This is a genomic window from Polaromonas sp. (assembly GCF_010365105.1).
Taxonomy (GTDB): Bacteria; Pseudomonadota; Gammaproteobacteria; order Burkholderiales; family Burkholderiaceae_C; genus Polaromonas.
The window spans coordinates 1-57,190 of sequence record NZ_JAAFGZ010000045.1; the positions used below are offsets into that span (position 1 = coordinate 1).

Sequence of the window (57,190 nt, forward strand, 5' to 3'; positions counted from 1 at the left end):
CCCGCGTGGCGCAGGCCGATGCGGCGCGCTACCCCGGCTTTCAGCTCAGCGGCTCGCTCGGCCTGCGCGCGCTGACACTGGGAACGTTGAGCGGCGGCGCGTCGGTCGCCAATGCGCTGCTGGCCAGTGTGTCGGTGCCGCTGTTTGACGGCGGTGCAGCGCGGGCGCAGGTGCGAGTGCAGCAGGCCACGCTGGAACAGGCACGGCTGAATTACGAAGCCACGGTGCTGGTCGCGCTGAAAGACGTCGAAGACGCGCTGGTGTCGCTGCAGGGCAACCGCGAGCGGCTGGCCCGGCTGCAGGCAGCGGCCGGCGCGGCGGGGAATGCAGACCTGCTGGCGCGCCAGCGCTATGCCAGCGGGCTGATCGACTTTCGCGCGGTGCTGGAAACGCAGCGCACGCTGCTCTTGACGCAGGACAGCGTGGAAAGCACCCGCGCCAGCCTGAGCGCCGACCATGTGCGGCTGTACAAGGCGCTGGGCGGCGGCTGGACGCGCGCGCTGGAATCGCCCCAGCCGCCGGCCTGAGCCGCGCCCGGCTGACTCTTTTGTCCCCCTTTGCCCTCATCACGCACACCTTTTCCGACGTTATTCGCCACGCCATGAACACCCCCAAGCCCCTTCCCGCTTCGCCCTCGCCCGCCGCGCCGTCCACGCCGTCGGCGGCAGACCTCCAGGCCCTGTTGAACCAGGACCAGGCGCGGCCCTGGTGGCGGCGTCCCGCGCCCTGGATCGCCGGCGCGCTGCTCGTGGCGCTGCTGGCCGGCCTGGCGTACTGGCAGGCCGGGCAAAAAGCCAGCGCCTTGCCGCGCTATGTGACCGAAACCGTCCACAAGGGCAACCTCACGCTCAATGTGCTGGCCAACGGCACGCTGCAGCCAACGCGCGCGGTCAACATCGGCAGCGAACTCTCGGGCACCGTCAAACGCGTGCTGGTCGATGTCAACGACCGCATCAAGAAGGGCCAGGTGCTGGTCGAGCTCGACACTGCCAAGCTGTCCGACCAGGTGCTGCGCTCGCGCGCCTCGCTGGCCGCCGTGCAGGCGCAGCAGGCGCAAAGCAGCGCCACGGTCAGGGAAACCCGTGCCAGCCTGGCGCGTTTTGAAGAAGTCGCGCGCCTCTCGGGCGGCAAGGTACCGTCGGCGGCCGAACTCGACACCGCCCGCGCCATGCTGGACCGCGCCGTGGCGGCTGAAGCCAGCGCCCGCGCCAATGTGGCCGAAGCCCGCGCCGCCGTCTCGACCGATGTGACCAACCTGTCCAAGGCGTCGATCCGCTCGCCCATCGACGGCGTGGTGCTGACGCGCACCGTGGACCCGGGCAATGCCGTGGCCGCGTCGCTGCAGGCGGTGACGCTGTTCACCGTGGCCGAAGACCTGACGCAGCTGCGCCTGGAGGTCAATGTCGACGAAGCCGACGTGGGTTCGGTCAAGGCCGGCCAGAAGGCCAGCTTCACCGTCAGCGCCTACCCGTCACGCCGCTACCCGGCCCTGCTGACCCGCGTCGCCTTCGGCTCGACCAAGACCGACAACGTCGTCACCTACATCACCTACCTGAACGTGGACAACACCGACCTGAGCCTGCGCCCCGGCATGACGGCGGCGGCCACCATCATTGCCACCGAGCGCAGCGGCGTGCTGCTGGTGCCCAACACCGCGCTGCGCTTCACGCCGGCGCAGGACGGCAGCCCGGCGGCGGCGTCCGGCGGCGGCTTTGTTTCCAAACTCATGCCGCGCATGCCGCGCCCCGGCGCGCGCAAGCCGGCCGACACCAGCGCTGCCGCTGCGGGCATGCGGCAGGTCTGGGTGCTCAAGGATGGCCAGGCCGCGGCCGTTTCCGTGAAAACCGGCATCAGCGACGGCCGCATGACCGAAGTCAGCAGCACCGAACTGCAAGAAGGCATGGCCGTCATCACCGACCAGCAGGCCGCCGGAGCCGCACCATGAGCGAGCCGGCCCTGCCGCTGATCCGCCTGCGCGGCATCACCAAGCTGTATGGCGAAGGCGCCACCGCGCTGCTGGCGCTCAAAGGGGTCGATCTGGACATCGAAGCCGGCGATTTTGTCGCCATCATGGGACCGAGCGGGTCGGGCAAATCGACCGCCATGAACACGCTGGGCTGCCTGGACACGCCGACGTCGGGCGAATACCTGTTCCAGGGCGTGCATGTCGAGTCGCTCTCGCGCGACCAGCGCGCCCTGCTGCGGCGGCAGTTCTTCGGCTTTGTGTTTCAGGGCTTCAACCTGCTGGCGCGCACCTCGGCGCAGGAAAACGTCGAATTGCCGCTGCTCTACCGGGGCGAGTCGGCCGTTGCGCGCCACACGGCCGCCGCCCGCGCGCTGGACTCGGTGGGCCTGAAGGGCTGGGAACACCACATGCCGTCCGAGTTGTCGGGCGGGCAGCAGCAGCGCGTGGCGATTGCCCGCGCCATCGTCACCAACCCGGCGGTGCTGCTGGCCGACGAGCCGACCGGCAACCTCGACACCCAGCGCAGCCGCGAGATCATGGAGCTGCTGTGGCGGCTGAATGCCGACCAGGGCATCACCGTGCTGATGGTCACGCACGAGCCCGACATGGCCGCCTATGCCCGGCGCATGGTGCGCTTTGTCGATGGCCTGGTGGAAAGCGATGTGCGCAACGCGCACCCGGCCGGCCTGGAACATCCCGGCGCTGCCCTGCCAGTGGCCGCGCCCGTGGCCGAGGTACGCTGATGCTGCTCAACACCCTGCTGCTGGCGCTGCGCTCGATCCGGCGCAATTTACTGCGCTCCTTTCTGACCATCCTGGGCATCGTCATCGGCGTCAGCGCCGTCATCACCATGGTCACGCTGGGCAACGGCGCGACGCTGGCGGTGCAAAACCAGATTTCCGGCCTGGGCACCAACCTGCTGCAGGTGCGCCCCGGCCAGCGCATGGGGCCGGGCAGCGGCGGCGCCGTCGCGCCTTCGTTCAGCGAACTCGATGCCGACGCCATCGCCAGCCAGATCGGCGGCATTGTGGCCGTGGCGCCCGAAGCGCGCGCCAGCAGCACGCTGGTGGCCAACGGCCGCAACTGGACCAGCAGCGTCATCGGCAGCACCAACGCCTGGCTGGACGCGGGCAACTGGAAGCTCGGCGACGGCCGGATTTTTTCCAGCGACGAGCTGCGCGCCGGCGCGGCGGTCTGCCTGATCGGCGAGACCGTGCGGCGCGAGCTGTTTGGCACGCGCCCGGCCATCGGCGAGCCGCTGCGCGTCAAGCAGATTTCCTGCGAAATCATCGGCGTGCTGGCGTCCAAGGGCCAGGGCGCTTTCGGCAACGACCAGGACGACACTGTGCTGCTGCCGATCAAGACGCTGCAGCGCCGCATCACCGGCAACACCCGCGTCAACACGCTGCTGGTGTCGATGAAGGAAGGCAGCGACGCCAACCGCGTGAAAGCCAGCCTGACCCAGCTGCTGCGCGAGCGCCGCAAGCTGGCCGACAGCGACGAGGACAACTTCAACGTGCTGGACACCAAGCAACTGGCCGACACGCTCTCGGGCACGACAAGAGTCCTGACCATGCTGCTCGGCGCGGTGGCGGCGGTGAGCCTGCTGGTGGGCGGCATCGGCATCATGAACATCATGCTGGTCAGCGTGACCGAGCGCACCCGCGAGATCGGCCTGCGGCTGGCGATTGGCGCGCTCGAGCGCGAGGTGCTGCTGCAGTTTTTGATAGAAGCGGTGGCGCTGGCGGCGCTGGGCGGGCTGATCGGCATCGTGCTGGCCACCGGCGCATCGATCGGACTGTCCAGGCTGATGCAGGTACCCTATTTATTCAATCCGACGGTCAATGTTGTGTCGTTTGTGTTTTCGGCCGGCATCGGCGTGCTGTTCGGCTATTTTCCGGCCCGCCGCGCCGCGCGCATGGACCCGATCGAGGCGCTGCGGCACGAGTGAGCGCGGCGGGCGATGTGCGCTGCGTTTGAAGCTGCGCGCTGCCCGGCCTTGAGGCCCCGGTCCTACACGCCCCGGGGTTCAAGTTATCGAAAATAGTTGAATGCCGAGTAATTTTGATACAGACCCATCATTTCTGAAACTTTCAACACTTTCAGGGCTGAACCATGGCCTGGCGGTGCTGAAGAGCCAGCTCGATGACGGCGGCATCATGGGCGCGCTCAAGTACCTGAACAGCCGCATAGAACATCGCTTCACGGCTATCTACAAATTCCAGGGGCCGATGCAGCGGGCCGTGTTTCTTTACGACAAGCTGGGCCAGCCAGGAACCCGCTTCAACGCGATCGCGACGTCGGAAAGCCTGGGCCGGTTCATCACGCTGTCCGAACCCTTCGGCGTGACCGATTCGGCCACCGACGCGTTCCTGAATGAAAACGGCCACCGCTGCCTGGTGACGTCCTTTTACGGCGTGCCGCTGTCGCAGGGCAACACCAGGCCGACCGGCAGCCTTTGCCATTTCGACCTGAAACCCCAGGGCCTGCCATCGCTCGTGGAGCGCGATTTTCTCAATCGCGCCAGAAGCCTGCTGTTCTTCCGGCTCAACGGCTTTGGTACTTGACGCCAGCGCATCAGCCCCCAAAAACCATAGCATTGCGCGCCCACCGGTAGTGCGCAAAGGACTGATTTCATCATGAATACAGATCAGCAGACGGCTGGCGGTGCCTTGCTGAAGGCCAGGCCAACCAGCAGCTCCACCCGGATTGACGGGTTGGACCAAGCCGGGCTGGAAGCCCGCTTCCAAAGCGGTTTTCCGGTCGCGTTCATGGCTGTAGCAGGTGACCGCTATGCACATCGCATCGGTAGCTTGCGGCGGTCCCCGGGCGTGACGCTCAAGAATCCGGTGCTGAAACGCGTCATGCGCAGCGGCAATCTTCGCCGACCGGCGGCCCGGCGGGGCCGCACGGCGCAGGCAGGCCGGTCAGATCAGGACTTCGTAGGCCTGGTTGCTGCGAACCCATGTGGCCAGACCGGCCTTGATGTTCTTCACCCGCCAGGCGCCGAACTCGGGGTCGCTGTTGAGCTTGTCCAGGGTGGCGCCGAGCTGGGCGCTCGATTCAAACCCGGCAGTGAAGGCCAGGTTGCCGACCTCGCCCACCTGCACGCTCCACAGGCGAACCTCGGCGCCATGGGTTCGCCACAGGGTGGCGGCCTCCTTCACCAGCCCCATGAGCTGGCCTATATCGCATCCGGGATTGGGTTTGAAAACATATTGGACGATGGCTGCAGGCATGCTTGTCTCCTGGGATTGGTTTCGATGGGTTGGGTCGGCCCATGTCACGCCGACCGGAAAATTAAGCGGCAGCGCCTGAGCGCAGTCAACCGCTTTAACCTGGGCTGACAAGTCATACAGTTCAGTCCTCACTCCCTGCCAGGCGTTCCGGTCGCCCCGCCTTGCGGCCACGCAAGCCAGCGCACGGAATGGGCGTTATCCGGCACAATTTGCAACTGCACAAGCTGCGGCTGAACCGCTTGCATGGCCATCAAGCCACGCAGGGTCTGCAGCCGGCGGCCCCATAGAACCGTTGATCCCGTGAAAGAGTCCTGTATGGCAAACCCTCCTGAAAAAAACCGGGCCTCCGATGACCTGCAGGCACCGCGGGTCAGCAGGCACGTGACCGATGCCGACTACCGGCTGATGGTGGAGTCGATTGCCGATTACGCCATCTTCCTGCTGGACCCGGACGGCATGATCCTGAGCTGGAACCGGGGCGCGCAGAAGATGAAGGGCTACGAAGCCGGCGAAGTGCTGGGCCGGCACATCGCCCTGTTTTACCCGCAGGAACAGATCGACCGCAACGCGCCTGAACACGGCTTGAATGTAGCCCGTGAAACGGGCATCTTCGAGGACGAGGGCTGGCGCCTGCGCAAGGACGGCACGCGCTTCTGGGCCAACATCATCCTCACCCGGATCACCGGGCCGAACGGTGAATTGACAGGCTTTTCCAAAATCACCCGGGACCTGAGCGAGCGGCGGCGCCAGCAAGAGCTGCTTCGCCTGAGCGAAGAGCGCTTTCGCCTGCTGGTCGAGCGTGTGCAGGACTACGCGATTTTCATGCTCGACCCCGGCGGCCATGTCGTGAGCTGGAATGCCGGCGCGCAGAAGAACAAGGGCTATGCAGCGGCAGAAATCATCGGCCAGCACTTCTCGGTGTTCTACCCGGCCGATGTCGCGCCGGGCTGGCCTGACGAGGAGCTGCGGATTGCGCGGCAGGACGGGCGCTTCGAGGACGAGGGCTGGCGAATCCGCAAGGACGGCAGCCGGTTCTGGGCCAACGTCGTCATCACGTCGCTGAACGACGACGCCGGACGCCACCGGGGATTTGCCAAGGTCACGCGCGACCTGACCGAACGGCGCCGGGTCACCGCGCTGGAGGACGAAGGCCGGCGCATCACGAACTTCCTGGCGATGCTGGGGCACGAACTGCGCAACCCCCTGGCGCCCATTTCCAACGCCGTGGCGCTGCTGGAGCAGGAGAACAGTGAGTCCCAGGCCTTGCGCGCCACGCGCGAGATCATTGGCCGCCAGCTCAGGCAGCTGAACCGGCTGGTCGATGACCTGCTCGACGTTGGCCGCATCACCAGCGGCAAGATTCAGCTGGAAGCCAGGCCGGTGCACTTCATGGAGGCGCTGCACGAAGCAATCGAGGCCGTGCGGCCGCTGATCGACGGCAAATCGCATGTACTGGACATTCACACCACGGACGATCCGTGGGTCCTTGGCGACCATGCGCGCATCGTCCAGATCCTGTCCAACCTGATCGGCAACGCCGCCAAGTTCACGCCCGCCGCAGGCCGGATCAGCGTTCGCATCGAAGCCATGCCTGCCAGCACGGAGGTTCGGGTGATCGACAACGGGCCGGGCATCCCGCCGCATTGCCTGCAAAAAGTGTTCGAGCTGTTTTTCCAGGGCGAGCAGGACATGGCGCGGTCGCAGGGCGGGCTGGGCCTGGGGCTCAGCCTGGTCCAGCAACTGGTGGTGCTGCATGGCGGAGAAGTCAGCGTCTTCAGCAAGGGCATCGATGGCGAGGGCACCGAATTCGTGATCCGGCTGCCGGCTGCACCTGCACCTGCACCTGCACCTGCACCTGCACCTGTACCTGTACCTGCGGCGGACAAGGTCGCCGAGCCCTTCACCGGCAAGCGGGTGCTGGTGGTCGACGACAACCGCGATGCGGCCGAAACCATGGCCATGCTGCTCGATGCGCTGGGTTATGTCGCCAGCATGGCGCATGACGGCCTGGCCGGGGTCGAGGCCGTCAAGGCCGGCTCGCCTGACCTGGTATTGCTGGACATCGGCCTGCCGGGCATCAGCGGGATCGAAGTCGCCCGCAGGATACGCGCTGAGGTGGCCAACCCGCCGCCGCTGATCGCCATCACCGGCTACGGCCAGCCAGGCGACATCGAAGCGAGTTTGCAGGCCGGCTTTTACGACCACCTGACCAAGCCGGTCGATGTTGACAAGCTGGTGGCCTTGCTGGACCGCCTGCTGGGGGGCCCGCCGGTTCCTGCCGCCAGTCCGCCACAGGCCGCGCCCGGCGGCTGAACCCGGGGCGTTGCGGGCCCCGGGACAGGCCGGAACTGTTGACCCACTACAAAAATAATAGCAATCTATGCCCGCCGGCAATGCGTAAAATCCTTTATGCATGCCAAATCCGGGGGTAAAGCCGTTCGGCCGTTGATGCAACGGGCCGGTGGCCGCCAGCACAGGGCCCGTTCAGCGCCCCGGGGAACAGCCATCCCTGGGTGTATAACGTAATCCCCCTCGGTCACGCACCCTGCCTTTTGATGGCGGCGCGCATGCCCGGGACCCCTGAAACAACCCCCGTCGCCGCAGAGCGCGACAACCTCGAGGAACACCAGTCATGGGCGCGCAATGGAAAGCAAAAGGCAAGGACCTGGCCGCAAATGCCAGGGGCCGGGTATTTGGAAAACTGTCCAAGGACATCATGATCGCGGCGCGCAGCGGTGCCGACCCGGCGTCGAACGCGCGCCTGCGGCTGGTGGTCGAGCAGGCCAGAAAACTCTCGATGCCCAAGGAAACGCTGGACCGTGCCATCAAGAAAGGCGCCGGGCTGACCGGCGAGACGGTGCATTTCGACCACGTCATCTATGAAGGCTTTGCGCCGCATCAGGTGCCGCTGATGGTCGAATGCCTGACCGACAACGTCAACCGCACCGCGTCCGAGATGCGCGTGCTGTTCCGCAAGGGGCAACTGGGCAGCGCCGGCTCGGTGGCCTGGGATTTCGACCACATGGGCATGATCGAGGCCGAGCCGCTGGCGGCCGGCGCCGACCCGGAACTGGCGGCCATCGAGGCCGGCGCGCAGGACTTCGAGCCGGGCCATGACGAAGGCACGACGCTGTTCCTGACCGACCCTGCCGACCTGGACCTGGTCAGCCGCGCGCTGCCCGCGCAGGGCTTCACCGTGCTGACCGCCAAGCTCGGCTACAAGCCGAAAAACCCGGTCAATCCGGCATCCCTGAGCGATGGCGACCTGCACGAGGTCGAGGCTTTTCTGGCCGCCATCGACGCCAACGACGACGTGCAGAACGTGTACGTCGGCCTGGCCGGCTGAGCAGGCGTTTTTCTTCGTCCCCCATGCGAAATCCGCCCCATCTGGTCCAGATCACCGAGCAGAACCATGAGGTGCTGATCGACCTGATGTACGCCGGCGAGAACAACTTCACCGGCCAGGTCATCTACGACCACCCGCTGTGCTTTCTGCATCCGCAGGCCGAGGCCGGCTTGCGCCAGGCCATCGCGGCGGCCCGGGGTTTCGGCCTCCGGCTGAAGATCCTCGACGCCTTCCGGCCGCAGGAGGCACAGGAAGCGCTCTGGGCCGTGGCGCCCAACCCGGACTACATCGCCGACCCGAAAAAGGGCTCGAACCATACGCGCGGCGTCGCCATCGACCTGACGCTGGTCGGCGCCGACGGCCAGGCGCTTGACATGGGCACGCCGGTGGACACCATGAGCCCGGCGTCGCACCATTTTCACGCCGGCCATCCGGCGGCCGTCCAGGTCAACCGCATGCGGCTGCTGACGGTGATGCTTGAAGCCGGCTTCGTGCACCATCCGCGCGAATGGTGGCATTACCAGCTGCCGGACGCGCACCGCTTTCCCCTGATCGACAGCCATGAATTCATGCCCTGCCTGCATGCCAGCCACCCCGCCTGAATCCCGGCCATGCACTGCCTGACCACCGCCTGGCAGGCGCACGAGCCCGAGTTGCGCCACTGGATGCGCCACCGCCTGCGAAACCCGATTGAAGCTGACGATCTGCTGCAGGACTTGTTCCTCAAAGCCCTGCGTCAGGGCGAACGCTTTTGCTCGGTCGACAACGCCCGGGCCTGGCTGTTCGAGGTCGCGCGCAACCTGCTGGCCGACCGCCTGCGCGTGACACGCGAGACGATCGAGCTGCCCGAGGATGTGCCGGCGCAGGCACAAGACATCGACACGGTGGACCAGTTGACGGCTTGCTTGCCGCGCGTGCTGTCGGAGTTGAGCGCCGAAGACCGCGAGGCGATCACCTGCTGCGACCTGCAGGGCATGCCGCAGGCGGAATTCGCCAAGGCCAGCGGCCTCGGCCTGAGCGCGGCCAAGTCGCGCCTGCAACGCGCACGCCAGCGGCTGAAAACCCGCATGACGCAAGCCTGCCAGGTGCGGCTGGACGGGGCGGGCCATGTGACAGACTTTGTGCCGCGCCCATGACGCTCTGTTTTTAATAGCTGCCTGCGCATGCCCAGCTTGCGCAAAAGCCTTTTTATTTTTATAAACCGGCCCTGCCAGGTATCACGCACCCGGTTGCAGGCGCCGGCTTGCCGCAAAAAATTTTCTGCTTTCCTGCGTCTTTTGCGCGGCCGCTTCGTCTTCACAGGCATGAACACTGTCACTTCATCCCTTCAGCGCTGGCCGGTGCGCCAGCCCGCCGTTTTCCTGGCCCTGGCCGCCGCCGTCTGGTGGGGCATTTACCAGGCACTGGCGCCTGCGTCCGAAGCGCTGGTCGCGGCCCTGCCGGTGGATCGCGCCAGCCACCTGGGCGGCGCGCTGCAGTTCTTTCTGTACGACACGCCCAAGGTGCTGATGCTGCTGACCGGCGTGGTGTTCGTCATGGGCATGGTCAACAGCTACTTCACGCCCGAGCGCACCCGCGCGCTGCTGGCCGGGCGCAGCGAAGGCGTGGCCAACGTCATGGCCGCGTCGCTGGGCATCGTCACGCCGTTTTGCTCATGCTCGGCGGTGCCGCTGTTCATCGGTTTTGTGCAGGCGGGCGTGCCGCTGGGCGTGACGTTTTCGTTTTTGATCTCGGCGCCCATGGTCAACGAGGTGGCGCTGACGCTGCTGTTCGGCATGTTCGGCTGGAAGGTCGCGCTGCTCTACCTGGGCCTGGGGCTGAGCGTGGCCATCGTGGCGGGCTGGGTCATTGGCCGCCTGAAGATGCAGGCTTATCTGGAAGACTGGGTGCAGGACATGCCCAAGACTTCTGCGCAGTTTGAAGACGCCGGCACGACGCTGGCCGACCGCGTGCAGGCCGGTTTTGCTGCCGTGCGCGAGATCGTCGGCAAGGTCTGGCCCTACATCCTGGGCGGCATTGCGCTGGGCGCGCTGATCCACGGTTATGTGCCCGAGGACTTCATGGCCAGCTTCATGGGCAAGGAGGCCTGGTGGTCGGTGCCGCTGGCCGTGCTGATGGGCGTGCCGATGTACACCAACGCGGCCGGCGTGATTCCCATCGTGCAGGCGCTGCTGGCCAAGGGCGCTGCGCTGGGCACGGTGCTGGCCTTCATGATGAGCGTGATTGCGCTGTCGCTGCCCGAGATGATCATCCTGCGCAAGGTGCTCAAGCTGCGGCTGATGGCGACCTTCGTCGGCGTGGTGGCTACCGGCATCCTGCTGGTCGGCTTTGTGTTCAATGCCGTGCTGTAGGCGCCAACGCCCGCGCCACGTCACTCCAGTTTCCTCAACCATCGAAAGAAAAACCCATGGACATCAAGGTACTCGGCACGGGCTGTGCCAAATGCAAGACCACGATTGCGCTGATCGAGGAGGTCGCCCAAACCCAGGGCGTGGCCATCAAGCTGGAAAAAGTCCAGGAACTGCGCGACATCATGGGCTACGGCGTCATGTCCACGCCCGGCGTTGTCATCAACGGCAAGGTGGTGCATGCCGGCGGCGTGCCCAGCCGCGAGAAGATCGCGCAGTGGCTGACGGTCCAGGCCTGAACGGTTCGCGCCGCGCGGCAACCCTGGACGCGAAAATCCTGGCGTATGCTGCAACGCATGAACGAGAAAATCAACCAGTTACTGTCGCAGATGGCCGCGCTTGAAGACGAGCTGCGCACGGCAGTCCACCAACAGGAAAGCCGCGTGTTTTTCCAGATCAAGGGCAAGCGCGTCGAGTTTGAAAAGTCGGCCCGCGACGCGCACCGCAAGCTCAAGACCGGCGTGCTGCGCTGGCTGGTCAGGGACCGGCCGCAAAACCTGCTGACCGGGCCGCTGATCTACGGCATGATCTTTCCGCTGCTGATGCTGGACGCCTGCGTGAGCTTTTACCAGTGGGCGTGCTTTCCGATCTACGGCATTGCGCGGGTGCGGCGCGGCGACTACCTGGTGTTTGACCGGCGGCACCTGGGCTACCTCAACGCCATCGAGAAATTCCACTGCACCTATTGCGAATACGGCAATGGCCTGATGGCCTACATGAGCGAAATCCTGGCGCGTACCGAGCAGTATTTTTGCCCCATCAAGCACGCGCACAAGATACTGGGAACACACGCGCGCTACCACCGCTTTCTGGAATACGGCGAGGCCGAGGCCTATGAGGCGAAGCTCGAAGAATTCAGGGTGGCGCTGGGCCAGGAGAAATAAGCGGCCGGCCCGGGCTTTGCTTAGAATCCGGCTCCTGCCCGCTTTGGGGCTCGATCCGGTGCTGCCAACTTTTCAAACCACTTGAAGGATTTTCATGGACCAACCTATTCATCCATTCAGCGAACTGTTTGCGCAACTCGGCCTGCCCGCCGACGAAACGGCCATCCGGCAATTCATTGCCTCGCATTCGCCGCTGAGAAACGACATCGAGCTGGCCGACGCGCCGTTCTGGACGGATTCGCAGGCGGCGTTCCTGAGAGAAGAAAAGCTCGACGACGCCGACTGGGCAGAACAGGTGGACCAGCTGAACCTGGCGCTTCGCGGCTGAACCGCACGCCAGGCCGCGCCTGCCGCAAGGCGGTGCTGCGGCCTGCGTTCCACCACCGCATCGAAAGAACCACCGATGGACATCGAGCAGGCGCCATGAGCGCCGGACACGACCACGACCACGGCCACGGCCATGCGCCGGAAAATTTCAACCGCGCCTTTGCCATCGGCATTGCGCTGAACATCGCCTTTGTCGGCGTCGAGGCCTGGTACGGCTGGAAGATCAATTCGCTGGCGCTGCGGCCACAACCTGAGCGACGTGGCCGGGCTGGTGCTGGCCTGGGGCGGCGCGCTGGCCGGGCGGCTGCGGCCCGATGCGCGCCACACCTACGGCTGGCAGCGGGCGTCCATCCTGGCAGCCTTCCTCAATGCCTTGCTGCTGCTGGTGGCCATGGGCTCGCTGGCCTGGGAAGCCATCGGCCGGCTCGGAACGCCCGAGGCGACCGAAGGCTGGACCATCATCGCCGTGGCCAGCGTCGGCATCGCCGTCAACACCGCCACGGCGCTGCTGTTCATGCGCGGTCGAAAGGGCGACCTGAACATTCGCGGCGCCTTCCTGCACATGGCGGCCGATGCGCTGGTGTCGCTGGGCGTGGTGCTGGGCGGCGCGCTGTACCTGTGGCAGGGCTGGGCCTGGATCGACCCGGTGATGAGCCTGGCGATTGCGGTGGTCATCGTGGCAGGCACCTGGGACTTGTTCAGGCAGTCGCTGCACATGCTGTTTGATGGCGTGCCCGACCAGGTTGACCTGGCCAGGGTGCGCCAGCGGCTGCTGGGCCTGCCGGGCGTGGCCGATGTGCATGACCTGCATGTCTGGGCCATGGGCACCTCGCAAACTGCGCTGACAGCGCACCTGGTGCTGTCCGGCGCCGGTGCCGACAGCGACGCGGTGCTGGAGGCGGCAGAACACGCGCTGCATGAACACTTCGAGATACGGCATGTCACCTTGCAGGTCGAGTCTGCCGCCTATGCCCGGCACTGCGCGCTGCGCACGGGCGCAGGCTGCAGCTAAGCCTTCAGGTGCCAGCGTCATTCATCCTGACCAGGAAAATATTTTTTAACGCTTAAACCGTTGTTTTCGCATATTGCACGTGTGTTTACAGCTATTGATACAGTAGCAAAAAATGCCCAATTCATTGCCTCCCTTGATGGCCGGTCCAACGGCTTTTGCGCCAGGATCATTCATTCGCGGCCCGGCCTGACGCCGGCGCACCCAGGACAACACGCCCATGACCGCACCGCACGAACCCTGTCGCCAAGCGCCGCTGGCGGCGCATGAAACCCGGCTGTTTCTTCTGGGAGGCGAAGGCCGCGTGCAGCTTCTGGCGCATGACCGCTACGTCGCGCTCGTGCGCCACCAGGCCACTGCGCCCGAATGGGCAGGGCAGCGTTTACTTTTGGTGGACTGGTATCTGCGCCTGTCTGGCTCAAAAGCGCAGGCCGTCGTCAACGAAACCTGCAGCTGGCTGGTGTTTGACGCCGCAGGCCGGCTGGACCAGCAGGCAGCCCTTGACATGAAAGACCCTGCCCTGCCCACCGAAACGCAATGGGCGCACATCCGGACCCTGGTGTTCGGCGGCGCGCCAGCGCCCACAGCGGCCCAGCCCTTCCCGGCTGCGTCGCCACCGTGCGGGCTGAGCGCCGCCGAAGCCGCGCTGCGGCTGGCTGCTGAAGGCGCCAACCTGCTGCCCGGCAGCGCACCCAAGTCAGGCCTGGCCATCGTGCTCAAGGTCGTCATGGAGCCGATGTTCCTGATGCTGCTGGCCGCCGGCGGCATTTACCTGGCGCTGGGCGACCCGGCCGAGGCGCTGTTCCTGCTCGGCTTCGTGTTTGTCGTCATCGGCATCACGCTGGCGCAGGAGCGCAAGACGCAGCGCGCGCTGGAGTCGCTGCGCGAACTGTCGGCGCCGCGCGCGCTGGTCATCCGGGACGGGCAGGAGCAGCGCATCGCCGGCGCCGGCGTGGTGCGCGGCGACGTGCTGGTGCTCCACGAGGGCGACCGCATCGCCGCCGATGCCCGGCTTTTCGACGGCCAGCTGGAGGTGGACGAATCGCTGCTGACCGGCGAATCGGTGCCGGTGGCCAAGACGCCAGAAGCAGAAACTGCGGATACCCCCAGCGAAGAGCCGGCATCTCCCAACCAGCACGGGCCGCGGAACCGGCTTCGCCGGGCCGCAGGCGCAGCGGCCCCCTCGGGGGGCAGCGCAGTACGCGAAGCGACAAGCGTGGGGGCTCTTTACGCCAGCACTGTCGTGACGCGGGGCGTCGGCCTGGCCGAAGTGCTGGCCACGGCCGGCGCCACTGCCGTCGGCCGCATTGGCGCCGACCTGGCCAGGACCACCGAGCCGCCGTCGGCCCTGCAGCGCGCGTCGCGCCAGCTGGTGCGGCGACTGGGCGCGGCGGCGCTTCTGCTGGCCGGCGCGCAGGTGCTGCTCGGCTGGTGGTGGAACGGCCGGCCGCTGCTGGAAAGCATCCTGTCCGGCATCGCGCTGGCGATGGCCATCCTGCCCGAGGAAATTCCGGTCATCCTGACGGTGTTCCTGGCGCTGGGCGCCTGGCGCATCTCGAAGCAAAAGGTGCTGACCCGGCGCATGTCGGCGGTCGAGGCGCTGGGCGCCATCACCGTGCTGGCGGTGGACAAGACGGGCACGCTGACCATGAACCGCATGGAAGTCGCCGAACTGGACACCGGCAGCGCCCGCTTCACGCCCGGCGGCGCCAGCGAACTGCCGGAAACCTTCCACCTGCTGACCGAATTCGCCATGCTGGCGACACCGGGCGACCCGTTCGACCCGATGGAAAAGGCCATCCAGCGCTTCGGCCATGACTGGCTGGCCGGCACCGAGCATGTGCATGACGGCCGCGAACCCGAATTTGAATACGCGCTGTCGGGCGAAATCCTGGCGATGACGCGGGTGTTTGCCAGCAGCGCGCCTGCGCAGCATCTGCTGGCCACCAAGGGCGCGCCCGAAGCCGTGGCCGACCTGTGCCACCTTCCCGCCGCCCGGCGCGCAACCATCCAGCAGCAGGTCGAGGCCATGGCCGAGCGCGGCCTGCGGGTGCTGGGTGTGGCGCGCGGCCGCTGGACCGGCGCGCCCGCCGGGCCCGGCACCGAGCCCGACTGGCCGAAAAGCCAGCATGACTTCGATTTCGAATTCCTCGGCCTGCTCGGGCTGGCCGACCCGCCGCGTCCCGAGGTGGCGGCGGCGCTGGCCGAATGCCGGCGCGCCGGCGTGCGCGTCATCATGCTGACCGGCGACCATCCGGCCACGGCCCGCGCCATTGCCCGCCAGGTCGGCCTGTCGGAGCGTCCCGAAGTCATCACCGGCGCGGAAATCGCCGCGCTGGACGATGCCGCCCTGCGCCAGCGGCTGCGCCATGCGGATCTGTGCGCGCGCCTGCAGCCAGCACACAAGCTGCGCCTGGTGCAGGTGCTGCAGGCCGGCGGCGAGGTGGTGGCCATGACCGGCGACGGCGTGAACGACGCACCCGCGCTCAAGGCCGCCGACATCGGCATCGCCATGGGCGAGCGCGGCACCGACGTGGCACGGGAAGCGGCTGCGCTGGTATTGCTCGACGACAGCTTTGCCCGCATCGTCGCCGCCATCCGCCAGGGCCGGCGCATCGACGACAACCTGCGCAAGGCCACGCGCTTCACCTTTGCCGTGCATGTGCCGGTCATTGCGCTGGCGCTGGTGCCGACGCTGCTGCAGTGGCCGGTGCTCCTGATGCCGGTGCATATCGTGCTGCTGCAGTTGCTGATCGACCCGGCCTGCTCCATCGTTCTTGAAGCCGAACCGGAGGCCGAGGGCCTGATGGAGCGCCCGCCGCGCCCGGTGTCGGATTCACCCTTTGGTGCGGCACCGCTTGGGTTTGCAGTGCTGCAGGGCCTGGGCATCGCGGCCTTGCTGCTGGCCGGCCAGGCCTGGCTGACCGCGCAAGGCTGGAGCGCCGCACAAGGCCGCAGCGTGGTGTTCAGCACGCTGATGGCCAGCGTCATGCTGCTGATATTGGCCAACCGCAATCTGCATCGCTCGGTCCTTCGGGGCATGACGGATGCCAATCCCTTGCTGTGGCGCATGGTCATCGCCATGGGCCTGCTGCTGGCGGTGGTGCTGGGCCTGCCCTGGATGCGCCAGCTCATGGGCCTGGTCCTGCCCGGTCCGGCAGGTCTGGCGGCCGCCGCCGCACTGCTGGCACTGTGCATCCTCTGGCTGGAGGGTGTGCGGCGCGCGGGCTGGCGCTTCGGGGTCCTGGGCGCATAAGCACGCGAACCTCATGCCTGGCTCCAGGCAGCCAGCCGTTTGCGATGAATCCCTTGAAGCCTTGACAGCGGGGCGCACCCTAACGTCAAGCTCGGTTGATCCAGATCAACCTGTCACCCATCATTTCGCGAATAACCCGGTCTTTCTTCAGGCTGTCAAAATTTAAGGGTAAACACTAGGCCTTCAAGCCCGGCCTTTTCAGCCCGAGCACACTGCCTTTTACAGAACGTCAGCTTTTCCTGACACGAGAAACCCAATGAACCATCAACCGACCGAGCATCCGGCAGGGAACGCCCTTGACCAGGTGGTGCATGCCAGACTGGCCCAGCTCACGCAGGGCCTGTCACCGGCATCCCTTGCCAGCGCCTACCTGGACTGGTTCGTCCATCTTGCAATCTCCCCCGGCAAGCAGCAAGCGCTGATGTTCAAGGCGGTGCGCAAAGCGACACGCATCGGATTGCACGCACTGAAAAGTCCAGCCGTTCATGACGCGCCCTGTATTGAACCGCTGCCGCAGGACCGCCGTTTTACGGCGCCCGAGTGGCAGCAGTGGCCGTTCAACCTGATCTACCAGTCTTTTCTGCTCAACCAGCAGTGGTGGCACAACGCCACCACCGGCGTGCAAGGCGTCACGGCGCACCATGAACAGCTGGCGACTTTCGGCGCCAGGCAGTTGCTCGACATGCTGTCGCCATCGAACTTCTTCCTGACGAACCCGGAAGTGCTGAGCGAAACGCTCAAGACCGGCGGCGCCAACCTGCTGCAAGGCTTGCAGAACCAGGTGCGGGACACCCTGCGGCTTGCCAGCGGGCAGCCGCTGCCCGGAACCGAAAACTTTCTGCCGGGCAAGGACGTTGCCGTCACGCCCGGCAAGGTGGTGTTCCGCAACCACCTGATCGAGTTGATCCAGTACAGCCCGCAGACCGACACCGTGTTTGCCGAACCGGTGCTGATCGTGCCGTCGTGGATCATGAAGTACTACATCCTGGACCTGTCGCCCGCCAATTCGCTGGTCCGGTACCTGGTCGAGAACGGCCACACCGTGTTCATCGTGTCATGGAAAAATCCCGATGCCAGTGACCGCGACCTCGGCATGGACGACTACCTGATGGCCGGCGTCATGGCGGCGATCGATGCGGTGACCGCCATCGTGCCGGCTCAGAAGATTCAGGCGCTCGGCTATTGCCTGGGCGGCACGCTGCTGACCATGGCGGCGGCGTTCATGGCCCGCACCCACGATGAGCGGCTCAACGCCCTGGTGCTGCTGGCCGCCGAACTCGACTTCACGGAACCCGGCGAACTGGGCCTGTTCATTGACGAGAGCCAGCTGGCCTTTCTTGACAACCTGATGGCCGAGAAGGGCTACCTCGACGGCAAGCAGATGGCCGGCGCCTTTTCGCTGCTCAACTCGCGCGACCTCGTGTGGTCGCGAATGGAGCACGCCTACCTGATGGGTCATGAGCAGCCTGTCAACGATCTGGTGGCCTGGAACCTTGACGCCACGCGCATGCCCTACCGCCAGCACAGCGAATACCTGCGCCGCCTGTACCTGCGCAATGACCTGGCCGAGGGGCGCTACCTGGTCGATGGCCAGCCCATCGTCCTGACGGATATCCGGGTGCCGATCTTCATGCTGGGCACGCAGCGCGACACCGTGTCGCCGTGGCATTCGGTCTACAAGATCAACCTCCTCACCGATGCCGAGGTGACGTTTTGCCTGACCACCGGCGGGCACAACGTGGGCATCGTGAATCCACCCGGCCCGGGCGTCAGACGCAGCTATCAACTGGCGACACGCGCCGCCGACGCCCGTTACATCGATCCCGAAACCTGGACCCAGACGATGCCTGCGCACGAGGGTTCGTGGTGGCCCGCGTTGGCGGACTGGCTGCAGCAGCACAGCGGCCAGCGCGTCGCGCCGCCGCCCATGGGCAACCCGGCGCGCGGCTACCCGGCACTTGACGACGCACCCGGCCACTTTGTCCTGATTTCCTGATTTCCTCAAAAAGCACCCCATGACCCCCAACGCAAACACCACGCCCGACGCAGACACAACGATCAGGCTACCCATCCTGGCCGGCAAGAAAGGCCTGGTCGTCGGCATTGCCAACGACCAGAGCATTGCCTACGGCTGCGCGCAGGCCATGCAGGAAATGGGCGCCTCGCTGGCCGTCACCTACTTCAATGCCAAGGCCGAGCCGCATGTCCGGCCGCTGGCCGGGCAACTCGGCGCCGACCTCATCATGCCGCTCGACGTGGAGCAGCCCGGCCAGCTCGAAGCGGTGTTTGCGCAGATCGAACAGCGCTGGGGAAAGCTTGACTTCGTGCTGCACGCCATCGCCTTTGCGCCGGCCGACGACCTGCACGGCCGCATCGTGGACAGCAGCGCCGCAGGCTTTGCCCGGGCCATGGATGTGTCGTGCCATTCGTTCCTGCGCATGGCGAAACTGGCCGAGCCGCTGATGGCCGGCGGCGGCACGCTGGTCACGATGAGCTACTACGGCGCGCAAAAGGTCATCGACCACTACGGCATCATGGGACCGGTCAAGGCAGCGCTCGAAGCGTCGGTGCGCTACTTGGCCGCCGAACTCGGCCCGGCCGGCATCCGCGTGCATGCGGTCTCGCCCGGCCCGATCAAGACGCGGGCGGCCTCGGGCATCGGTGACTTCGAGCAGTTGCTGGACGAAGCCGCCAGCCGCGCGCCCCAGCACCAGCTGGTGACGATTGCCGATGTCGGCGCCGTCACCGCCATGCTGTGCAGCGACGCGGCCCGCGCGCTGACCGGCAACGTCACCTATGTCGATGCCGGCTACCACGTCATGGGCTAACCTGGCCGCACCACCCTGAAGACAACAACAAAGGCAAGCCATGCATTCGCTCATCACCCCGCCCGGCCCGCCGGCCGACTTCCTTGAAAACCATCCTTTCGACACGATCCGTGTCGGCGACGGCGCCAGCCTGGTGCGCCAGGTCACGCAGCGCGACATCCAGCTGTTTGCCGCCGTGTCCGGCGACGTGAACCCGGCGCATGTCGATGCGCTGTATGCCCAGACCAGCCACTTTCACGAAATCATCGCCCATGGCATGCTGGGCGGCTCCCTGATCTCGACCGTGCTGGGCACGCAGTTTCCCGGCCCGGGAACGATCTACCTCGGCCAGACGCTCAAGTTCCTCAAGCCGGTACATATCGGCGACACGCTGACCGTGACCGTCACGGTGACGGCAGTGGAGGCGGCCCATCGCCATGTCTGGCTGCACACCACCTGCACCGACCAGGACGGCGACGTGGTGATTGATGGTGAGGCCCATGTCGCCGCGCCGGCCGGGAAGCTGCGCATTGCACGCACCGACCTGCCCGAGCCGCTGCTGGCCGACAAGAACCTGCGCTATGACCAGCTGCTCAATGCCGCCAGGGCCCTGCCCCGCATCCGGATGGGTGTGGTGCATCCGTGCAGCCGCGAGGCGCTTGAAGGCGCGCTGGACGCCGACCGGCTGGGCCTGATCCAGGCCATTTTGATCGGGCCGGAGCCGCGCATCCGCAGCCTGGCCGAAGAATGCCGGTTCGACCTGAGCGGCTTTTCCATCGTCGATGTGCCGCACAGCCATGCGGCGGCAGCCAGGGCGGTCGAGCTGGCCCGTGCCGGCGAGGTCGAGGCGCTGATGAAAGGCAGCCTGCACAGCGACGAATTGCTGGGCGCGGTGGTCAATGCCCAGACCGGCCTGCGCACCGGGCGCCGCGTCAGCCATGTGTTCGTGCTTGACGTGCCGCGTTATCCCAAGCCGCTTTTGATCACCGACGCGGCCATCAACGTCGAACCCGACTTCGACGCCAAGGTCGATATCGTGCAAAACGCCATCGATTTGGCGCATGCGCTGGGCATTGACCGACCGAAGGTGGCGATTTTGTCGGCGGTGGAGACCGTCAACGCCAAGCTGCGCTCGTCGATGGACGCCGCCGCCCTGTCCAAGATGGCCGACCGGGGGCAGATCACCGGCGGGCTGGTCGATGGCCCGCTGGCCTTCGACAACGCCGTGTCGCTGGCCGCCGCCAGGACCAAGGGCATCAAATCCGAGGTGGCTGGCGACGCCGACATCCTGGTGGTCCCCGACCTGGAATCGGGCAACATGCTGGCCAAGCAGCTTGAATACCTGGGCGGCGCGCAGGCCGCCGGGCTGGTGATGGGCGCGAAAGTTCCCATCGTGCTGACCAGCCGGGCCGATTCGGCGCATTCGCGCATTGCCTCCTGCGCCATCGCCCTGTTGCTGATCAACCACCGGCTCAAAGCCCTGGCGCCCGCATGACGCAGGCGCTGCTGGTCATCAACTCGGGTTCGTCGAGCGTCAAGTTTGCCACCTACGACGTGGTCCGGCCCGGTTCGGCCCTGGCGCGCATTGCCAACGGCCGCATCGAAGGCATCGGCAGCCACCCGCGCCTGCAGGTGTGGGGCCAAGGCAACGAGCCACTCGAAGACCGGCGCATCAGCGTGTCGAACGACCCGCTGCTGGGGCCGCAAGAGGCGTTTGCGGCGCTGTTCGACTGGCTGGGACGCCATGCGGCCGGCCGCACGCTGGGGGCTGTGGGCCACCGGGTCGTGCATGGCGGCGAAAAGTTTGCGCGGCCCGTCCGGGTGACACCCGACATCCTGGCGCAGCTTGACGGCTTCACGCCGCTGGCGCCGATGCACCAGGCGCACAACCTGTCGGCCATCCGCGCCATTGCCAGTCTGTACCCGGACCTGCCCCAGGTCGCCTGCTTCGACACCGAATTCCACGCCACACAGCCCTGGGTGGCGCAGGCCTGCGCACTGCCGCGCCAGATCACCGAGGCAGGCGTGAAGCGCTACGGCTTTCATGGCCTGTCGTATGAATACATTGCCAGCGTGCTGCCCGATCACCTGCGCGCGGTGGCAAACGGCCGGGTGGTCGTCGCCCATCTGGGCAACGGCGCGAGCCTGTGCGCGATGCAAGGCCGGCGCAGCGTCGCCTCCAGCATGGGATTCACGGCGCTGGACGGCCTGATGATGGGCTCCCGCTGCGGCAGCCTGGACCCGGGCGTGGTGCTTTACCTGATGAGCGGGCTGGGAATGAGTGTTCCAGCGGTTGAAAAGCTGCTCTACGAGCAGTCGGGCCTGCTGGGCGTGTCGGGCATTTCAGGCGACATGCGCGTGGTGGAAGCCAGCGAAGCGCCTGAAGCCCGGCAGGCCATCGACCTGTATGTGTACCGCATCGCGCAGCATCTCGGCAGCCTGGCCGCGTCGCTCGGCGGGCTGCAAGCGCTGGTGTTCACCGCCGGCATTGGCGAGAACAGTGCCAGTCTGCGGCGCCGGGTTTGCGGGGATGCGGCCTGGCTGGGCGTTGCGCTGGACGAGGCGGCCAACCAGGCCGGTGGCTCGGGCGCCCGGTGCATCAGCACGGCGGGCAGCCGCGTGGCGGTGTGGGTGATTCCGACCAATGAGGAGCTGATGATTGCGCAGCATACGCAGGCCGTTTTGCAGGGGCGCGGGGCGCATGACTGGCGTTCGGGCGGGTTGTGAATGGACTATTGATTTGATAGCTGCTTGCGCTTGCGGGTATTGCGCAGAAGTGCCTTTTGGCTTGTGAGCGCTTGGTTTTCAGCTTGACGGGGCAGCATGAACGTCTGGCCTGGTTTTGCGGATTGATGAGCGACGGATGCTTTGCAGGGCTTTGCTGGCCGGGGGTTGCCCGGCGGCAACTCGCTTGTTCTTTGCTTCGCCAAAGAAAAGTCAGCAAAAGAAAGGCGACCCGGCTGTCCGGGTCCCTGCGCTTCGCTTCGGGCAACCTGCGCTGAGCGGCCAAAGCGGGACTTTCGGATTCGGATTCGGATTCGGGCTTGGTTTTGGTTTTGGTTTTGGTTTTGGTTTTGGTTTTGGTTTTGGTTTTGGTTTTGGTTTTGGTTTTGGTTTTGGTTTTGGTTTTGGCGTTTATGCATTGAAAGTGCTGTTTGCGCTTACTGCACCTGCGCAACGCGCTATCAAATTAAAGTGAAATCAGCCTGCCTTGCAACTTTTGCTCATCAGCCTGACGGGCACTGGACGAACAGGTGTCTCCGCATACGCTGCCGGCAGCAAAGCCTTGATAAAAACCGATGTGCGCTTTGGGGTGACAGCCTGCCGCGCTTTCTTGGTTTGCGGATTAGGAGTAATGTTTGACGTTGCGAAGCCTGCCACGGTCAGCAAACCCGGCCTTCATGGCAGGGGTGCTGAAATCGCAGTCCTGTTGAACGGGCAGTGTGTGGCAGCGCCGCCGGCTTACCGTCAAGAAAGCACCTTGCTGTGGACCTCCCAGACGCCCTTACGCTTGCACGCATGCAGTTTGCGTTCACGATCAGTTTTCATTTTCTGTTCCCGGCCATCACCATCGGGCTGGCGAGTTACCTGGCGGTGCTGGAAGGCCTGTGGCTCAAGACCGGCCGGGCGGAATACATGGACCTGTTTCGCTACTGGATCAAGATTTTTGCCATCGTCTTTGCCATGGGCGTGGTGTCGGGCATCGTCATGTCCTACCAGTTCGGCACCAACTGGGCGGTTTTTTCCGACCGGGCCGGTCCCATCATCGGGCCGTTGATGGCCTATGAGGTGCTGACCGCGTTTTTCCTGGAAGCCGGCTTTCTGGGTGTGATGCTGTTCGGCATGAACCGGGTCGGCAAGGGCCTGCACTTCACCGCCACGCTGATGGTGGCTTTCGGCACGGTCGTGTCCACCTTCTGGATCATTTCAGTCAACAGCTGGATGCACACGCCCACCGGCTACGCCATGAACGCAGCCGGCCAGTACATCTCGGCAGGCAGCTGGCTGGCCATTATTTTCAGCCCCAGCTTTCCCTACCGGCTGATGCACACCGTGTCGGCGGCTTACCTCACCACCGCCTTCATGGTCGGCGGCGTCGGCGCCTGGCACCTGCTCAAGGACCGGGCCAATCCGCGCGCCCGCATCATGTTTTCGATGGCCATGTGGATGGCGGCGATTTTCGCACCGGTGCAGATCTTTCTGGGCGACATGCACGGCCTGAACACGCTGGAGCACCAGCCCGCCAAGGTGATGGCGATGGAAGGCCACTACCAGAGCCATCCCGACGGTGCGCCCCTGATTTTGTTCGGCATTCCGAACAGCGCTGAAAACCGGGTGGACTATGCGATCCAGATTCCCAAAGCCTCGTCCTTGCTGCTCAAGCACGACCTGAACGCGCCCCTGGCGGGGCTGGACACCGTGCCGGTGGCAGACCGTCCGCCCGTGGGCATCGTGTTCTGGTCGTTCCGCATCATGGTGGGCCTGGGCGTGCTGATGGCCACGCTCGGCCTGTTCAGCCTGTATGCCCGCGCCAGGGGCCGGCTTTACGATTCCAGGCTGCTGCACCGCTTTGCGCTGGTGATGGGACCGTCGGGGCTGGTGGCTGTGCTGGCCGGCTGGGTCACCACCGAAGTCGGCCGCCAACCGTGGACGATTTTTGGCCTGATGCGCACGGCCGATTCGGCCTCGCCGCTGGCAGCCCCGGCGGTCGCGGCTTCGCTGGTCGCGTTCGTGCTGATTTACTTTGCGGTGTTTGGCGCGGGCATCGTTTACATCCTCAAGCTGATGCACAAGCCGCCTGAATCGCATGAGTCCGAACTGCCCAACATGCCGGTGCGCTCTGCAGGCACCACGCCCGCTGCGTCAGCACAGCCTGTCGTCTTGAAACCCGCATGAAAGGCACCCCATGAATTTCGACTTGACGGTGGTCTGGGCGCTGATCATTGTGTTTGCGCTGTTCGTTTACGTGGTGATGGATGGGTTTGACCTGGGCATTGGCCTTCTTTTTCCGATGTTCAAGGTGGGCCACGAACGCGACACCGCGATGAACAGCATTGCGCCGCTGTGGGATGGCAACGAGACCTGGCTGGTGCTGGGCGGCGGCGGCCTGCTGGCGGCTTTTCCGCTGGCCTATGGCGTGATTTTGTCGGCGCTGTATGCACCCATCATCGCCATGCTGCTGGCGCTGGTATTTCGCGGCGTGGCTTTTGAATTCCGCTGGCGCGACCCGGCCCATCGGGGTTTTTGGGACCTTGCGTTCACTGGCGGGTCGTTCGTGGCCGCCATGTCGCAGGGCATCGTGCTGGGCGCTTTGCTGCAGGGCATACAGGTCAGCGGCCGCGCCTATGCCGGCGGCTGGTGGGACTGGCTGACGCCTTTTTCGCTGCTTACCGGTGTCAGCGTGACACTGGCTTACGGGCTGCTGGGTGCCACCTGGCTGAACCTCAAGACCGAGGGTGATTTGCAAAAGCAGGCCGCCCGACTGGCCAAATGGCTGGGCGCCGCCACCTTGATCGCAATCGTACTGGTGAGCCTGGCAACGCCGTTTTTGACGGGCGCCTATTTTGAACGCTGGCTTGGCTTTCCGAACATCTTGTGGGTGGCACCGGTGCCGGTTCTGCTGGGGGTGGCCAGCCTGGCTTTTGTGCGCAGCCTGAAATCAGGCCGCGAACTGGCGCCTTTTTTGCTGACGCTGTCGATCTTTTTGCTGTGCTTTATCGGACTGGGCATCAGCGTTTTTCCGTATGTGATTCCGGGGTCGGTGACGATCTGGCAAGCGGCCACGGACCGCAGCAGCCAAGTGTTCATGCTGGTGGGCACAGCCGTGGTCATGCCGATGATTCTGGGTCACACCGCCTGGTCGTACTGGGTGTTTCGCGGCAAGGTCCAGCCTGACGGGTATCACTCATGAAGCTTCCCCCCCTGCGATGGCCTGACATCCGCGCGCCGCGAGAGGGCGAATTGCTGGCGCCGCTCGGTGTGCGCTTGCTGTGGATGGCGGGCATCTGGGCGGCCAGCATTGCTGCCTTGCTGGCGGTGGCGATGTTGTTGCGGTTTGTTTTGATTCCTTAGTGCTTTTCGATACGCGTTTGTTGTGAATGCGGCTTTGCTGTTGGCGGGTGAATGGGTGATTGATTGATTGGTTTTAAGTTCTGTTGTGTGAGGTATGCGGGGGTTTTTGCTTGGTGTTGCTGGCCGGGGGTTGCCCGGCGGCAAGTAACTTGTCTTTTGCTTCGCCAAAAGAAAGTCACCAAAGAAAAGGCGACCCGGCTGTCCGGGTCCCTGCGCTTCGCTTCGGGCAACCTGTGATGACCGGCAAAAGCGGGGGTCCGCGCAAACTCGCCTGCGGCTCAAACAGCGCGCGGCCCTGATCCCGCTTTTGCCGCCCATCACAGGCCCAGCCAGAACGGGACTTGCGGGAGCGGATTCGGATGTGGATTGCGGAGCTTGTGCATCAAAAGTGCTTCTTCCGCTTTCTACGCTTGCGTAAGCAGCTATTCAATTAGTAGCAAGCATGCTCCGGGCCTAGGCACTGCGGCTGTTTGGCTGTTTGGCTGTTTGGCTGTTTGAATCTTCTTCCCCCGCCTGTCCCGTTCTGGCTGGGCCTGTGATGCCCCAAAAAAACGGGATCAGGGCGGCGCGCTGTTTGAGTGAAGCGCAGCGGAGCGAGTTTGCGCCGACCCCCGTTTTTTTGGGGCAGCGCAGGTTGCCCGTAGCAAAGCGAAGGGACCCGGACAGTCGGGTCGCCTTTCTTTTGCCTACTTTTCTTTGGCGAAGCAAAGAAAAGTGAGTTGCCGCCGGGCAACCCCCGGCCAGCAAAGCCAGGCAGCGCAAACCAGTCAGCAATCAGGCCACAAGCTCAAGCTCCATCAGCCCCAGGAACAGCCGCAACCCCGGAACGCTCCCCCACTTCAGCCCGCATCAACGGCAAATGCTCCGGCCAGTCGCGCTGCATGCAGTCCACCAGCGCTTCGCGCACCTTGCAGCGCAAATCCCAGTTCAGGCTGGAATTGCTGGACGTCACCAGCACCCGCAGCTGCATGCTGCGCTCGCCGGCATCCACCACCTGCAGCAGGCACAGCCGCTGGTCCCACTCAGGTGCCGCCTCGCACGCCAGCCGCGCCGCTTCGCGTAAAGGCGCCAGCGGCATGCGGTAGTCCACCCACAGGAACACCGTGCCGATGATCTGCGCGCTGCTCCGGGTCCAGTTCTGAAACGGGTTTTCAATGAACCACTGCAGCGGAATGACCAGCCGGCGCTCGTCCCAGATCTTCAGCACGACGTAGGTGCCGGTGATTTCCTCGACCCGCCCCCATTCGCCCTGAACGATCAGCACGTCGTCGATGCGAAACGGCTGCGCCAGCGCAATCTGCAGCCCGGCAATCAGGTTGCTGAAGATCGGCCGCGCCGCAATGCCCGCCACCAGGCCCACCACGCCAGCCGACGCCAGCAGGCTGGCGCCGATCTGGCGCGCGCCCGGAAAGGTCATCAGCATCAGCGCCAGCCCGGCCATGACGATGATGAACATGGCGGTGCGGGCCAGCATCCGGGTCTGGGTGTGGATGCGGCGCGCCTGCAGGTTGTCGTCCACATTGACCGGGTACAGGCCGACGATGCCCTGGGCCACGCCGCGAACGGCGCGCAGGCCCAGCCAGGTCAGCGCAGCGAGCAGCAGCAGGCCGTTGGCATGGCGGATGCCGGCGATCAGCGAAAAGCTGTCGGGCGCCGCATGCCAGACTGCCTGCAGCGCCATCAGCGGCATCAGCAGCTGGGCCGGCGCGCGGCATTGCTGCGCTGCCCGGTTGGACACCGGCAGGGAGCGCGTCAGGCGCAGCACCACGCTGGCGGTGACCCGATGCACCAGCAGCGCCAGCAGCACCGCGACCAGCGCCGCCATCAACACATGCAGCGACGAATCGTCGGTCCAGGACATCAGTTCGGACCATCGCACGGGCCAATTGCCTTCCCAGCTGCCTGCCATCAGGCGGCGCGGGGCCGTACTTTCGACGCGGCCAGCCGGGCCCGGCTGCGCGCCACCTCGACATCGTCATCGAAGGCCAGCGCCACGCCCATGCGCCGCTTGACGAAACTCTCGGGCTTGCCGAACAGGCGGATGTCGGTTTGCGGCACCTGCAGCGCCTCGGCCACGCCGTCGAACACGATGCCCGCCGCATCGACGCCGCCATAGATCACGGCACTGGCGCCCGGGCTTTTCAGCACGGTGTTGACCGGCAGGCCCAGGATGGCGCGTGCGTGCAATTCGAACTCGTTTTGCCACTGGGTGCACAGCGTCACCATGCCGGTGTCGTGCGGGCGCGGGCTGACCTCGCTGAACCAGACGTCGTCGCCCTTGACGAACAGCTCGACGCCAAACACGCCCTGCCCGCCCAGGTTGTCGGTCACGGCCCTGGCAATGGCGCGGCTCCGTTCGAGCGCAGCCGGGCGCATCGGCTGCGGCTGCCAGCTTTCGACATAGTCGCCGCTGACCTGCAGGTGGCCAATGGGTTCGCAAAACTGCGTTTCCACCGCGCCGTCGGCGCCCAGTGCGCGCACCGTCAACAGCGTGATTTCATACTCAAAATCCACAAATCCTTCGACGATCACCCGGCTGTGGCTGACCCGCCCGCCGGCCATCGCGTACTCCCACGCCGGCGCCACGTCTTTGGGCAGGGCAATCTTGCTCTGGCCCTTGCCCGACGAACTCATCACCGGCTTGACGACGCAGGGATAGCCAATCTTGCTGTCGATGGCAGTCTGCAATTCTTCCAGCGAATCGCAAAACACATACGGGCTGGTCGGCAATTCCAGGGTTTCAGCGGCCAGGCGGCGGATGCCTTCGCGGTCCATGGTCAGGCGCGCGGCACGGGCGTTGGGAATCACGCGCACCGTGCCCGCCGCTTCGAGTTCTTCCAGCATGGCGGTGGCAATCGCCTCGATCTCGGGCACGACCAGGTCGGGCTTTTCGCGCTCGATCAGGGCCTTGAGCTGCGCCGGATCGCTCATGGTGATGGTGCGCGCATGGTGCGCCACCTGCTGGCCCGGCGCGTTGTCATAGCGGTCGACGGCGATGGTTTCCACGCCCAGTCGCTGCAGCGCGATCAGCACTTCCTTGCCCAGTTCGCCCGAGCCGAGCAGCATGACCTTGGTGGCATGGGGAGACAAAGGGGTTCCGAAGGTGGTCATAAGGGGGAGGTAAAAAAAGGGAACAAAAAAGCAAGGGCGATGCGCTGGCCGGGCAGGCTGGCCACGAGCGACTACTTTACTTCAGCCGTGTGACCTGCGCGGGGCTTGGCCTTGCGGACAGCGGTCCAGGGGCTTTTGGTTGACAATCATTCTCAACTGCAACACCCATCGCGGCCATAGCGCGCCGCCAGAAAGCCATTCCATGCAAGAACCTTCGCGCCCTGTTTCGTCCACCCCTGCCGACGCGCAGAACACTCCGCGCAAGCGCCGGCCGCCCCGCCGCGTCGAGGTCAGCCGCGTGCAGGTGCTGAGCCCGGCCATGCGCCGCATCACGCTGACTGGCGCCGAGCTGCAGGGCTTCGAGGTGAACGACCCGGCCAGCTACATGAAGCTGATCTTTCCCGAGCCCGGCCAGACCGAGCCGGTGCGGCCCTTGCCCGACGGCCCGCGCGCCACGTCGATGCGCACCTACACGCCGCTGGCGGTGCGGCCCGAGGCCGGCGAAGTCGATGTCGATTTCGTGCTGCACGGCGAAGGCCCGGCTTCGACCTGGGCTGCGCAGGCGCAAACCGGACAGGTGCTGTTCCTGATGGGCCCCGGCCCGGGCTACAAGCTGGATCTGCAGGCGGCTGAACATTGGCTGATTGGCGACGACAGCGCGCTGCCCGCGTTTGAAACCATCCTGGCCGGTCTGCCGGCCACCGCCCGTGTCCATGTGCTGATGGAAGTGGCCGACGCCGCCGAGGAACGCGCACTGCACAGCCCGGCGCAACTCACGACCGAGTGGGTGGTTCGCGGCGCCGACAAGCAGCGCGCCGGCCTGGCGCTGGCGCAGGCCTTGCGCCAGGGCAGCGCGCCTTCGGCAGAAAGCCGCGTTTACCTGGCCTGCGAAGCCGCCGCCATGCGCCGCATCCGCGAATTGCTGACCGGCGAGCTGGGCCTGCCGCGCAGCCAGATCGTCGGCCGGGGCTACTGGAAGCTCGGCGCCGTCAACCACCCGGACCACGACTACGGCGAAGACGCTTGAGATGCATCGGGCGCGCGCCCGATAGGCACAATAGTCCGCATGATCCAGCCCCTCTTTGAAGTCGTTGACCTGAGCAAGCGCTACGGCGACACCACCGTCGTCAACCAGCTGTCGTTTTCCATCGCGCCGGGCGAATGCCTGGGCGTCATCGGCCCGAACGGCGCAGGCAAGACCACCACCATCCGCATGTGCCTGGGCTTGACCAGCCCCGATTCGGGAAGCATCCGCTACTTTCCCAATGGCCAGGGCGCCAGCCTGGCCATGCCGCAGGACGCGCTGGCGATCAAGGCGCAGCTCGGCATCGTCAGCCAGTTCGACAGCCTGGACCCGGATTTTTCGTGCGCCGAGAACCTGCTGGTGTTTGGCCGCTATTTCGGCCTGAAGGATGCGGTGATCAGGGAGCGCATCCCGAAACTGCTGGAATTCGCCGCCCTCACCCACAAGGCCGACGCCAAGCTCAGCGAGCTATCCGGCGGCATGAAGCGCCGCCTGAGCCTGGCGCGCGCGCTGGTCAATGACCCGCAACTGCTGCTGCTCGACGAGCCGACCACCGGCCTCGACCCGCAGGCGCGGCACCTGATGTGGGAACGGCTGCAGCGGCTGGTGCAGCAGGGCAAGTCCATTTTGCTGACGACGCATTTCATGGACGAGGCCGAACGCCTGTGCAACCGCCTCCTGGTGCTCGACCACGGCAAGAAAATGACCGAAGGCACGCCGCGCGACCTGATTGCGCGGAATCTGGAGCCCGACGTGGTCGAGGTCTATGGCGCCGGCGCGCTGGCGCTGGTCGAATCGCCACAGCACGCGCAGCTCAGGGCCATGGCCGCGCGCGTCGAGGTCAGCGGCGAAACGGTGTTTTTCTACACCGCCGACGCCAAGGGCCTGCTGGCCGCGCTGACCGACCATCCCGAGCTGCGCACCCTCCACCGGCCCGCGAACCTCGAAGACCTGTTCCTCAAACTCACCGGACGTCAGATCCGCGAGGCCGCATGATGACCGACGCCACGACTTCGACACCCACGCCCCCAGCTGCAGCGACGCCAGCCGCCCAGCCGTCGCTGCTGCGGCCACCGCAGATCAGCTGGCGCTGGTGGCCGGTGTTCCGGCGCAACCTGCTGGTCTGGCGCAAGCTGGCCGTGCCCAGCCTGGTCGGCAACATCGCCGAGCCGCTGATCACGCTGGTCGCCTTTGGCTATGGGCTGGGCGCGCTGATCGGGCAGGTGCAGTTGAATGGCAGCGCCGTGCCCTACATCCTGTTCCTGGCCAGCGGCTCGGTCTGCATGAGCGCGATGAACGCCGCGTCGTTCGAGGCGCTGTATTCGGCTTTCTCGCGCATGCATGTGCAAAAAACATGGGACGGCATCATGAACGCGCCAGTGCGGCTTGACGACGTGGTGTTTGCCGAGATGCTGTGGGCCGCTTTCAAGTCGCTGTTCACCAGCGCGGTGATCCTGGGCGTGATGCTGGCGCTGGGCATCAGCCACAGCCCGATGCTGCTTCTGGTGCTGCCGCTGCTGGGGCTGGTCGGCATCGTGTTTGCCAGCATCGCGCTGATCTTCAATGCGCTGGCCAAGGGCTACGACTTTTTCACCTATTACTTCTCGCTGTTCCTGACGCCAACGATGTTCCTGAGCGGCGTGTTTTTTCCGCGCGACCAGTTGCCCGGCGTGATGCGGACGATCTCGGACTGGCTGCCGCTGACCGCCGCCGTCGAACTGATCCGCCCGCTGTTCCTTGGCCAGTGGCCGGCGCAGGGGTTGCAGCACCTGGCGGTGCTGGTGGGCTATGGCGTGGCCGCGTTCTGGGTCGCGCTGGCGCTGACGCGCAGGCGCTTCCGGAATTGACCGCCGGGCCGGCGATTGACAGGCCACGCAGGCCACGGTGATTTTTAAGGGCGAAAAATGGCTTTTGCGCAATATGGACGAGCGCAAGCAGCTATTTTTTATATAGCAAAACCGCATCTCCACACAGGTCCCTCTCTTGCGCGGATTGAGCGGCTTGCGCGCGCTGCCAAACTCGCACAAACAGCTACCTCTCCGGGCGGTATTGCCGTAGACTGAACCGATGCCATCCCCCCCAGACTTGCCAAAACGCGACATCGTGGTCATCGGCGCCTCGGCTGGCGGGGTCGAGGCGCTGCGGGGATTTTTTCATGCCTTGCCCGCCGACCTGCCAGCGGCTTTTCTGGTGGTCCTGCATATTCCGGCGGACACCCCGAGCCAGCTGGACCGGGTGCTGGGCGCTTCGACACCGCTTGCCGTGAAGATTGCGCAGGATGGCGAGGCGATCAGCAACGGGCAGGTGTATGTCGCTTCGGCCGACCGCCACCTCATGGTCACGCCGCAGGGCATCCGGCTCAGCCGGGGTCCGAAGGAAGGCCGGTCCAGGCCGTCCATCGATGTGCTGTTTCGCTCTGCCGCCACGGCCTTCGGCTCGCGCGTCATCGGCGTGATTTTGAGCGGCGCGCTGGACGACGGCACGGCCGGGCTCTGGGCGGTGAAGGACCATCTAGGCGTCACGCTGGTGCAGGCGCCCGACGAGGCCATGTATTCGTCCATGCCGCAAAGCGCCATTGCGCATGTCCAGGTCGATCTGGTCGGCACAGTCGAGGCCCTGGCCGCCAGGGTGGGCAAGCTGGTCGGCACCGCTGCACCCGAAGGGGTGCAAAGGGACAACGCGCAGCTGGCCCTGGAAAACCACATCGCCATGGAAGGCAATGCGCTCAAGGCCGGGGTGATGAACCTGGGCAAGGTTTCAAAATACACCTGCCCCGACTGCCATGGCGTGCTGGTGCAGATCGAGGAAGGTCCGATTGTTCGCTTTCGCTGCCACACCGGCCATGCGTTTTCGCTCAAGAGCCTGATGGCCCAGGTCAACGAAGCCATCGACACCGGTCTGTGGGACACTTTGCGCGCCGTCGAGGAGCGGGTGATGCTGCTGCTCCAGATGGAGCAACTGGCGCAGGCCTCGGGCGCTGGCGACGAGGCGGCCAGATTGCACAAGGAGGCCGAAGCGTCGGAAAAGCGGATTCAGCCGCTGCGCAAACTGGTGCTGGACCCGCTCTTTTTCAGCCACACCGCCAAGGGTTGAACCGCCGGCTTTCCCGATCAACCAGCCTTGCGGCCCGGCACATTCAAGGTCAGTTTGCAGCGAAACAGTACATCAGCCCCGCGCCGCCGGTGGACTTGAGCGCGGCCATGCCGCAGCCGCGCGTGCCGTGCGATGCATTCCACGACACGTTGGCGACCGGATCGGGGTTGGTGCCGTCGCGGTCGTGGTGGCCGACGATGGCCGAGCCTTCCCCGCTTTGGGTCCAGTTGCCGCAGGTGGTGTCCTTGCCCGATGTGGCCAGGCGGCCGTCCGGGGTGGAGCCGGTCAGGATGTCGTGCATGTTGACTGCATCGCTGCGGCCGTTGACGACCTCGCCCTTTTCCGTCAGCGCGGTCTGCTTGGTGATCTGGTTGCTGGCGCTGTGCAGGTTGTCCACGCTGGTGGCCACGACCACGCCTTTGGCGTTTTGCCACGGGCCACGGCCGATGCGGTCGCGTGCATGCACAGCCGGGCTTGAACCGCTGGGCGCAGCGCTGAGGTAGGCGCGCCAGTTCTTGTTGCCGGCATTGGCCGACGTGGCGAGCTTCTGGCAATAGGCGTCGGCACCGGCCAGGCCACCGAAGTCGGCGCCATTGCCCGGATTGGCGCTGGTGACAAAGAAACTCATCGAATTTTGCGGAGTCGAGGACATCGGTGCGCAGGCGGCCAGCATCACGGTGGAGGCAAGGATGGCGAATTTCAAACGTGCGTGCATGGAGGCTTCCTTGAGGAATTGATAACAGCGGTTTTGCAAAGGGGAAGGCGCCCTGCACGTTACAGCAGGCGCGCCTTCGGCTCAAGAGCGGAATCCCCTAACCTGTTTTGCTCGCTGCGTTTGCGAAGCAACAGGCATTCGTCGCCATCAAGGCCCCGGAACCGGCGCTTTCAAAAGGCGCATCAACCTTTTCCCATCACCGGATCACCTGCAAACTGCACCTTGAAGGCGTCGCTGCCTCCGTCAAAACGCACCGTGCCCGCTTGCAGGAACAGCAGCCGGTCGGCGACTTCGATTTCTTCCATCAGGTGCGTGGCCCACAGCACGGCGACGTGGCTTTCGCTCACCAGGTTTCGGACCGTCGAGAGCAACTGCCGCCGCGAGCCCGGGTCCAGGCCGACCGTTGCTTCATCCATCAGCAACACGCGCGGCCGGTGCAGCAGCGCGCGCACCAGCTCGACCTTGCGCCGTGTGCCGCCCGACAGGCTTCGCACCACGGCGCCGGCCTGCATGCCGGCCAGGGCCTCGGCAATCCTGCCGCGCGCGATGCGGCGCGGCAGGCCGTGCAGGTCGGTGTGGAACAACAGGTTGGCCTGCACCGACAAGTCAAGGTCCAGCGCGGTTTGCTGGAACACCACGCCGAGCCCGGCCAGCGCACGGCTGGCATGGGTGCGCATGTCGAAGCCCAGCACCTCGATATGTCCGCTGTCGGGGCTGAACAAGCCAGTCAGCAGCTGCATCAGCGTGGATTTGCCCGAGCCGTTGGGGCCGAGCAGGGCGACCATTTCGCCGGGGAACAATTGCAGGCTGACGCCCTGGAGCGCCGGTTTTCCCGCATACGACTTGTGCAGGTCGCGGGCATCCAGCAGCGGCGCGGAAATGAGTGACGGAAGGTTCATGGATTTCAGGTGGACGGTACGGCCAGCAGGTTCATACGGCGCAACAATGCTTTTTCATGCGCCACCGTTTGCACGATGGCCTGCGCATAGGCCTGGGTCGAAAGATAGTCCAGGTTCTGATCGTAGCGGGCCAGCGCAGCCTTGTGCCGCTCGCTGTGCATGGCCGTGCGGAACGCGTCATGCAGCAGTTTCACGACAGGCGCAGGCGTGCCGCGCGGCGCTGCCAGGCCCCAGGGCGAGGTATAGACCGAATGCGGAAAACCCAGTTCGCTGAACGTCGGCACGTCAGGCCAGCGGGCGCTTCGCTGCGCCGAAAAAATTCCCAGCAGGCGCATCTTTCCCTGGTCCAGCCAGGGCGCAAAACCGGTCGAATTGACGCCCGCCATGAGCTGGCCCGAGGCTATGGCCAGCATCTGGTCGGCTGTGCCCTTGTAGGGAACATGCACATAGCGGATGCCTTGCTCCAGCAAAATTTCCTCCATGGCCAGGTGGGCGGTGGTGCCGATGCCGGTGGACCCCATGAGCAGCGCGCCCGGGTTCTGGCGTGCCCAGTCGAGCATGTCGGCCACGCTGGCCCAGCGGCTGTCGGCGGGCACCAGCAGGCCAAAGGTGGTGCTGGACACCTGGAGGATAGGCATCAGGTCCCGGACCGGGTCCCAAGGCACCTGGTTCATGAGCGCATGGCGAAACACCGTGATGGGCAGCTGGCCCAGGGTATAGCCGTCGGGCTCGGCGGCTTTCAGCGCGGGCGCCACCAGGGTGCCGCCTGCGCCGGGCCGGTTGACGATGACGATGCGCTGGCCCAGCAGGGGCTCGGCCTCTTCGCACAACACGCGCAGGGTCAGGTCGGTGGCGCCGCCGGCCGGCCACGGCACGATGAGCGTCAGCGGCTTGAGCGGCCAGCCGGCGGGCATGTCCGCATGACCCTGGCTGGCCGCAGCGGAAGCGGCTGCCGGCAGGTAGACCAGCCCGGCAAGTCCGGCCATGCCAATGGCCAGATGATGGCCGAGCCACTGCCGCCGGTTCACGCGGGAAGGACTGGACAAACCCGGCACATGCGGGTCAGACGGACCTGTGGACAAAGGGGAAGACGGCAACAGGGGCATGGCATTCAGACAGGTCAGCGGGTTTGAATCCAGTGGACTGGCAACAGTTAAAAACGTAGGATGAAGCAACAAGCGTGCCCCTGTTTTTGGCCCTGATTTTGCTTTCAGCGGCAATGCATCCCAAAGCATATTCCCTTATTTCACCAACGCGAGACAAAAAACCATGCGCCCTGCTTTTCCCCAGACCCCAAAAACCTGCCGGCCGTTCCGCTGGCTGCGTTTGTCGCTGGCGCTGGGCGCCGGCATCGCCGCCAGCGCCTTGTTGCCAACGGCGCAGGCGCAAGTGCCTGCACCCACGCCCAATCGCGTGTATGTCTCCAGCGAAAAGGACAACCGCATCCAGGTGTTTGACACGCAGGGCTTGCGCCTGGCGGCGATCGACGTGTGCAAGCGCCCGCGCCACATGCAGTTCAGCCTGGACCACCGGCAGATTTACGTGTCCTGCGGCGACAGCAACCAGATGGGGCTGGTGGACCTGGCCAGCGCCAAAATGACCGGCACGGTGGCACTCGGCGACAGCCCGGAAATCTTCGACCTGAGCCCTGACGGCAAGACCGCCTATGTCTCGATCGAGGACGAGAGCGTCATGGCCGCCTATGACCTGCAAACCCGCGCCAAGCTGTTTGAAGTCAAGACCGGCGGCGAGCCCGAGGGCATTCTGGTGATGCCCGATGGCAAGCATGCCTACGTCACGTCCGAAGTGGCCAACGTCGTTCACCTGATCGACCTGGCGCAGCGAAAGGTGGTCAAGAACATCCGTGTCGGCAACCGTCCCCGGCGCTTTGTGCTGGCCGCCGATGGCAAGGAACTGTGGGTCAGCAACGAACTGGGCGCCAGCGTCAGCATCGTGAGCACCGACGACCAGACCGTGAAGCAAACGCTGGAATTCAAGGTCAAGGGCATGCGCGCCAGCGACATCACGCCGGTCGGCATGGCGCTGAGCCCCGACGGAAAAACCGTGTGGGTGGCGCTGGGTCGCGCCAACCATGTGGCCGAGGTGGACCAGGCCAGCCGCCAGGTGCGCAACACCATCCTGGTCGGCAAGCGCGCCTGGGGACTGGCCGTGCACCCGGATGGCAAGACCGTGTATGTGGCCAACGGCATGTCCGACGACATGACGCTAATCGATACCGCCGCCGGCAAGGCGGTGCGCAGCGTGGCGGCCGGTCGCGTGCCGCACAGCGTGCTGGTGCAGCCCTGATGGCTTGCGCGCACGGCCTGCGCCATGCCTGGCGGCGCGTGGCGGCACTTGCCGGGGGATGTCTGCTGGGCGGGCTGTCCGTGGCAGCCCTGGCGGCGCCCACTCCGGTCACGGTGGCGGTCATCAGCCAGTCGGGCGATGCGCGCTATGCGCCGCGCCGCCTGGAGCAGGCTTATCCCGGCCATCCGCACGGGCGCCCGCTGGCGGCGGCCCGCATGGCGGCCGAGGAAGCCGGCGTTGAACTGGACGTGCTGGGCCTGAGCCTCAAGGTGATCGAGCTGTCCATCGCCGACACGCAGGGCCTGCCGGCGGCGCTGGCGCAACTCAAGGCTGCCGGGGTGCGGCATGTGCTGGCCGACCTGCCGGCCCCGGAACTGCGGCAGCTGGTGCAGCTGGCCCCCGCCGCACTGGGCGGCGCCATGGTCTTCAACATCGGCCTGGAAGACGATGCGCTGCGCGGTGAACAATGCGCCGCGCACCTGCTGCACACCTTGCCAAGCGCGCAGATGCTCAGCGATGCGCTGGCCCAGTACCTGGCGGCGCGCAACTGGCGCAAGCTGCTGCTGCTGCAAGGCCCCGAGCCGCAGGATGCGCTGCAGGCCCAGGCCCTGGTCCGGTCGGCGCAGCGTTATGGCCTGAAAATCGTCCAGACCCGGCCCTTCAAGCTCGGCACCGACCCGCGCGAGCGCGACCTGGCCAACACGCGCCTGCTCACCGGCGACCGCGAACATGAGCTGGTGGCCGTGGCCGACAGCATCGGCGAATTCGCGCGCACCCTGCCCTACGCCACGCAATGGCCGCGCCCGGTGGTGGGCAGCAGCGGCCTGATGGCGCTGGCCTGGCATCCGCACTGGGAACGCAATGGCGGGCCGCAGTTGTCGCGGCGCTTTTACAAGCTCGCCGGCCGGCCCATGCAGGGCCACGACTGGGCTGCCTGGGCTGCCGTCAAAGCGGTTGCGGCGGTGCTGGCCGACGACCCCAAGGCAGGGATTGCGCAGCAGCTCAAGCGCTTGCGCGGCGGCAGCGTTTACCTCGATGGCGCCAAGGGGCCACGGCTGTCATTCCGGCCCTGGGACGGGCAGTTGCGCCAGCCGATGTTCCTGGCGCATGGCGACGGCGTGGCCGGCGTGGCGCCGCTCGAAGGGGTGTTGCATCCCACCGAAGTCCTCGACACACTGGGCATGGATGAAAAGGAATCGGCATGCAAGCAGCGCCCCTGAAGCAGCCCGTGAACCCGCACCTCACCAGCCCCGTGGCCACCGGCCTGCCGCAGGCCGCACCGGCTCGGCTGCCGCACCTGGCGCGCGCGCTGCGCGCCGTGGTCGGCCGCGAGATCAACAAGTTCCTGCGCCAGCCGTCGCGGCTGGCGTCGGCGCTGGTGCGGCCACTGCTGTGGTTCGTGGTGTTCTCGGCGGGCTTTCACAACGTCTTCGGCGTGTCCATCGTGCCGCCGTATGAAACCTATGTCGAATACCAGGTCTACATGGTGCCCGGCCTGCTGGCCATGGTGGCGCTGTTCAACGGCATGCAAAGCTCGCTGTCCATGGTCTACGACCGCGAGATGGGCGTGATGCGCCTGCTGCTCACCGCGCCGCTGCCGCGCGGCTGGCTGCTGGCCTTCAAGCTGCTGGCCGGCACCTGCCTGTCGGTGCTGCAGATGGCAGTGTTCCTGCTGATCGCGCTGGCCTTTGGCGTGACGCTGAGCTGGCAGCATGTGCCGCTGCTGTTTCTGGCGATGGTCAGCGGGGCCACGCTGCTGGCCGCGCTGGGGTTGATGCTGTCGGTGTACATCAAGCAGCTGGAAAACTTTGCCGGCACCATGAACTTCGTGATCTTCCCGATGTTCTTCATCAGCCCGGCGCTGTACCCGCTGTGGAAGCTTGAAGAGTCGGGTGCCTGGTGGCTGCTCAGGCTGGCGCAGTGGAATCCGTTCACCCATGTGGTCGAAACGCTGCGCTTTGCCATGTACGGGCAGGTCAATGTGCTTTCCTGGGCCGTGGTGGTGGGCGGAAGCGCCTGCTTTTTTGGCCTGGCCTGGTGGGGCTACGACCCGCAGCGCGGCTGGATCAAGCAGCGCGGCGCGGCCTGAGCGGCCGCCAGGCGCCAAGACGCAATCCAGCGCTGGCCACGGCGCGGCGCGGCGGTGTGCATCGTGCCCCTGATGCCCCCATGCGCCGTGCGCCACCCGGTGATTCATTTCTGAACAGTGTCACATCCTGGCGGTGTTGCAAATGAGCACGCAAGGGCCTGAAGCGGCGTTGCGAAGGCTGTCGCCAGCGCGTCAGCACACCCATCAGCCCAGCCTACGACATGGCACAAAAGTTGCCATTCGTGGTGGGTGATCCCGAACCAGGTGGGCTTGGGATCATGACGACCGGGCATGCCGCACGGGCGTCATTCAGCTCACAAGGATTCAGGAGACACACCCATGAAACGAAAACTTCTCAGCATTCTGGTCATGGCGGCAACCGCCCACGTCGGCGCGCAAGTGACCGACGCCATGATTGCCAACGACGCCGCCAGCACCAATGACGTGTTGTCCTGGGGCATGGGCACCCAGGGCCAGCGTTATTCGCCGCTGTCCGACATCAACCCCAAGACCATCAGCCGGCTGGTGCCGGTGTGGTCGATGTCTTTTGGCGGGGAAAAGCAGCGCGGCCAGGAGTCGCAGCCGCTGGTGCACAACGGCAAGATGTTCGTCACGGCGTCGTACTCGCGCATCTTTGCGCTGGACGCCAAGACCGGCGCCAAGCTCTGGAAATACGAGCACCGCCTGCCCGAAGGCATCATGCCCTGCTGCGACGTGGTCAACCGCGGCGCTGCGCTGTATGACAACCTGGTGATCTTCGGCACGCTCGATGCCCAGCTGGTGGCGCTGGACCAGACCACCGGCAAGGTCGTGTGGCGCGAGAAGATCGACGACTATAGCGCCGGCTACAGTTACACCGCCGCGCCGCTGATCGCCGAAGGCCTGTTGATCACCGGCCTGTCGGGCGGCGAGTTCGGCGTGGTCGGCCGTGTCGAGGCGCGCGACCCTAAGACCGGCAAGATGGTCTGGTCACGCCCGGTCGTCGAGGGCCACATGGGCTTCCTGAACGGCAAGGAAAACGGCATCACCGGCACCACCAACGCCAGCTGGCCGGGTGAAACCTGGAAAACCGGCGGCGCCACGCCCTGGCTGGGCGGCACCTACGATGCCAAGACCGGCCTGGCCTATTTCGGCACCGGCAACCCCGGCCCGTGGAACAGCCATGTGCGCAAGGGCGACAACCTGTACTCCACCTCCACCGTGGCCATCGATGTCAAGACCGGCAAGATCGTCTGGAGCTACCAGAGCACGCCCAACGATGCCTGGGACTTCGACGGCGTCAACGAGTTCATCACCTTCGACATGGATGGCAAGCGCATGGGCGCCAAGGCTGACCGCAACGGCTTTTTCTATGTGAATGACGCCACCACCGGCAAGCTGGTGAATGCCTTTCCCTTCGTCAAGAAGATCACCTGGGCCACCAGCATCGACCTGAAGACCGGCCGGCCCAACTTCGTGGCCGAGAACCGTCCCGGCGACCCGAACGCGCCGGGCAACGACGACGCCACCAAGGGGAAGTCCACCTTCACAGCGCCGGGCTTTTTAGGTGGCAAGAACCAGATGCCGATGGCCTACAGCCCCAAGACCGGCCTGTTCTACGTGCCGACCAACGAATGGGGCATGGACATCTGGAACGAGCCGATCACCTACAAAAAGGGCGCCGCCTTCCTGGGCGCGGGTTTCACCATCCGGCCGCTGTTCGAGGACCACATCGGCTCCTTGCGGGCGATCGACCCGAAGACCGGCAAGGTGGCCTGGGAGGTCAAGAACACCGCACCGCTCTGGGGTGGCGTCATGACAACGGCCGACCTGGTGTTCTGGGGAACGCCTGAAGGCTTTTTGAAAGCCGCCGACGCCAAGACCGGCAAGGTCATATGGCAGTTCCAGACCGGCTCGGGCGTGGTGGCGCCACCCATCACCTGGAAGGAAGGCAACGACCAGTACATCAGCGTCGTGTCCGGCTGGGGCGGCGCGGTGCCGCTGTGGGGCGGCGAGGTGGCCAAGAAGGTCAACATGCTTGAACAGGGCGGTTCGGTCTGGACCTTCAAGCTGCTCAAGTAAGCGGCGCTGCCCGGCTCACCGTGGGTGGGCGGGGCTTTCATCACAGGGCGGGCTGGCGCAGGCCGGTTCCGCCTTTTCATTCCACTTTTTCACGATCGGAAGCACTGACATGCGATCCCTCCTGACGCTAGGCGCTGCATTCATCAGCGCCCACTGCATGGCCCAGACCGGCAATGCCAATGACCTGGCCGCCGTGGCGGAACTGGCCAAGGCCAGCGGCTGCTATTCCTGCCATTCGGCCGCTGAAAAAATCGTCGGCCCGGCCTTCAAGGACGTTGCCGCCAAGTACAAGGATGACAAGGACGCCGTGGCCTCGCTGGTGCAATCGATCCAGTACGGCTCCAAGGGCAAGTGGGGCCGCATCCCCATGCCCGCCCATGCGACGCTGGGCAGTGGTGACCTCAAGGCGCTGGCCGGCTGGGTGCTGGCCACCCCCCAGCCATGACGTGTAGATAACGCTTGCAGCCCGCTGGCCACGGTGGCTTCTGCGCCGCGCTGGCGCTGGCCAGTCGGGGCCTGTGCGCGCAGGTCAGCGGGCGCAGCGACTGGCCGCGCCATCCCGCCAGGGGCAAGGTCAAGGTGCGCTGCCGTCTGGGCATGGCTTGTTCCAGATCCATCTGGAAGCAAGCACGAAGCCGCAGACAGTGCGGCAGCACGGCATGCAAGACACGCGGCGAATTCTGCTATTTAATCAATAGCTGCTTGCGCATGCTGGTCATGCGCAAACGGCCTGTTTGATGCTAAAAACCTGTCGCCAGGCTGAATCGGGCTGGCCCGGACTCAGTTTTCCGGGTGCAGTGCGCGCGACGCTGCGTCGGTGCGAAAGATGATCGGTTGCCCGCGCCCGGCCGGTGCCTGCCGCACCAGCTGCACAACCTTGTCATGGTGCGGCGATTTACCGCACACCGGGTCGGCCTGTGCGGCATCGCCGGTGATCTGGAAGGCCTGGCAGCGGCAGCCGCCGAAATCCTTGTGGCGCTCGTCGCAGTCGCGGCACGGCGCCTGCATCCAGGCGTCGCCCCGGTAGGCGTTGAAAGCCTGGCTGCGCGCCCAGATATCAGACAGCGGCTGGTCCTGCACGCGCGGCAGTTGCAGGCCCGGCAGGTTGCGCGCGTTGTGGCAGGGTAAGGCCACGCCATCGGGCGCGATGGCCAGAAACACCGCGCCCCAGCCGTTCATGCAGGCCTTCGGGCGTTCTTCAAAGTAATCGGGCACGACAAACAAAATCCGGCAGCGCGTGCCGAACTCGGCGCGGTAGCGCTGCACCACCGCCTCGGCTTCGATCAATTGCGCATGCGTCGGCATCAGGTGGTCGCGGTTCTTCCAGGCCCAGCCGTAATACTGCGTGTTGGCCAGTTCCAGAAATTCGGCATCGAGGGCCAGCGCCATCTCGATGATCTTGTCCACATGCGGCAAGTTGTGCCGGTGCAGCACGCAGTTCAGCACCATCGGCCAGTCGTGCTGCTTGATCAGGCGCGCCACCCGCTGCTTGAGCTCGAAGGTCTTGGTATGGCTCAGGAAATCGTTGAGTTCGCGGGTCGAGTCCTGGAAAGACAGCTGCACATGGTCCAGCCCCGCGTCCTTCAGCCGGCGGGCGCGGGCTTCGGTCAGGCCGACGCCCGAGGTGATCAGGTTGGTATAAAAGCCCAGATGCCGGGCTTCCTGCACCAGCTCTTCAAGGTCGTCCCTGAGCAGCGGCTCGCCGCCGGAAAACCCCAGCTGCGCCGCGCCCAGCGCACGCGCCTGGCGCATCACATCGACCCACTGCGCGGTTGTCATTTCCTCCTGCAGACTGGCATGCTGCGTCGGGTTGTAGCAAAACACGCAGTGCAGCGGACAGCGGTAGGTCAGCTCGGCCAGCAGCCACAGCGGCGGCGGCACGGCAGCGTCAACCACGCTGGGCAAAACCGCTTCAGACAATCCAGCCACGGCGCATCCCTTCGTGCAGCAGTTCGCGCACCTGCGGCGCAATGCCTTTGGCATTGAACAGGATTTCAAGGTCGGCCACCATGGCGTCGATGCTGCGTTCGCCGTTGCAGCGGCGCAGGATTTCGGCCGAACTGTCGTTGAGCTTGACCATGCCTTCCGGATACAGCAGCACCCAGGCCGACTGCACCTGCTCGTACTGCATGCGGTACCCGCGCGACAGTTTGGGGAATGCCGGCAAGGCCGGCGGCGCTTTGGCGCCAGGCGCGACCGGCGGCATAGGCGAGATAGGCGATGAGGCAACAGCGTTCATGTCAGTCCCTGGCGGGTTGAAGGGTTTGAGGGGATTGAGGGGAGTTGAGGCAGACCCTCTCGATGGTGTCGAGCATGCTCCAGAGGATGTCGAGCTTGAACTGCAAGATGTCCAGCGCCCGGTGCTGGGCCTGGCGGGTGGTGAAGTGCTCCAGCGTGACCTGCAGCCCGTGCGCCACGTCCCGGCCCGCCAGCGGAATGCGGCTCCTGAAGTAATTCAGCCCCTCGGCGTCGATCCACGGATAGTGCGTGGGCCAGCCGGCCAGCCGGTCCTTGTGGATTTGCGGGGCGAACATTTCGGTCAGCGACGAACACACCGCCTCCTGCCAGGGAGCGCTGGCCGCGAAATTCACATAGGCATCGCAGGCAAAACGCACGGCGGGCGCGACGCCCTGCAGCGACCAGAGTTCTTCGCGCGGAATGCCGACGGCTTCGCCCAGGCGCGTCCACGCCTCGATGCCGCCAGCGGCCGAACCGCTGTAGTCGCCATAGCCGTCATGGTCCAGGATGCGCGCTATCCACAGCCGGCGGTGTTCGCGGTCCGGCATGTTCGCCAGGATGGCAGCGTCCTTGCGCGGAATGCAGATCTGGTAGTAAAAGCGGTTTCTGACCCAATGGCGCAGTTCATCAGGGGTGCACTGGCCGCTGTTCATCCGGACATTGAAGGGGTGGTGGATGTGGTAGCCCGCGCCCTGGGCGTGCAGGCGGGCCTCGAACTCTGACCGCGTCCAGGCGGTTGCCGGGTCGCCGGCCGGATCAGGGCGATGGGTTTGCGCTAGTTCCATGAGGTGAGCCTGCCGTCAGAAAATCAGGTCCATGCCGTCCCAGGCGACGTCAATGCCATGCGCGGTCAGCAGCGCGCGTTCGGCGGAATCGTCCTGGAGGATGGGGTTGGTGTTGTTGATGTGGATGAGGATTTTTCGAACGCCCGGCGGGAGCCGGTCAAGCTGGGCCATCATGCCCTGCGGACCGCTTTGCGGCAGGTGGCCCATCTCGGCGGCGCTCTTTGTTGACAAGCCCAGTCGCTGCATTTCATCTTCGGTCCAGAAGGTGCCGTCCACCAGCACAATCTGGCATTGCGCCATCAGCGCCAAGAGATCCGGCGTGACCTCACCCAGGCCGGGCGCATAAAACACGCGCGCGCCGTTGTCGGGGTTTTCAATCACCAGGCCGATGTTGTCGCCCGGACGCGGGCAGTGGCGAAACGGGGAATAAGGCGGCGGCTTGGACGACAGCGCGATGGGCTGCAGCGCCAGGCCGGGCAGTCCGGGCACAGCCTGAAGGTCGGCGTCAAGCTTGAGCGGCAGCGACTGAATGCCGCAGTAATGCGACAGGATGCGGGTGATGGGAAAGCCTTCGCCAATATCAGAAAGCACCTCGGGCGTGGCCAGCAGCGGCAAGGGGCTGGCGCGTTCGCGCAGCATCAGTAACCCGGTGACATGGTCGATCTGCGCGTCCATCAGCAGCACGCAGGCAATGCCGCTGTCGCGCACCGCGCGGGCGGGCTGCAATTCGGGATTCGCGCGAATCTGCGCCAGCACATCGGGCGAGGCATTGACCAGCAGCCAGTCCTGGCCGTTGGCGCTGACGGCAATCGACGACTGGGTACGCGCCTGCGCCCGCAGCGTGCCGCGCCTGAAGCCATCGCAGTTGGGGCAATTGCAGTTCCACTGCGGAAAGCCGCCGCCTGCTGCCGAACCTAGAACGCGTAATTGCATGGGTCGAATTCCGAAAAAAATGAAAACCAGCCAGCGCCAACCGGCGAACGCGACAGGTCGCGCACGCCGGCAGCAGGAATTCCGGCTTAGCGGTTGGCGATGTACATGGTGATTTCGAAACCGAAACGCAGGTCAGTGAAAGAAGGGGCGGTCCATTGCATGGTGAGTCTCCAGTGGTTGGATAAGGGGTGATCACGGACCTGTCACCGCTTTCAGCAGCAACCGGCCCGCCCTGCTGTAATGCAACTTCAATGCCACACCAAACCACCTCCCCTGCCCGCCCGCCCTCGAACACCGAACCGGGCAAGGGCTGGCATTCGCCGCACTTTGTCACCACCGCGCGCGGCGCGCGCATGGCCTACCGCGACTGCGGCGCGCGGGACGGCGAATGCTGGCTGGTGCTGCATGGCGGGCCGGGCGCCTCGTGCCATCCGGGCCTGCTCGCGCCCTTGCAGCTCAGCCGCCAGCGCGCCGTCCTGCCCGACCAGCGCGGCGCCGGCCGTTCACGCCCGGCAGCCCGGCTGGCGGGCAACCACACCGACCAGCTGGTGGCCGACCTGGAGACCTTGCGCCGGCACCTGGGCATAGCACGCTGGGCCTTGCTGGCCGGATCGTGGGGCACCGTGGTGGCCTTGCGCTACGCCCAGGCAAACCCGGACCGGGTCACGCGGCTGGTGCTGCGCGGTGCCTTTGCGCTCAGGCGGCGGGAAATTTTCGGCCTGCTCCACCCCGATGCCCGGCGCGACCGCGCGGTGTCGCGCAACCCCCACTGGCCGCGCGCGCCCTACAGCGGCGACGCACGGGTGCTGGCCCGGCTGGAGCAGGTGCTGCAATCTGGAACACCCGGTGTTGCAGCACGGCACGTTGTACGTTGCTGGAATTTGCTGGAACAGCGCTCGGCGCTGCGCGGCCTGTGGCGCAGCCTGGTCCACTCGGCCGCCTTGGAACATGCCCTGGCTGGCGAACCCCGACAGCGCGCCCATGCGTACCGCCGCGCCTGGGCGCAGCTCAGGCGCCAGCAGCGGCTCAGCCTGGCCAATCTGCGCCAGCCGCGCACCAGCCGCACGGACCGAAGTGGCTGGAAAAAATTCCGGATTCAGGGCCATTACCTCAGGCACCAGGGCTTTGTGCCCCCGGGCGGGCTGGACAGCGCCGCACGCAGCCTGGCGCTGCGGGGGATTCCGAGCGACTGGGTGCATGGCCGCTTCGACGCGGTCTGTCCGCCGGCCAACAGCCGCCGCTGGGTGGAAATACAGGAAGCGCTGCGAAGCGGACTGGCCAGAGCGCACGGGCCACTGGCAGGCCATCTGGCCAGCGAGCCGGGCGTGCGCGACACGCTGGCGAAGGTGGTCCGCCAGCCCCGGACGGGCGCTTGAGGCGTGCGTGTCGTGGAAACGGCCGGAGCCGGGTTAAGCAACCTTCATTTCAGGCAGCCGACACCTTTTTACGCATCAAAAATGCTTTTTGCGCAGTTCCAGCTTGCGTCGGCAGCTATTATTTCAGTAGCTGAAATGTTCCGGTTCCTTGACCGCTTTGAGGGAATAGCCGTGTAATTTTGCGCTGACCACCGTCCTGGCAGCGCAGGGTGGCGACGGGCCATCAGTTCCAGACATCCGGCGGCAACTGGTCTTTCTTGCGGTAGATGGTGTTGCGCGAAACCCCCAGCGCCTTGGCCGCCGCCGACACGTTGCCCTGGTGCTGGCGAAGCATCTGGGCCATGGCGGACAGGGCGACATCCTGCAGGCTGTGGCCGGCGGCTTCACAGACCGGACGGCCGGGCGCTGCAGCAGCCAGCGGCTCCGCCCCGGTGATGGCGGCAGTCGGCTGCGGCAGCGTCTGGCCGGCAGGATGCTGGCCCATTTCCTCAAGAAAGTCGTCGGGCAGGTGGATGCGCTCGATCAGGCCCTCGCAGCCGACCATGACCACGGCGGTGCGCAACAGGTTGTGCAACTGGCGGAAGTTGCCGGGCCAGTGGTAGGCGCGGAACATGGCCTGCACGTCGGCCGACAGCCCGATCTTCGGGCTCTTGTCGCACAGGCTGCCAATGATCTTGGTGACCACCAGGTCGAAATCGCTGCGCTCGCGCAGCGCCGGCAGGCGCACCACCAGGCCGTTCAGCCGGTAGTACAGGTCTTCCCGGAACTCGCCGCGCGCGATCATGTCCTTGAGGCTTTTGTTGGTGGCGCACACGATGGCGATATCGACTTCAATTTCCTTGCCGGCGCCCAGCGGGCTGACGCGGCGGTCCTGCAGCACGCGCAGCAGACGCGCCTGCAGATGCTTGGGCATGTCGCCTATCTCATCGAGAAACAGCGTGCCGCCGTTGGCCTGCTGGATTTTGCCGGCCGCGCCTTTCTTGCGCGCGCCGGTGAAGGCGCCGTCCTCGTAGCCAAACAGCTCGGACTCGATCAGGGTCTCGGGAATGGACGCGCAATTGACCGACACAAAGGGCTTGGCGGCGCGGTCGGAGTCGCCGTGGATGGCCTGCGCCATCAGGTCCTTGCCGGTGCCGGTTTCGCCCAGGATCATGATCGGAATGTCACGGCCGCGCACCATGCGAAGCTTGCTGATCACCGCCGAAACCTGCGCGTCGCCAGTGTCAAGATAGCGCAGCGTGGACAACTGGTGCCTGCGCGCCGAAGCGGCCTGGCTGATGCCCTGGCCGGCCGGCAGGCTGTCCACGGCATCGGGCGCCGGCCCTGCGTCATGGCCCGCGAACCATTGCATGCCCTGCTTGATCTTGACCCGGCAGGACACCGTCACCCCGTTGTGCAGGCACAGCGAATGCAGCCGGGGAATGCCGCCCCGGCAGAGTTCGTAAAGATGCGACATGGCAATGCCGAACAGCGACGAAAAAGTATGCACCTTCAGCGCGTTGTGGGGCAAGCCCAGCTGGAACTGCGCGCTGCGGTTGGCCGACAGGAAGCGCCCGTCTGGGGAAAACACCACGATGCCCTCGACCAGGGTGCCAATGAACTCGGGACGGCTGTGGAAATGGATGCGCACGGCCTTGGGAAAGATGTCGGCGAACATGTGGTTTTCGACCATCTGCGCCGACATGCGCACCAGGGCCATGGTGTGCTGGTGCACGCTGCGGTGGTCGCCGCTCACGTCCAGCGCCCCGATCAGCTGGCCGTAGGGGTCCATGATGGGCGCGCACGAGCAGGTCAGGAACTTGTTGGCGTTCATGTAATGCTCGCCGCCGTGAACCATGATGGCCTGCTCCTCGCGCAGCGCGGTGCCAATCGCATTCGTGCCCTTGCTGTCTTCGGACCAGTCCACGCCGGGCGTCAGCGCCACCTGCGAGGCCTTCTCCAGAAAGTCGCTGTCGCCCAGCGTATGCAGCACCACGCCCCTGGCCGAGGTCAGCAGCACCATGCTGTGGGTGTTGGCAATCTGCTCGTACAGCGTTTCCATGGCCGGCGCGGCATGCAGCAGCAAAAACCGGTTTTCTTCCATCGTCTGGGCCAGCACAACTTGGGCGGGCGGAGAAAAATCGGGCTGGTCGGAACTGGCAATGCCGAAGGACTGCGAACGCTGGTGCGACGCCTCAATCAGCGCGCGCTTTTTGTCGTCTTCGCTTTCGGAGCCGGGTGGAGTGCCTGTGCGGGAAGGTAAATAGCTGGCAGCCGGGATGCTCATCATCCGCTCCTTGAGTTACGTGTGCGACCTGGGCAAACCATGGCGCAAGGTCTTTCGGTGTCGTTGCCTTGCATTCGGCCTGACCGGTATTTTTACGCAGGGCCGAACGCTTGGGCTACCGCATTCTGGAGCATGTCACAAGGGGTTCACAACGGCATAAACCCTTGATCAGAAAGGATTTATTGCCTTTTTTCAGCGCTTGGACCAGCGGCAAATTTGTTCCAAATTGACACACCTGGCGACACAACCCTTGCCTCAGCCGCTTGCCTCGAAAGCCCTTTGCAGAGTCACTTCACTGGCAAGCCGGGCCGTGCAGGGGGGTGCCGAAAGTGCTGGCTTGCTTATTGCTGATAGGGGCCATCACGCATCAACTGGAGCAGATTTCAATGAAAGCCTTTTCATCTTCACTTCTCAAGCGGTCCGGCATGGCGGTGTTCATTTCGGCCGCGCTCTGGACCGGCGCGGCCATGGCCCATGGCGATGTGGTGCCGCAGTCGGTGGACACGCACACGCTGCCCCAGCTCGGCGACAAATGGCGCGACGCCAACCCCTACAGCACCGGCCCGGCCAACAAGGAAGCGCTGCGCATCGGCACGTCGGCCTACAACCAGAACTGCGCGCGCTGCCACGGACTGCAGGCGATTTCAGGCGGCATGTCGCCCGACCTGCGCAAGCTCGACAGCGAATGCACGGGCATGGCCGACGCGGCCAAAAAATCTGCCTGCTTCAAGGAAATGGATGATTTTTTCATCTCCACCGTGCGGCGCGGCCGCACGCGCGACGGCCGCGTTTACATGCCGCCGTTTGAAGGCACGCTGACCCAGGAAGCCATCTGGTCCATCCGCACCTACCTGGAAACACGGCGCGAGCCTTGAGGCCCGCACAGCAGCCTGAAGCCTGCCGACAGGCGCGCGCCGCAACCGGCCCCGGCGAATCCCGCCCAGTTTTCAATTGACCCAAGGCAAGCCCACACCATGACTTCTTCGAATCCCGACGTTTGCCTGGACCCCCGCCGCGACGGCCTGCCGGCACGCGGACTTGACCGCCGGCGCAGCCTGGCGTTCCTGCTGTCGCTGGGGCTGCCGCTGGCGCAGGCGCAGACCGAGTTGACCGACCTGGCGCGCATTCGCGCCAGCGGTGTGCTGAAGGTTGCCGTCTACAAGGACAACGCGCCATTTTCAGACGGCCCCACCGACAACATGCAAGGGCTGGACATTGACCTGGCCGGCGCCTTGGCCCGGCAGCTGCAACTCAAGCTGGCCCTGCTGCCCTTCGACGCGGGCGAACGCATGAACGACGACCTGCGCAACATGGTCTGGCGCGGCCACTACCTGGGCTACGGGCCGGCCGACATCATGCTGCATGTGCCGGTGGACAAGTACCTGATGCAGGAAAACCGGCAGGCGCTGATCTTTGCGCCCTACATGCGCCAGGTGCAGGTGCTGCTGCATGACACGCGCACGCTGCCCCAGGTCACGGGGCCGGATGACCTGAAAGGCCACAAGCTGGCCGTCGAGCGCGGCACCGGCATGGCCAGCGTGCTGATGGGCCAGCAAAACGGCATGCTGCAAACGCAGGTCAGTCTTTACCCCTCGGGCGTCGAGGCGGCCCAGGCCGTTATCAAAGGGCAGGCGGCCGCCGCCTATGTGCTGCGCTCGCAGGCCGAAGCCGCACTGGCCGGGGCCCAGCCCCGTCCGGCGCACCTGGCGCTGACCAGCCTGCCGCTCGAAGGCGTCCCTGAAAACGGCTGGCCGCTCGGGCTGGCCATCAAGGCAGCCAACAAGGACCTGGGCCAGGCGCTCGAAGTGGCCTTCAGGGAATTGCGCAGCAATGGCGAACTGCTGGCCATGTTCCAGAAGCGTGGCATGACGTTGACGGCGCCCTGAAACCCTGCGCTGCGTCACGCCGGTGCTGCGGTCCGCCGCACCGGCTTTGCTTTTTTCGTATCACAACGCTTGCGCCCCGGATGACGCCGCATCCTGCCTTTCGAGTTCTTCCAGCTCCGCTTCGGTGAACACCCGTGAACGCGTGTGGAAGGCCTTGCCCTCGGGGCCTTCCAGCGAGAACGTGCCGCCATGCCCGTCGATGACGTCGATGATCAGCTGCGTGTGCTTCCAGTAGGCGTACTGCGACTTGCCGATGTAAAAACGCGCACCGCCGATCTCGCCCAGAAAAACATCGCCCGCGCCCATCGTGATCTCGCCCGGCAAATAGCAATTGGCCGCGCTGTTGTCGCAGCAGCCACCGGACTGGTGGAACATGACGGTGCCGTGTTTCGCCTGGAGCTGCTCCACCAGTTCGAGCGCCGCCGGGGTGGCAATGACTTTTTCAACCATGTCGGTCTCCAGATAAAACGCCATGAAATGCAAAAAGGGACGGTTTCCCGTCCCCGTGAATGCTGCGCGGCCTTGGGCCGGCCGGTCACCGGCAGGTCAGAAGAAGCCGAGCTTTTGCTCGCTGTAGCTGACCAGCAGATTCTTGGTCTGCTGGTAGTGGCCCAGCATCATCTTGTGGTTTTCGCGGCCCAGGCCCGATTCCTTGTAGCCGCCAAAAGCCGCATGCGCCGGGTAAGCGTGGTAGCAGTTGGTCCAGACGCGGCCGGCCTTGATGGCGCGACCCATGCGGTAAGCGACGTTGCCGTTGCGGCTCCACACACCGGCACCCAGTCCGTAGAGCGTGTCGTTGGCAATCGCCAGGGCGTCGGCCTCGTCCTTGAAGGTGGTCACAGCCAGCACGGGGCCGAAGATTTCTTCCTGGAAGATGCGCATCTTGTTGTGGCCCTTGAACAGCGTCGGCTTGACGTAGTAGCCGCCTTCGTAGTCAGGGCCGAGGTCGGCCTGCTCGCCGCCGATCAGCACCTCTGCGCCCTCCTGGCGACCCAGTTCGAGGTAGGACATGATCTTGGTGAGTTGCTCTTTGGACGCCTGCGCGCCCATCATGGTGTCGGTGTCCAGCGGGTTGCCCATCTTGATGGCAGCAACGCGCTTGAGCACGCGCTCCATGAAAGCGTCGTAGATCGATTCCTGGATCAGCGCACGCGACGGGGCGGTGCAGACCTCGCCCTGGTTGAAGGCAAACAGCACCAGGCCTTCGATGGCCTTGTCCAGGAAACTGTCGTCCTTGTCCATCACATCGGCAAAAAAGACGTTGGGCGACTTGCCGCCAAGTTCCAGCGTGGCCGGAATCAGGTTGTTGGCCGCCGCCTGGGCAATCACGCGGCCGGTCGAGGTGGAGCCGGTGAAGGCGATCTTGGCGATGCGCTTGCTGGTGGCCAGCGGCATGCCGGCTTCGCGGCCGTAGCCGTTGACGATGTTGAGCACGCCGGCGGGCAGCAGGTCGGCAATCAGTTCGGCCACGATCAAAATACTGATGGGCGTGGATTCGGCGGGCTTGAGCACCACGCAGTTGCCGGCGGCCAGCGCCGGGGCCAGTTTCCAGGCGGCCATCAATATCGGGAAGTTCCAGGGAATGATCTGGCCGACAACGCCCAGCGGCTCGTACAGGTGGTAGGCGACAGTGTTTTCGTCGATCTCGCTGATGCTGCCTTCCTGCGCGCGGATGCAGCCGGCGAAATAGCGGAAGTGGTCAATGGCCAGCGGAATGTCGGCGTTCAGCGTTTCGCGGATCGGCTTGCCGTTGTCCACGGTTTCGGCCCAGGCCAGCAGTTCGAGGTTGGCTTCCAGGCGGTCGGCGACCTTGAGCAGCACATTGGAGCGCTCGCCTGCGGAGGTGCGGCCCCACTTGTCGGCTGCTGCGTGGGCGGCGTCGAGTGCGCTTTCGATGTCCTCGGCGGTGGAACGCGCTACCTGCGTGTACGGCTTGCCGTTGACGGGGCTGATCACGTCAAAGTATTGGCCCTTGGCCGGTGCAAGCCACTCGCCGCCGATGAAGTTGTCGTACCGGGCTTTGTAGGTGTGAAGGGCGTCCGTGGCGCCGGGTGCTGCGTAGATCATGGGTCTCCTTAGGGGGTCAATGGCGGGGTGTTTTCCCTTGCGGGTACTGCATCAGTATCAAGGAACGTGCCAGCAGGGCGAAAGCGGAAAAACCCGTGTTTTTCGCGCGTTTCCGGGTCATTTTGCGGAGGTCCTGACGCGATGCATCCGCCATGCAGCGCAATAGCCGGCCCGGGCATCACGGCGCGCACGGTATCGGAGTGTTTGATACTCCTGAATTCATAGCTGCTTGTGCATACCAGGCTTGCGCCAAAGGCCTGTTTGATGCTGAAAACAGTATGTACGGGCCAAAGTCAATATGCCCCGGTGCTGCTGGCGCTGCTGGTGCTGCAACTGCCGGCTTCATGCGCCATGCAACGCTCCGCCCTGAAACACCTGTGACAAAAAAGAGCAATCCTTTTGCCAACGCCAGGCCTGCCGGGCTGCAGTCGGCGCGCCAGGTTGCGACTGGCATGGCTTTTGCTGAAACCGGCGTGCCCACATATTGCCGGGCAATCCCAAATGACCGGAAACATCGTGATGAACAAAAACCTGCCCGCCCTCGCCGTTCTGGCCCTGATTTCAGGCGCCGCCGCTGCCCAGAGCGCCGTGGTGCTGTATGGCAACGTTGACCTGGGCCTGCTGACGCAGAACCACAGCCCGGCGGGCGGCTCCTCGACCAGCATCGCCAACGGCGGCATCTCGCCCAGCATCTGGGGCTTTCGCGGCTCGGAAGACCTGGGCGGCGGGCTGAAAGCCAATTTCAACCTGGAAGGACACTTTGCCGCGGACACCGGCGCGGCGGGCGGCAATGGAACCACGGGAGCTGCGGCCCTGTTTCGCCGCCAGTCCAATGTGGGCTTGTCGTCTGCCGACCTGGGCACGCTCACCCTGGGCAACCAGTACAGCCCGGCCATCCTGGCATTCGCTGCGACAGACCCGCGCGGCCTGCGTGAAAACTTCTCCGGCCTTTACCCCTGGGCCTACAACTCGGGCGTCGTTGCCCCGGGCCTGAGCGCGGCAATCCTGCCGAACCAGAACAACGACGTCGGCGTGTTCCTGCAAAACGCCATCACCTACAGCCACAAATTTGGCCCGGTCGGCATTGCGGGTGGCTACAGTGTCTCGGAAGGCAAAGGCGCTGTGTATTCCCTGGGCGTCACTTACGCAGGTCCGCTGTCTTTGTCGGCTGCCTACCAGTCCAACAACAAGCCCAACACGTCTGACCGGCTGAGCAGCATCTACACCGTCGGTGCCGGCTACACCCTCGGCGACTTCACTGGCAAGCTGAACTATCTGCGTGGCGACAACAAAAATGCCGCCACGCTTGCCGATGCCAGCAAGGTGAATGTGGTCGGTGCAGGCCTGGACTGGAAGACGGCGGCCAACAACACCGTGATGGGTGCCGTCTATTTCGGCAAGAACAAGACCAACGGCCAGGACAAGACCACGACGCTGATCCTGAGCGATGAATACGCCCTGTCCAAGCGCACCACGCTGTATGGAACCTTTGTCTATGCCGACGCCAAGGCAGGCGCCACGCTGCTGACGACCGTGGTGGCAGGCGGCACGGCGGCCAATGTCGGCACCAGCCTGTTCAACGTGGGCGTCAGGCACTCGTTCTGATCGGCCAGCAGGCCTTTCAGCCCCGGCATTCCTGCAAGGAAATGCCGGGGCCTGCCTGACAAAGCGCTCAGGCGGCCCGGAATTGCAGGCCCGGCGTGGCCTGCCAGTTGCCCTGCTTGTCCACCACCAGCACATCGACACTCCATGCGCGGGCGAGTCGAAGCGCCTTTTCGCGTCCGGCAACGAACATCACCTTGGTGAGCGCATCGGCCAGCGCGCAACTGGGTGCCGCCACGGCGACACACGACAGTTCGGCAGGCGAATAACCGGTGTGCGGATTGAAGATGTGGTGGTGCTGGTGGTCGGGGCTGAAACTGCATTCGTTGTCAGCAGACACTGCCACGCCCCGGCCGTCCAGCGCCAGACGGCTGATCAGCGCCTGCGCATCGCGCGGGTCCTGCAGCCCCAGCAGCCAGGGCTGGTGATGGCTTGAATCACCCAATGACGTCCACTCGCCGGCATTGACCAGCGCATGCGCAATGCCGCTGGCCTGCAATCGGCTGCGCACCAGGTCAGCGGCAAAGCCCTGGGCAATGCCGTTCAGCGTCACGCCCATGCCAGGGCGGCCCAGGCGAATGGCGTCGTGTGACACCGACAGATGCGTCCAGCCGACCGCAGCCCGGGCGGCAGTCACCGCCTCGGGCGACGGCAACGCCTGGCGGCTGGCTGCCTGTTCAAACACCTGCCACAGTGGCTGGACAGTGACATCAAACGCGCCCTGGCTGCGCGCCGACACACTTTGCGCCAGCTGCAGGATAGCCACCAGATCGGGGTGCGGCCGCAACAGCACGCCCTCGCGGTTCAGTCGGCTGAGCGCGCTATCGTGGTCGAACAGGCTCATCTGCGCCTCCACATGGCGGATGGTTTCGACCGCCGCGTCCAGCGCCCGCTCGGCGTGGCGGCTGTCGGTATGCGCCACGCGCACGGACAGCATCGTGCCGAAGCCGAGCAGCATGCGGTCGCGCCACTGCAGCGCGTCGGCGCCATGAACGGCATCGGCTGCGCCTGCCATCAGCCAGCCGGAAGCAGCCAGGCCGGCTGCGCCCATGCCCAGGCTGGCGCGCAGGAAATTGCGGCGTTTCATGGCGTGTCCTTGGCAAGTTTTGCAGCAGGGCTGCCGGCCAGCACAATCGGGATGCGCACCTGACCCGACGCATGGCGGTTTTTCAGGATCAGCGGCACGCACAACTCCTCGTTGGTGTAAATCGCCACGCAGTCAAGGCATTGAAAGCATTCGTCGTAGTCGATCTTTCCCGGTTTTTCGATGGCCTGATAAGCACAGTCACTGCGGCAGCGCTGGCAGGGCTGGCCGCATTCGGCGCGCCGGGCAATCCAGTCAAAGCGGCGCAGCCGGCCCAGCACCACCATGCCGGCACCCAGCGGGCACAGGTAGCGGCAGTAGCCTTTGTAGAAAAAAGCGCTGAAAACCACCAGGCCGCCGGCCCACGCCACGAACGGCCAGGAGCGCTGGAACAGCAAGGTGATGCTGGTCTTGAACGGCTCCACCTCGACCAGCCGGTCGGTCCAGCCAACCGAAAAGCAGGCCGTCAGCACGATGGCACTGAGCACCCCGTACTTGAGCTTCTTGAGCTGGGCATCGACCCGGTCCGGAATGCGCACCTGGCGCACGCCCAGCGCATTGGCCGCCTTGCTGACCAGTTCCTGCAGCGCGCCAAAAGGGCACAGCCAGCCGCAAAAGGTGCCCCGGCCCCAGGCCACGGCACTGAGAATGACCGCGCCCCAGAGCACCACCGTCATCGGGTCGTACATGAAAAAACTCAGACTGCGGCCGGCCAGCAGCGCCTGGACCAGCGCCGTGATGTTGACCACCGACAGCTGGCCCTGCGCGTACCAGCCAATGAAGCCGAGCGTGAACAGCAGGTATGCGGTGCGAAACAGGGCCAGCCGGCGCTTGCTGCGGGACACCCAGTTGGGCCGGGCCAGCACCCAGGCCAGCAGCGCCAGGCCGCCGAGCAGCACCATCAGTTCAGTTCTGCGGGCGCGCCAGATCGGCGGCCACGACTTGTCGTCGGCGCTGGGCGCCTCGAAATAGCGGGCCGGCAGCGCCGTGTCAAAGGCGAAATCCTTGCTGACGCGCTCCGGGTAAATCATGCCTTTGCTGCGCGTCACGCGCAGCTTGAAGTCCAGCGCCTGCGCCGGGTCCAGCCCGGCCGGCGCATTCACCCGGAACACGCGCCACTCTGCGCCCTGCAGCGCGGCGGGCAGCAGCAGCCGGGCGTCCAGGTCCAGGTCGCGCAGTTCCAGCGGCAGGCCTTCCTGCTGCAATGTCAGCCGGTCGGGCACCGAGCCGCGAATGAAGTCGTCGCCGACAAAAGAATAGCGGCCCTGGCCGACCACCAGCAGCGCATGGTCGCCCGGGTCCAGCCGCCCCTGCAGCACCTTCCAGCCCTCGGGCGTGAGCAGGTTGCGGCCCACGGCCGGAACGCTCAGGTAGGCGGCATGCAGGGCGATGAAGTCGTCAGCCGGTGCCTGGCTGGCTTCGCGGTCCTGCCCCGCGCCCACCGTGCCGGCAAAGGCCTGCTCGATGTCACGGTTGCTCAAGGTTTTGCCGGACACCAGGCCGGCCCCGGCCAGCGCCTTCCAGTCCATGGGCGCATAAACCTCGGGCCGGATGCGCGCCACCCGCTCAGGGTCGCGGCCCTGGGCATAGCCCATTTTGGCCCGCGCCACCTTCAGCGATGCGGCCAGCAGGCTCTGGTTCAGGATGCGCACCGACGCCGTCGCCTTGGCCACCCCGTCAAGGTAGACATTGGCACTGCCGGCTTTTCCCTGGCTGTTGAGGTTGGAGCCGATCTTGATGCTCTGCATCAGCGATACGCCCTTGTACTGTTCGACAAAGCGCCGCATCGGCTCCTCGCCCAGCCCTTCCAGGAACACCGGCTCGTGGTGCGACAGCACGCGCACGCTCGTGAAGAGGCCCTTGGCATCGAGCGTGATCAGCAGATTGAAAGGCGTGCCGGAAAAGCCGGGAATCGGCGCCATGTCGATCGACTCGAACACATAGGCCACGATGGGCGTGGCGGTGCCGTCCTGCTTGAAGATCGGCCAGACCGGCAGCTCGCCGTCCTTTTCGCCCACGATGAGCGGCGGCGGAAACGCCTTGAGCATGGCGTCCCGCGTCATCGTTCCGGCCTGTGCGGGCAGGCCGGCGCACAGCGTGAAAAACAGCACGGCGATGGCCGATGCGGCATGCGCCCCAAGCCGGGCCAGCCTGCAAATAAATGGCGCCATCAGGACTTGCCCCGCACGGCGCCGCCTGCGAATTGCGCGGATTGACAGAATTTTGAGGTCTCCTTTTTCCCCTGGTCGCAGCGTGCGTGGCTAGCCGGTGCCGAGGGTTTGCCGTGCATGAAGGCAAAACGCATGCCACCGTACGGGCTGCGGCCATTTTGCGGATTGC

General features: G+C 65.3%; 52 protein-coding genes. 36 read left to right on the plus strand and 16 right to left on the minus strand.

What is annotated here, in order from left to right; translation table 11 throughout:
• The 5 genes from GZ092_RS19315 to GZ092_RS19335 form a co-directional block, all read left to right on the plus strand.
• Positions 1-527 (plus strand): TolC family protein (locus GZ092_RS19315; protein ID WP_293638761.1); only part of this gene is annotated, 527 nt, incomplete at its 5' end.
• Between the two features lie 74 nt (positions 528-601).
• Positions 602-1,945, plus strand: coding sequence for an efflux RND transporter periplasmic adaptor subunit (locus GZ092_RS19320; RefSeq protein WP_293638762.1), 1,344 nt, complete (start codon positions 602-604; stop codon positions 1,943-1,945).
• Positions 1,942-2,709, plus strand: coding sequence for an ABC transporter ATP-binding protein (locus GZ092_RS19325; RefSeq protein ID WP_293638763.1), 768 nt, complete (start codon positions 1,942-1,944; stop codon positions 2,707-2,709). Before GZ092_RS19320 ends, GZ092_RS19325 begins: the two co-directional genes overlap by 4 nt.
• A complete protein-coding gene (locus GZ092_RS19330; protein WP_293638764.1) occupies positions 2,709-3,917 on the plus strand; it encodes an ABC transporter permease in 1,209 nt (402 codons plus the stop codon). Before GZ092_RS19325 ends, GZ092_RS19330 begins: the two co-directional genes overlap by 1 nt.
• Positions 3,918-4,017: 100 nt before the next feature.
• Complete coding sequence (locus GZ092_RS19335; protein ID WP_293638765.1) at positions 4,018-4,533, plus strand: hypothetical protein; 516 nt, start codon at positions 4,018-4,020, stop codon at positions 4,531-4,533.
• A gap of 360 nt (positions 4,534-4,893) precedes the next feature.
• Here GZ092_RS19335 and GZ092_RS19340 read toward each other — a convergent pair whose 3' ends face one another.
• Complete coding sequence (locus GZ092_RS19340) at positions 4,894-5,205, minus strand: hypothetical protein (RefSeq protein WP_293638766.1); 312 nt, start codon at positions 5,203-5,205, stop codon at positions 4,894-4,896.
• A gap of 315 nt (positions 5,206-5,520) precedes the next feature.
• Here GZ092_RS19340 and GZ092_RS19345 point away from each other — a divergent pair, with 315 nt between their 5' ends.
• The 18 genes from GZ092_RS19345 to GZ092_RS19430 all read left to right on the plus strand — a co-directional run bounded on the left by GZ092_RS19345 (position 5,521) and on the right by GZ092_RS19430 (position 25,314).
• Complete coding sequence (locus GZ092_RS19345; protein ID WP_293638767.1) at positions 5,521-7,518, plus strand: PAS domain S-box protein; 1,998 nt, start codon at positions 5,521-5,523, stop codon at positions 7,516-7,518.
• Positions 7,519-7,837: 319 nt separating this feature from the next.
• Positions 7,838-8,551, plus strand: a complete 714-nt coding sequence (locus GZ092_RS19350; protein ID WP_293638768.1) for a YebC/PmpR family DNA-binding transcriptional regulator — start codon at positions 7,838-7,840, stop codon at positions 8,549-8,551.
• Between the two features lie 23 nt (positions 8,552-8,574).
• Entirely contained in the window at positions 8,575-9,153 is a 579-nt protein-coding gene (gene ddpX, locus GZ092_RS19355) for a D-alanyl-D-alanine dipeptidase (protein WP_293638770.1), read from the plus strand.
• A 9-nt stretch (positions 9,154-9,162) separates the two neighbouring features.
• Positions 9,163-9,687 (plus strand): sigma-70 family RNA polymerase sigma factor, encoded by a 525-nt coding sequence (locus tag GZ092_RS19360; RefSeq protein ID WP_293638772.1) that lies wholly within the window; start codon positions 9,163-9,165, stop codon positions 9,685-9,687.
• Between the two features lie 168 nt (positions 9,688-9,855).
• Complete coding sequence (locus GZ092_RS19365; RefSeq protein WP_293638774.1) at positions 9,856-10,902, plus strand: permease; 1,047 nt, start codon at positions 9,856-9,858, stop codon at positions 10,900-10,902.
• 56 nt (positions 10,903-10,958) lie between these two features.
• Positions 10,959-11,198 carry a thioredoxin family protein gene (locus GZ092_RS19370; protein ID WP_293638776.1) on the plus strand — a complete coding sequence of 80 codons (240 nt, stop codon included), beginning with the start codon at positions 10,959-10,961 and terminating at the stop codon, positions 11,196-11,198.
• A gap of 57 nt (positions 11,199-11,255) precedes the next feature.
• On the plus strand, positions 11,256-11,843 hold the full coding sequence (locus tag GZ092_RS19375; RefSeq protein WP_293638778.1) for a hypothetical protein: 588 nt from the start codon (positions 11,256-11,258) through the stop codon (positions 11,841-11,843).
• A gap of 94 nt (positions 11,844-11,937) precedes the next feature.
• Positions 11,938-12,171 carry a DUF2789 domain-containing protein gene (locus tag GZ092_RS19380; RefSeq protein WP_293638780.1) on the plus strand — a complete coding sequence of 78 codons (234 nt, stop codon included), beginning with the start codon at positions 11,938-11,940 and terminating at the stop codon, positions 12,169-12,171.
• A gap of 189 nt (positions 12,172-12,360) precedes the next feature.
• Entirely contained in the window at positions 12,361-13,182 is an 822-nt protein-coding gene (locus tag GZ092_RS19385; RefSeq protein ID WP_363254653.1) for a cation diffusion facilitator family transporter, read from the plus strand.
• Between the two features lie 217 nt (positions 13,183-13,399).
• Positions 13,400-16,435, plus strand: coding sequence for a cation-translocating P-type ATPase (locus tag GZ092_RS19390; RefSeq protein ID WP_293638781.1), 3,036 nt, complete (start codon positions 13,400-13,402; stop codon positions 16,433-16,435).
• 256 nt (positions 16,436-16,691) lie between these two features.
• On the plus strand, positions 16,692-18,431 hold the full coding sequence (locus tag GZ092_RS19395) for an alpha/beta fold hydrolase (protein WP_293638782.1): 1,740 nt from the start codon (positions 16,692-16,694) through the stop codon (positions 18,429-18,431).
• A gap of 19 nt (positions 18,432-18,450) precedes the next feature.
• Positions 18,451-19,263: an enoyl-ACP reductase FabI gene (fabI, locus tag GZ092_RS19400; RefSeq protein WP_293638783.1), complete on the plus strand. Its 813-nt coding sequence runs from the start codon at positions 18,451-18,453 to the stop codon at positions 19,261-19,263.
• A 40-nt stretch (positions 19,264-19,303) separates the two neighbouring features.
• Positions 19,304-20,737, plus strand: coding sequence for a bifunctional enoyl-CoA hydratase/phosphate acetyltransferase (locus tag GZ092_RS19405; protein ID WP_293638784.1), 1,434 nt, complete (start codon positions 19,304-19,306; stop codon positions 20,735-20,737).
• Positions 20,734-21,969, plus strand: a complete 1,236-nt coding sequence (locus GZ092_RS19410; protein WP_293638786.1) for an acetate/propionate family kinase — start codon at positions 20,734-20,736, stop codon at positions 21,967-21,969. Before GZ092_RS19405 ends, GZ092_RS19410 begins: the two co-directional genes overlap by 4 nt.
• Positions 21,970-22,153: 184 nt before the next feature.
• Entirely contained in the window at positions 22,154-22,441 is a 288-nt protein-coding gene (locus GZ092_RS19415) for a hypothetical protein (RefSeq protein WP_293638787.1), read from the plus strand.
• A gap of 287 nt (positions 22,442-22,728) precedes the next feature.
• On the plus strand, positions 22,729-24,138 hold the full coding sequence (locus GZ092_RS19420; protein ID WP_293638788.1) for a cytochrome ubiquinol oxidase subunit I: 1,410 nt from the start codon (positions 22,729-22,731) through the stop codon (positions 24,136-24,138).
• Positions 24,139-24,148: 10 nt separating this feature from the next.
• On the plus strand, positions 24,149-25,153 hold the full coding sequence (gene cydB, locus GZ092_RS19425) for a cytochrome d ubiquinol oxidase subunit II (protein WP_293638789.1): 1,005 nt from the start codon (positions 24,149-24,151) through the stop codon (positions 25,151-25,153).
• Positions 25,150-25,314 carry a DUF2474 family protein gene (locus GZ092_RS19430; RefSeq protein WP_293638790.1) on the plus strand — a complete coding sequence of 55 codons (165 nt, stop codon included), beginning with the start codon at positions 25,150-25,152 and terminating at the stop codon, positions 25,312-25,314. The genes cydB and GZ092_RS19430 overlap by 4 nt, the downstream gene beginning before the upstream one ends.
• 787 nt (positions 25,315-26,101) lie before the next feature.
• Here GZ092_RS19430 and GZ092_RS19435 read toward each other — a convergent pair.
• Both GZ092_RS19435 and purT read right to left on the minus strand, forming a co-directional pair.
• A complete protein-coding gene (locus tag GZ092_RS19435; RefSeq protein WP_293638843.1) occupies positions 26,102-27,175 on the minus strand; it encodes a mechanosensitive ion channel domain-containing protein in 1,074 nt (357 codons plus the stop codon).
• 47 nt (positions 27,176-27,222) lie between these two features.
• Positions 27,223-28,425, minus strand: a complete 1,203-nt coding sequence (gene purT, locus GZ092_RS19440; RefSeq protein WP_293638791.1) for a formate-dependent phosphoribosylglycinamide formyltransferase — start codon at positions 28,423-28,425, stop codon at positions 27,223-27,225.
• A 202-nt stretch (positions 28,426-28,627) separates the two neighbouring features.
• Between purT and GZ092_RS19445 the strand changes: the two genes are divergently transcribed.
• From GZ092_RS19445 to GZ092_RS19460, 4 genes are all read left to right on the plus strand, one after another.
• Entirely contained in the window at positions 28,628-29,452 is an 825-nt protein-coding gene (locus GZ092_RS19445) for a siderophore-interacting protein (RefSeq protein ID WP_293638792.1), read from the plus strand.
• 39 nt (positions 29,453-29,491) lie between these two features.
• Complete coding sequence (locus tag GZ092_RS19450; protein WP_293638793.1) at positions 29,492-30,445, plus strand: ATP-binding cassette domain-containing protein; 954 nt, start codon at positions 29,492-29,494, stop codon at positions 30,443-30,445.
• Positions 30,445-31,296: an ABC transporter permease gene (locus tag GZ092_RS19455; RefSeq protein ID WP_293638795.1), complete on the plus strand. Its 852-nt coding sequence runs from the start codon at positions 30,445-30,447 to the stop codon at positions 31,294-31,296. The genes GZ092_RS19450 and GZ092_RS19455 overlap by 1 nt, the downstream gene beginning before the upstream one ends.
• Before the next feature lie 220 nt (positions 31,297-31,516).
• Positions 31,517-32,542 (plus strand): chemotaxis protein CheB, encoded by a 1,026-nt coding sequence (locus GZ092_RS19460; RefSeq protein ID WP_293638797.1) that lies wholly within the window; start codon positions 31,517-31,519, stop codon positions 32,540-32,542.
• 49 nt (positions 32,543-32,591) lie between these two features.
• On the opposite strand, the gene GZ092_RS19465 is transcribed toward GZ092_RS19460, so the two are convergent.
• The 3 genes from GZ092_RS19465 to GZ092_RS19475 all read right to left on the minus strand — a co-directional run bounded on the left by GZ092_RS19465 (position 32,592) and on the right by GZ092_RS19475 (position 35,262).
• Complete coding sequence (locus tag GZ092_RS19465; protein ID WP_293638799.1) at positions 32,592-33,257, minus strand: hypothetical protein; 666 nt, start codon at positions 33,255-33,257, stop codon at positions 32,592-32,594.
• 182 nt (positions 33,258-33,439) lie between these two features.
• A complete protein-coding gene (locus tag GZ092_RS19470) occupies positions 33,440-34,156 on the minus strand; it encodes an ATP-binding cassette domain-containing protein (RefSeq protein WP_293638801.1) in 717 nt (238 codons plus the stop codon).
• A gap of 5 nt (positions 34,157-34,161) precedes the next feature.
• Complete coding sequence (locus GZ092_RS19475; RefSeq protein WP_293638803.1) at positions 34,162-35,262, minus strand: tripartite tricarboxylate transporter substrate binding protein; 1,101 nt, start codon at positions 35,260-35,262, stop codon at positions 34,162-34,164.
• A 163-nt stretch (positions 35,263-35,425) separates the two neighbouring features.
• On the opposite strand from GZ092_RS19475, the gene GZ092_RS19480 reads away from it, so the two are divergent.
• The 5 genes from GZ092_RS19480 (at position 35,426) to GZ092_RS19500 (ending at position 41,058) form a co-directional block, all read left to right on the plus strand.
• Entirely contained in the window at positions 35,426-36,463 is a 1,038-nt protein-coding gene (locus GZ092_RS19480; protein WP_293638805.1) for a PQQ-dependent catabolism-associated beta-propeller protein, read from the plus strand.
• The gene (locus tag GZ092_RS19485; protein WP_293638807.1) at positions 36,463-37,683 is read left to right on the plus strand and encodes an ABC transporter substrate-binding protein; all 1,221 of its coding nucleotides are present in this window, start codon (positions 36,463-36,465) and stop codon (positions 37,681-37,683) included. The genes GZ092_RS19480 and GZ092_RS19485 overlap by 1 nt, the downstream gene beginning before the upstream one ends.
• Entirely contained in the window at positions 37,665-38,552 is an 888-nt protein-coding gene (locus GZ092_RS19490) for an ABC transporter permease (RefSeq protein ID WP_293638809.1), read from the plus strand. The genes GZ092_RS19485 and GZ092_RS19490 overlap by 19 nt, the downstream gene beginning before the upstream one ends.
• Before the next feature lie 339 nt (positions 38,553-38,891).
• Positions 38,892-40,613, plus strand: coding sequence for a PQQ-dependent methanol/ethanol family dehydrogenase (locus tag GZ092_RS19495; protein ID WP_293638811.1), 1,722 nt, complete (start codon positions 38,892-38,894; stop codon positions 40,611-40,613).
• Between the two features lie 109 nt (positions 40,614-40,722).
• Positions 40,723-41,058 carry a c-type cytochrome gene (locus GZ092_RS19500; RefSeq protein WP_293638813.1) on the plus strand — a complete coding sequence of 112 codons (336 nt, stop codon included), beginning with the start codon at positions 40,723-40,725 and terminating at the stop codon, positions 41,056-41,058.
• A 335-nt stretch (positions 41,059-41,393) separates the two neighbouring features.
• Here the strand turns inward: GZ092_RS19500 and pqqE are convergent, their stop codons facing one another.
• From pqqE to pqqA, 5 genes are all read right to left on the minus strand, one after another.
• Positions 41,394-42,542 (minus strand): pyrroloquinoline quinone biosynthesis protein PqqE, encoded by a 1,149-nt coding sequence (pqqE, locus tag GZ092_RS19505; RefSeq protein ID WP_293638815.1) that lies wholly within the window; start codon positions 42,540-42,542, stop codon positions 41,394-41,396.
• Positions 42,526-42,744 carry a pyrroloquinoline quinone biosynthesis peptide chaperone PqqD gene (gene pqqD, locus GZ092_RS19510; protein ID WP_293638845.1) on the minus strand — a complete coding sequence of 73 codons (219 nt, stop codon included), beginning with the start codon at positions 42,742-42,744 and terminating at the stop codon, positions 42,526-42,528. The genes pqqE and pqqD overlap by 17 nt, the downstream gene beginning before the upstream one ends.
• Positions 42,745-42,853: 109 nt before the next feature.
• Entirely contained in the window at positions 42,854-43,636 is a 783-nt protein-coding gene (gene pqqC / locus GZ092_RS19515; RefSeq protein WP_293638817.1) for a pyrroloquinoline-quinone synthase PqqC, read from the minus strand.
• Positions 43,637-43,651: 15 nt separating this feature from the next.
• A complete protein-coding gene (gene pqqB / locus GZ092_RS19520; protein WP_293638819.1) occupies positions 43,652-44,569 on the minus strand; it encodes a pyrroloquinoline quinone biosynthesis protein PqqB in 918 nt (305 codons plus the stop codon).
• Positions 44,570-44,655: 86 nt separating this feature from the next.
• Complete coding sequence (gene pqqA / locus GZ092_RS19525) at positions 44,656-44,730, minus strand: pyrroloquinoline quinone precursor peptide PqqA (protein ID WP_084181563.1); 75 nt, start codon at positions 44,728-44,730, stop codon at positions 44,656-44,658.
• A gap of 90 nt (positions 44,731-44,820) precedes the next feature.
• Between pqqA and GZ092_RS19530 the strand changes: the two genes are divergently transcribed.
• Positions 44,821-45,945 (plus strand): alpha/beta fold hydrolase, encoded by a 1,125-nt coding sequence (locus GZ092_RS19530; protein WP_293638821.1) that lies wholly within the window; start codon positions 44,821-44,823, stop codon positions 45,943-45,945.
• 223 nt (positions 45,946-46,168) lie between these two features.
• Here the strand turns inward: GZ092_RS19530 and GZ092_RS19535 are convergent, their stop codons facing one another.
• Positions 46,169-48,211, minus strand: a complete 2,043-nt coding sequence (locus GZ092_RS19535) for a sigma-54-dependent Fis family transcriptional regulator (protein ID WP_293638823.1) — start codon at positions 48,209-48,211, stop codon at positions 46,169-46,171.
• Between the two features lie 425 nt (positions 48,212-48,636).
• Here GZ092_RS19535 and pedF point away from each other — a divergent pair, with 425 nt between their 5' ends.
• Both pedF and GZ092_RS19545 read left to right on the plus strand, forming a co-directional pair.
• A complete protein-coding gene (gene pedF / locus GZ092_RS19540) occupies positions 48,637-49,086 on the plus strand; it encodes a cytochrome c-550 PedF (RefSeq protein WP_293638846.1) in 450 nt (149 codons plus the stop codon).
• A gap of 99 nt (positions 49,087-49,185) precedes the next feature.
• Positions 49,186-50,097 carry a transporter substrate-binding domain-containing protein gene (locus GZ092_RS19545; RefSeq protein WP_293638825.1) on the plus strand — a complete coding sequence of 304 codons (912 nt, stop codon included), beginning with the start codon at positions 49,186-49,188 and terminating at the stop codon, positions 50,095-50,097.
• 60 nt (positions 50,098-50,157) lie between these two features.
• Here the strand turns inward: GZ092_RS19545 and GZ092_RS19550 are convergent, their stop codons facing one another.
• Positions 50,158-50,547, minus strand: a complete 390-nt coding sequence (locus GZ092_RS19550) for a DUF779 domain-containing protein (RefSeq protein ID WP_293638827.1) — start codon at positions 50,545-50,547, stop codon at positions 50,158-50,160.
• A 96-nt stretch (positions 50,548-50,643) separates the two neighbouring features.
• Positions 50,644-52,164: an aldehyde dehydrogenase family protein gene (locus GZ092_RS19555; protein ID WP_293638828.1), complete on the minus strand. Its 1,521-nt coding sequence runs from the start codon at positions 52,162-52,164 to the stop codon at positions 50,644-50,646.
• 519 nt (positions 52,165-52,683) lie between these two features.
• On the opposite strand from GZ092_RS19555, the gene GZ092_RS19560 reads away from it, so the two are divergent.
• Complete coding sequence (locus tag GZ092_RS19560; protein ID WP_293638829.1) at positions 52,684-53,769, plus strand: porin; 1,086 nt, start codon at positions 52,684-52,686, stop codon at positions 53,767-53,769.
• A 67-nt stretch (positions 53,770-53,836) separates the two neighbouring features.
• Here GZ092_RS19560 and GZ092_RS19565 read toward each other — a convergent pair whose 3' ends face one another.
• The gene (locus tag GZ092_RS19565) at positions 53,837-54,853 is read right to left on the minus strand and encodes an FAD:protein FMN transferase (RefSeq protein WP_293638830.1); all 1,017 of its coding nucleotides are present in this window, start codon (positions 54,851-54,853) and stop codon (positions 53,837-53,839) included.
• Entirely contained in the window at positions 54,850-57,021 is a 2,172-nt protein-coding gene (locus GZ092_RS19570) for a 4Fe-4S binding protein (RefSeq protein WP_293638831.1), read from the minus strand. Before GZ092_RS19570 ends, GZ092_RS19565 begins: the two co-directional genes overlap by 4 nt.
• Positions 57,022-57,190 lie beyond the last annotated feature (169 nt).

Coding starts and splice junctions, on each gene's coding strand:
- GZ092_RS19320 (WP_293638762.1), top strand. CDS start 602: ATGAACACCCCCAAGCCCCTTCCCGCTTCGCCCTCGCCCGCCGCGCCG.
- GZ092_RS19325 (WP_293638763.1), top strand. CDS start 1,942: ATGAGCGAGCCGGCCCTGCCGCTGATCCGCCTGCGCGGCATCACCAAG.
- GZ092_RS19330 (WP_293638764.1), top strand. CDS start 2,709: ATGCTGCTCAACACCCTGCTGCTGGCGCTGCGCTCGATCCGGCGCAAT.
- GZ092_RS19335 (WP_293638765.1), top strand. CDS start 4,018: ATGCCGAGTAATTTTGATACAGACCCATCATTTCTGAAACTTTCAACA.
- GZ092_RS19340 (WP_293638766.1), bottom strand. CDS start 5,205: ATGCCTGCAGCCATCGTCCAATATGTTTTCAAACCCAATCCCGGATGC.
- GZ092_RS19345 (WP_293638767.1), top strand. CDS start 5,521: ATGGCAAACCCTCCTGAAAAAAACCGGGCCTCCGATGACCTGCAGGCA.
- GZ092_RS19350 (WP_293638768.1), top strand. CDS start 7,838: ATGGGCGCGCAATGGAAAGCAAAAGGCAAGGACCTGGCCGCAAATGCC.
- ddpX (WP_293638770.1), top strand. CDS start 8,575: ATGCGAAATCCGCCCCATCTGGTCCAGATCACCGAGCAGAACCATGAG.
- GZ092_RS19360 (WP_293638772.1), top strand. CDS start 9,163: ATGCACTGCCTGACCACCGCCTGGCAGGCGCACGAGCCCGAGTTGCGC.
- GZ092_RS19365 (WP_293638774.1), top strand. CDS start 9,856: ATGAACACTGTCACTTCATCCCTTCAGCGCTGGCCGGTGCGCCAGCCC.
- GZ092_RS19370 (WP_293638776.1), top strand. CDS start 10,959: ATGGACATCAAGGTACTCGGCACGGGCTGTGCCAAATGCAAGACCACG.
- GZ092_RS19375 (WP_293638778.1), top strand. CDS start 11,256: ATGAACGAGAAAATCAACCAGTTACTGTCGCAGATGGCCGCGCTTGAA.
- GZ092_RS19380 (WP_293638780.1), top strand. CDS start 11,938: ATGGACCAACCTATTCATCCATTCAGCGAACTGTTTGCGCAACTCGGC.
- GZ092_RS19390 (WP_293638781.1), top strand. CDS start 13,400: ATGACCGCACCGCACGAACCCTGTCGCCAAGCGCCGCTGGCGGCGCAT.
- GZ092_RS19395 (WP_293638782.1), top strand. CDS start 16,692: ATGAACCATCAACCGACCGAGCATCCGGCAGGGAACGCCCTTGACCAG.
- fabI (WP_293638783.1), top strand. CDS start 18,451: ATGACCCCCAACGCAAACACCACGCCCGACGCAGACACAACGATCAGG.
- GZ092_RS19405 (WP_293638784.1), top strand. CDS start 19,304: ATGCATTCGCTCATCACCCCGCCCGGCCCGCCGGCCGACTTCCTTGAA.
- GZ092_RS19410 (WP_293638786.1), top strand. CDS start 20,734: ATGACGCAGGCGCTGCTGGTCATCAACTCGGGTTCGTCGAGCGTCAAG.
- cydB (WP_293638789.1), top strand. CDS start 24,149: ATGAATTTCGACTTGACGGTGGTCTGGGCGCTGATCATTGTGTTTGCG.
- GZ092_RS19430 (WP_293638790.1), top strand. CDS start 25,150: ATGAAGCTTCCCCCCCTGCGATGGCCTGACATCCGCGCGCCGCGAGAG.
- GZ092_RS19435 (WP_293638843.1), bottom strand. CDS start 27,175: ATGTCCTGGACCGACGATTCGTCGCTGCATGTGTTGATGGCGGCGCTG.
- purT (WP_293638791.1), bottom strand. CDS start 28,425: ATGACCACCTTCGGAACCCCTTTGTCTCCCCATGCCACCAAGGTCATG.
- GZ092_RS19445 (WP_293638792.1), top strand. CDS start 28,628: ATGCAAGAACCTTCGCGCCCTGTTTCGTCCACCCCTGCCGACGCGCAG.
- GZ092_RS19450 (WP_293638793.1), top strand. CDS start 29,492: ATGATCCAGCCCCTCTTTGAAGTCGTTGACCTGAGCAAGCGCTACGGC.
- GZ092_RS19455 (WP_293638795.1), top strand. CDS start 30,445: ATGACCGACGCCACGACTTCGACACCCACGCCCCCAGCTGCAGCGACG.
- GZ092_RS19460 (WP_293638797.1), top strand. CDS start 31,517: ATGCCATCCCCCCCAGACTTGCCAAAACGCGACATCGTGGTCATCGGC.
- GZ092_RS19465 (WP_293638799.1), bottom strand. CDS start 33,257: ATGCACGCACGTTTGAAATTCGCCATCCTTGCCTCCACCGTGATGCTG.
- GZ092_RS19470 (WP_293638801.1), bottom strand. CDS start 34,156: ATGAACCTTCCGTCACTCATTTCCGCGCCGCTGCTGGATGCCCGCGAC.
- GZ092_RS19475 (WP_293638803.1), bottom strand. CDS start 35,262: ATGCCCCTGTTGCCGTCTTCCCCTTTGTCCACAGGTCCGTCTGACCCG.
- GZ092_RS19480 (WP_293638805.1), top strand. CDS start 35,426: ATGCGCCCTGCTTTTCCCCAGACCCCAAAAACCTGCCGGCCGTTCCGC.
- GZ092_RS19485 (WP_293638807.1), top strand. CDS start 36,463: ATGGCTTGCGCGCACGGCCTGCGCCATGCCTGGCGGCGCGTGGCGGCA.
- GZ092_RS19490 (WP_293638809.1), top strand. CDS start 37,665: ATGCAAGCAGCGCCCCTGAAGCAGCCCGTGAACCCGCACCTCACCAGC.
- GZ092_RS19495 (WP_293638811.1), top strand. CDS start 38,892: ATGAAACGAAAACTTCTCAGCATTCTGGTCATGGCGGCAACCGCCCAC.
- GZ092_RS19500 (WP_293638813.1), top strand. CDS start 40,723: ATGCGATCCCTCCTGACGCTAGGCGCTGCATTCATCAGCGCCCACTGC.
- pqqD (WP_293638845.1), bottom strand. CDS start 42,744: ATGCAGTACGAGCAGGTGCAGTCGGCCTGGGTGCTGCTGTATCCGGAA.
- pqqC (WP_293638817.1), bottom strand. CDS start 43,636: ATGGAACTAGCGCAAACCCATCGCCCTGATCCGGCCGGCGACCCGGCA.
- pqqB (WP_293638819.1), bottom strand. CDS start 44,569: ATGCAATTACGCGTTCTAGGTTCGGCAGCAGGCGGCGGCTTTCCGCAG.
- GZ092_RS19530 (WP_293638821.1), top strand. CDS start 44,821: ATGCCACACCAAACCACCTCCCCTGCCCGCCCGCCCTCGAACACCGAA.
- GZ092_RS19535 (WP_293638823.1), bottom strand. CDS start 48,211: ATGAGCATCCCGGCTGCCAGCTATTTACCTTCCCGCACAGGCACTCCA.
- pedF (WP_293638846.1), top strand. CDS start 48,637: ATGGCGGTGTTCATTTCGGCCGCGCTCTGGACCGGCGCGGCCATGGCC.
- GZ092_RS19545 (WP_293638825.1), top strand. CDS start 49,186: ATGACTTCTTCGAATCCCGACGTTTGCCTGGACCCCCGCCGCGACGGC.
- GZ092_RS19550 (WP_293638827.1), bottom strand. CDS start 50,547: ATGGTTGAAAAAGTCATTGCCACCCCGGCGGCGCTCGAACTGGTGGAG.
- GZ092_RS19555 (WP_293638828.1), bottom strand. CDS start 52,164: ATGATCTACGCAGCACCCGGCGCCACGGACGCCCTTCACACCTACAAA.
- GZ092_RS19560 (WP_293638829.1), top strand. CDS start 52,684: ATGAACAAAAACCTGCCCGCCCTCGCCGTTCTGGCCCTGATTTCAGGC.
- GZ092_RS19565 (WP_293638830.1), bottom strand. CDS start 54,853: ATGAAACGCCGCAATTTCCTGCGCGCCAGCCTGGGCATGGGCGCAGCC.
- GZ092_RS19570 (WP_293638831.1), bottom strand. CDS start 57,021: ATGGCGCCATTTATTTGCAGGCTGGCCCGGCTTGGGGCGCATGCCGCA.